This window comes from Streptococcus sp. C150 (assembly GCF_000187445.1).
Classification (GTDB): Bacteria; Bacillota; Bacilli; order Lactobacillales; family Streptococcaceae; genus Streptococcus; species Streptococcus raffinosi.
Genome location: NZ_GL698449.1, coordinates 283131 through 339789, shown reverse-complemented (window position 1 = coordinate 339789; position 56659 = coordinate 283131). Strand labels below are relative to the sequence as shown.

Below are 56659 nucleotides of genomic sequence, written 5' to 3'. Positions count from 1 at the left end.
TTTTTGTCCCTAAAGCATAGATATCTTTTATTTTCCCCAAAGTATAAGTGTACTCTTTTTTCTCTTTATCTAATTTCGCTTTTCTTGTTGCGTAAATTGTTGCATCAGAAATCTTTCGATTAAACTTAGAATCCACTTGATATGAGAATAAGATACTGTCTTCAAATTCTTTACTCTTCAATGTATCAACAAAATGTTGATAAGGGGCTTTGAATACCGATTCCTTGTACTCATCGTCACTAATAAGTTCACCTGTTTCAATATCAAGTAGTTGATCTTCTGAATAACTTACAAGGGTATTCTTTTGTTTCTTCCACAAATTCAACTGACTTGAAGCAGCAATAATCAATGCATCGACAGCATGGTGATGATAGGTATCACGAGTCTTCTCAATTCCCCAATGGCGTCTCAATTGAGATGTGAATTGCCCACGAACCACGGAAACTTTTGTATCAATCTTGTGAGTTCTAAAGTGTTCTTGAAGGGCATTGAGAACAACTCTTGAAGCGTATCTTGTATCCACAAGGTTGCGTTCAATAAATTTCTTTCGAACATCAAATTTTGAAATATCCTCTTCTGTAAGAAGGTATTCTTTTTTCTTGTTTGAAAGTGCTTTTGATTCACGTACAAAAGCTTTTAATTCACGGAAAGACCATGCGTCATCCATACTATCTAAAGCCTGATAAGGTGTTCGTTGTCCTTTTTCTTGGTTAGCTGTTGCATAAACCAAAACCTTATTAGCAAGGCTATCATCAAAGGTGATAGAAAGAGGTAAAATATGATCTATTTCAAACTGATTAGGATTATTTATCAAATCATGGATTGAAATCGTCTTACCAGTATAAAGGCAACGTTCTCCTTGCTGATGCCAAAGGCGGATTTTAGTCGCTAATTGCTTATGACCATGGAAAACGCTATGTGGTAATTCAGCCTTTCCATTATATTGGTTGGCAGCCTTACGCATTGCTGCATCCTTTTCAGCCTTATTAGCTTTTTGAATCTTTTGAATAGCTTTCTTTTCGTCATCTTCATTCGTTTCTCGAGCCATTTCGATGACAATATTATCAAAGTCTCCATATTTTTTAATTGCTGCATTTACAATTTTAATAGCTTGACGAACAGACTTAGCAACAACAGGATTGTAGATTTCTTCCGTTAGTTGTTTTTCATCAATGTATTTTGTTTTATTTGAAGACGAAGTTGTTTTTTGTTTTCCTAGTCGTGTCAAGATAGTCATTTGTTCTTCTGACGTCGCATATAATTCTGGGATTAACTCCATCATCAGCTTAACAGAAAAACTATGCCAGCCTTTTCCAAAAATGGAACTATTTGCTTTGCGGAATTGCACCAATTCGTCAACTTGTTCCTGACTAAAAGTACCATCAGCAAACTCATGATCTAAGGCTTCTTGGATACCTTCCCTCTCAGTGTTTAATGTTAAGACATAAGCTAACTTATCAAGTTCCTCTCTTGCCATTTTCTTAACATCAAGGGTTTCAAGTGTCTTCATTTTTCGATAGGCTTCAAAAGTATGGATCTCAGCCTTATCTGATTTGTCGATACGGTATCCCTTGATATCTGCAACATCACAAGAAAGTAGCTTAGCGATATATTTAAAGAGTTTCGCTGGACCCATTGCCTTTTCATTTTTGACATAGGTAATGATTTGATATTTCTGTTCTTCACTCAACTTCTTGGTTTCTGTTGGGACTGTCAAATTGTTCAAATCATTTAGCAAATTGAATTCTTGAGCCGTGTAAGATGCTTTTGCTGCTCTATACTCTTCCGGATAAAATGTACATTTCCCAATTAAGATTCCAAAAATATTATTTAAGGTTATGTACTGACCTTGAGCATCTTTCTTAGTAGTATACTTTCCATAATCAGTCCGTGACTTTTCATTTCCAGGTCCGTGATAATATTTACGTTTTCCAGTTAATATTTCGAGATAGCTATTAATAAATTCATCTGTAATCTGTGGATTAAATTCTTGCTGTGTTTGCAGTATTCGCAGTGCTTCTGCATGATAAGCTGATGTTGGAAAGACATTAATTAAGCGATGTTTTCTTCCATCCTCCTCCACTGTAAAATCACCACGTAATTGACCATATTTTTGGTAGCGTTCTAATTGAATCTGACCCGGCGTTTTTGTCTCTAATTGTTTACTGTTTTCCTTAACAATTTGTGCATAGTCTCCTACTGATGAATTTCCGTCATCACTGGCATCATCCAGATAACTAATCCCACGGTGCTTCACCATATTTTTAAGAGCGATGAACAATTCTTCATTTGATAATTCAGCAGTCAACCCCTTAACTCGTAATTGATACGGGTTAAGGTTAATTGAGACCTTGGTGAAATCTGTGATTAAGCCACTCTCCTCAAATAAATGATTTAAACGAACTCTACGATGTTTTTTACGTCGTGTTAATCGTCTTCCTTGACGATTCGTTCTACGTTCTAGATTATTCTCAGCTTGAGCAGCTGGAAAAATGCGGGAATTTTTATGGATAATTTCTCCTGTAACTTTATTAAGGATACCTACACCAACAGAACCTATACCGATATCAAGTCCTAAAACTAAATCACTCATTTAGTATTCTCCTTATGCTTTTTTCTAAAATTTTACAATAATATCTGAAAAATTACAACTGTATTTGTAAACGCTATAATCTATGTTTTAAAAAGCCAAATCAATTTCATTTTTAGCTAAAAAACTGTATTCATTTCATTCCGAAACCTAGGGAGAATACAAGTACTATTCCCTTTGACATCTTTGCGCATGCAAAAAACCAAGTCAGCTTGGACTTGGTCTTGGGTTTCATTTTTGAACAAATGGTTGTAAATTACCAACTGGTTGGCAAGGAAATTGGAATGTTGAGTTTGACTTTCATCTTACCGTTAGCAACTGAGGCTTGGTCAATCTCGTAGCCGATGTCAGGGAGTTTAAGCTGAATCTGATCGTTAACCATGCGAATACCACTATTAGATTGAGCGATGCTCTTCTTGAGGTAAGGTAGAACCAGTGATTTAGGGACTGGAAGGCGACCTATGTGAGCACCTGCTAAGTCTAGTAGGATGACTTCCTTGTTAGTACTAACTGTAAAATCAAGGCTAAATGTTGATCCGACTGGGCCAATGGAAACCGGTACCTTGACTGTCAGATAGGAATCTCCCATATCTACGGTGCTATTTTGTAGTGTCTCGTCCTTAGAATCCGAAAGGCTTGCTTTAAGCACCTGACGCAGTTGGTTACTATCGAGATTAATTTCGGTAGAAAGACCGCCTGATGATAGGGACGCCCCTCCAATACCTGCTTTAGCTAGGTCAGCTAAAGTCGTTTGTGTTGATACATTTTTTAATTGGTCTTGACTGTCAATCTTGTCCGGAATGAGAAGGGCCGCCACTGCAATAAAGAGCACAATGACGAGGACAATGAGTCGTTTAAACCATTTCCACATAGGAAATACCTCGTTTCAAATTTTCACTTTTGAGGTCTATTGTACTGTAATAAGGGGAAAAAAGCGAGTAAGAACTGGAAATTCTCTCATATTTTCTTAATGCTCAAGCTAGTCTTCACAGTCTAAGAGAAATAAAAGTGATGAGCAGTATCAGATAATCATCTGCTCTCATAGGCTCATCCCTACTCCTCTAAAGGAGTGATATCGCTAATCAGAGACCTGCAGCAGTATTTGCAAAAGCGTGGATAAAGACACTTGGAAGAATAGAGCCACCTGCTTTTTTCTCATTGATAGCACCAAAGACGTAAGCTATGAGACTGATAAAGGCAAAAATCATTACAGATTTTAAGAAGCCTATTAGTTGGATAAACATAAGCGCATGAATCAGACCAAATAATAATGACTGGATGAGATTTGCTCCTAGAAATCCTAGTTTTCCTTGCAATCTTTTCAAAAGAAAACCTCTAAAAAAGATTTCTTCTGGTAAGGCAGTGCCTAAGATAGCGTAAGCTAGGATGGCAGGGAGAGCTCCGATTCCCTTTCCAGAAAAATCTGCTGTAGCTGTTTTGCTAGGGTCAAACCAACTAAAAAGCACTACCGAAAAAAGAAGGAAAACTAGGGCCATACCTAAGATAATTTGGAGTAGCTGACTGATATTTTTTGTCTGAACCTTCTTTAAACCAATCCAGTCAAAGAAGCCGACCTTTTTCCTCCTCCAAATCAACCAAGTCATAAAAGGAATGAAAGAGACGATGATCAGTTCCAAAATACCGTTCACCAGTTTAGACATAAACAAGTTCATGACTTTGTTCTCCTTTTCGAGGCAAAAGACAACTTTGACCTTTAAAAATAGATACCTTGCACCTTGATTATACTACTTTTAGGGTAAGAAAGAGCTCTTTCTTACCAGTCTTGCCAGGTTTCTTTGGCACGAATCACACGGTCCTGCTTATACTCGATATGGTAAACACGCCAGCCACCAATCCAATCGTCGGCAAGCTTGTACTCAACACTTCCTTGAACATCATCCCCCTGGCCCAAAAGCTTCTCCACTTCTTTTCGCGCCATTCCTTCAAGTTGATACTGGCGTTGAAAACTCCACATCAACTTGCGACGCATGGAATCTGGGGTATGGGCCCATTTTTCGGGAGTAAATACCCGGTCGCGAGGGACAATGATTGCAACATGAACGAGGCAAATGATTTCAATGATTAGCCACAAGGCTTTTCGTCGTCTGCGTCTGCTTTCTAGAGTAAGGTATGCCATCAGACTACCTTACCTTCTCTTGCTCCCAATGCTCATCAATCTCGACGGTATGCTCCTTAGCAAAATGGTAGATTATATCTCTAGCCAGGTCTTGAGACACACGAGCCACATTAGTCATATCAGTGTCTAAGTCTTCTGTGTCGTGCTCTAAGCGATACTGGCCATTCTCGTACTCTACAAAGATGAAACGAGGGGACTCTTTACCGCCATAGGTGAAATAAAGGCTTTCGTAGGATACAGGAAGTTGCACAAGAGCATCCCAGATGTCACTTTCACTTGGGCCTGCAATCGTATCGTAGTTCACCTCATCTGCTGTCGAAATACGCATGACTAGACCTTCTGATTTCTTCCTAAGAACCGTTAACCAATAAAATAAATCCATCTCTCTTCTCCTTTAAATGATGATGCCTTTTTGCTTCAGATTATCCAGACATTCCTGTAAATAGACAGCATTATGCTTTGGATAAATAATAGGCGGTAATTTTTCCTCTTCAAGCCTGTCGTAGGCTGGCAGTTGTTTTCCTCGATACTCTTTTTCAAACCACTCGGAGCTGACACGATAGCCCCGTTCTGTCATTTCTTGCATAATGAGCTCATGGTATTTAAACAAGCGATACGGTGAATAGTCAAAAACATAATTGACCGTAGCATGTTTACGTTGCCATCCCTTGCCACGAAGGGCACAACATTCTCGGTGTTGCCCTAATAATTGCTGACGGGGTAGTTTTGAAATCAGATCTTGATGCCATAGTCTCATTTGCTACCTCCATTAATCAGAGTTGACTCCTCAAGATAGCGATTAGGGTACTTTGTGAGGAGCTCTCTGACGGATGTCACCAAATGGAGCTGGGAAATACGACCTGCCGCATAGCTATCCAATTGGGCCATAAACATCTCCTTCTCACTGGCAGTTGCTTTTTTCTTAAAATAGCCCCAGATATGTTGGAAGGCATTAACGACCTGACCTGGATTTTCAGGAAGGTCCAGGGCTTGATCAATGTAGGCCTGAACCTGATCCAAACGAACCTCATCTTGCTTTAGATAGGTACGGATTTCTAGGTAAATCTTGTTGGAATGGCTGAGCACCAGATATTTATTTGCTGCCCAAAGTCGCTCGCACTGGCGGCGGGGATTGCTTGTTGTCATTAGAGACCTTCCTTTATTGCTTTCTTAACAGTATAGCATAGTTTAAATGGGGAGCATAGACCATCCTCCTAATCCGTATCGGTTTAACTTTCAAAAATAGTCCAAACATTTTCAGAAAGGAGATTTTGCTTGGTTCGTTTGAAAACGTTTCCTATACTTGAGTTATCAAAGAAAGGAGACAAGCCTATGACATTGTCTAAAAAACTCACACTTTCTCTTGCCTCTATGGCAGTTCTTGGTCTTTTAGCAGCCTGCTCAAACCAGAAGGCTCAAACACCTGAAAGCTCTGCAAGCACCCAACAAAGTTCAAGTAAGGTTTCATCTTCACAAAGTTCTGAAGCTACCAAACAGACTGAAGGGCTAGATGGCACCTATAAGGGAACTGATGAAAATGATCGTATTACTCTTACCATCTCTGAAAATACTGGGACTTGGGAGGAGGACGAAGCAGAGGGCGAGAAGGAAAGCAAGTCTGTAACAGTCAACCCTGACAATCAAAGTCTAACGATTGGGGATGATATCAAATACTATAAACTTGATGGGAATCAGCTAACTATTGAAGATGATGGCCACGATCCTAACGATACCCTTATATTGAAAAAATAATATGAAAACCCTTAGCTACAATCTTTCTGGATTTAGCTAAGAGTTCTTCATTTTTATGCTATACTATAAGCGTAAAGAAAGCGAATACAAGTAGGAGGTTGACGATGGATCAAAGAAAACTATGGGTGATGCTCTTTGCGGTATCCATTATGGTGACTCTTATTGGGTTGGGATTTTCTGTATATAACTATTTTGTCTTTGATAAGCCTTTTATGACTCCCACTACAAAAGGGTTACTAGCTGCATTTTTCCTGTGTGCGGCAATGGTTGCCATTAGTCTATCCAAATTAAGTAAGAAGTAAAGATATGAAAGAGGTATAAGTTTGAAGACTTATACCTCTTTTGATACCACATTATTTAATCTTGTGTTTGTTCATCTTTTCTTCAAAGATGCCTGTCATGAGTTTACGCAACTCTTCTCCTTCTTTTTCAGCCTTTTGATGATGAAATGTATCCTTGACCAAACGAGTCACCTCCTAAAAATGAAACTGTGTCATTATATCAACAGATAGGAAAGAAAAACTCCCACCGAAATTCAGTGGGAGGTTCAACTCTATTTCTATGATTTTCGTACCGCCACCAGCCAAGAGGCTAGTAGGATTTCGAAAATAACCAGAAGGATAATCTGAGTAAGAGAGCTCTGAACCAGCATAAGGACAGCCAAACTATCGATCAGCATATGGGCAAGGATACAAGGAACAGCTCCTTTCGAGTACTCTTTGAGAGCTCCAAATAGAAAAGTATTTCCTAAAATCATCAGGTAAAAAATAAGATAGTTGGAGGAACCTGCTGTAATCCAAGGGAGTTGATAGATAGGGATATGCCAGAGGAACCAGACAATGGAAAGAACCATCATTTTAGTTATAAAGTGCTTACTAAAGTAAAGATGTTCTTGTAAAAACCAACGCCAACCTACTTCTTCCAGCCCCCCATATAAAAAGGTCCAGGGAAAATATAGTAAGAAGGCCAAGAGGGTGTTACCAGTAAAGCTAACATTCCTGAGAAAGAATGAGATTCCATAGTAGATGACTGGAATGAAGAGAGCTAGAATCCAGGACAGAGGACTTTCTTTTTGAAGAAAGACCTTTTTGAAGAATTCACCCAAGGATTTGACTTCACTCAACACAAGAGAAAATACAGCCGCCATAATCAGGGGAATTACGTTCATTAGGATAAACAGTAGTGAGGCACCCAGACTACTCCTGTCTGGGAAACACCATAGGATAACTTGCCCTACTATATATGTAGCAAAGAGGGCGGTCAGTGCATACCAGATAGCGACTGATTGTTTTGAAATAAATTTGCTCATTTTTTCTCCGTAACGGGATGGTAAAATTGACAGTATCTCTTTTTTATGGAAGGTTAATTCGTAATTGTAGAAATAAACACATTGTCTTTAAAAATCTTATTTAATCTTGTGTTTGTTCATCTTTTCTTCAAAGATGTCTGTCATAATCTTACGTAACTCTTCTTTCTCTTTTTCAGGAAGGCCACCTTGGCGCTTAGCCACTGCATAAAGTTCAGGATATTGCTTGGCTACACGCTCGACTGTCTTAGTCGTCGCATGCCCTCTGACAAAGAAAGGAATACGTTTAATCCATTCTTGCGGTACCAAGTCAAGCAACTTCTTAGCCGCTTCCTTATCAGAAATCTCAGCTGTACTCAAGCCTTTCTCGATTTGCTTTTGTTCTTGTTCTGTAAAATCTTTTAATTCCATAACTTGCTCCTCTTTATCTTTATATAGTAAATTTTACACCCATGCATGAGAATATACAACTGATTGGGACTGATGGGACAAGTTATAAAAAACTAAATCAAAATTAATATACACTGTCTCCTCAAAAATCAACTATTCAAACTAGAGCTATAAAAAAAGATAACCTCATAAAATGAAGTTATCTCTTTCCTACTCAATCACCAATAGCAGCATTTCAGAGTTTCCACTCTTCAATCAACCAGTCTGAAAAAGCATCATATCTTTCTTGGAGATGGTCATGATGACCGTAGGGGTCAAATGCTGAATAAGTAGACAAGCACTGTTTTTTGATAAGTTCATGCACTTCTTTGGCATAACTCGGAGCTTTGGCCAGTCTATTCTTATGATTAGTCCCCTCGGTCAAACCGTTACATAAATAGACCGAGCAAGTCTTATTAAGAAGCTGATGGGCTTTGCAGTAATCTACAAAATTTGGATACCAGAAGGATCCACAAATGGAGAAGATCAAAGGCATCTTATCACTGCTATAAAGACTGTGGATAGCAGCCAAGCCACCTAGTGAGTAGCCTCCGTAAGCCATACGACTGTCATCCAGTCGACACTCCTCTTGGATGCTATTTAAAATATGGCCAAATAGATGGTCATGATAGCTGGCTAGATTCCCACCAAAATCAGGACTTTCAGGTCTCAAAGCCTGAGCATACCAAGGTGTAAAATCATCCAAGCGATGCTTGGGCTCAAGGCCTATCAGGATAACAGAATTCGCTAGTTTTCCCAGATAATCCAGTTGACCATCGTTCAGAAAAACAGCTGGATAAGTCTTAGTAGCATCATAAGACCCAGGAAGGGCAATCGTCACTCGAATGCCATGGCAGACAAAGTCTTTATTTATTAACAAAGTCATTAACCTTCTCAAGAGAATCAATCACAGATGGACCGTAATCCATAAGCTCATCATAAGAAATAGTCATTATTTTCTTGTTTTTAACAGCTGGAACATTTTCAAGAACAGCGTTCTTTTCCATCTTGTCCTTAGCATCCTTGTCCATAGCCTTATTACGGTCACTGGTTACATAGATAATCAATTCTGGTTCCATTGACACAAGATTTTCCAGAGTCAAATCTGATGTTCCTGTCGCAACATTGGTATAACCAAGCTGATTGAGCATACTTTCTTGAAGGGCAGATTTGTAAGTTCCAAAGGTCTCATCGTTGTAGGCACACATAATAAGAGCTTTTTTCAAGTCTTTGTCAGAAGACTTGTTTTTCTTTTTAACGGCGTCGATACGCTTTTGGAGTTGTCCTGCATACTTGTCTGCCTTGTCTTGAACGTTGAAAATGTCACCAATATTTTTAACATCTTCGATAATATTATTCAAATCTTGTTTGGTTGTTGAAACAGAAGCTTTTTGCGTATAGACGGGAATGTCGTTGCTGTTCCACGTGCTGATGGTTCCCATTGATTTGTCTGAGAACATCATGTTACGACCAATAAGGGCATCAGGTCCGTAAGCCAAGATGGCTTCTTGAGAGATGGTCTTTTTATCACCGATATGTGGGATTGAGGCAATGTCTTCCTTATATTTATCGGTTACTTCATTGTCAGGGTTAAGCATACCGACAATCTTGTCTTTTAAACCAAGCTCAATCAAGATTTCCGTTGATGAAAGGTTGTTTGTGATAACCTTTTCTGGTGCCTTTTTGAAGACTTGATCTAACTCTGTTCCCTTATCGTCATAAGTCTTGACGGTCAAGGGATACTGGGTTTCTGAGTTGGTCTTTTTCACCGTTTCTTTTGCTGATGATGACGATGATGTGCTGTTTTTATATGTAGAACTGCATGCTGTCAATGTGAGGACTGCTGCAGCGATTAATGCGATACCAAAAGTTTTCTTGTTCATAAGGCCTTCCTTTCCTAGGCTTATAAATACTGAATCATTGCCTGTTGGTCATCCGTCCAGGTAATACGACTCTGAACATCATAAACCGCCTGCAAGGATTGTGGGGTTACGGCATCCCTTGGGACACCTTGGGCAACAATCTCACCTCCTTTCATTAAGTAAATATAATCTGAAAAACGACAGGCCAATTGAATATCGTGGAGAACTGCGAGAACATTAATGTCGAGTTCCTTGACCAAGGCCAACATCTCCAACTGATACTTAATATCCAAATGGTTGGTAGGCTCATCCAATAAAAGGAGTTTGGGTTCCTGAGCCAAAGCACGCGCTAGGATAACTCTTTGTTTTTCACCACCTGATAAAGACGAATAATAGCGTGCCTTCTTTTCAGACATGCCAACCTTGTCTAGGGCATCCTGGACGAGCAAGTGGTCCCGCTCCGATTCTTTTTGTAGAAAGGAAAGGTGGGGCGTTCGGCCAAGCATGACAATTTCTTCCACCGTGCAATCAAATTGAAGGGTGTTAAACTGTGTCACAACGGCCATTTCTTTTGCAGTTTCCTTTAGGCTTACCTGATCTAGGCTTTTTCCATCCAGTAAAATCTGACCACTATCTGGTTTCAACTGGCGATAAATGGTTTTTAGCAAGGTTGATTTCCCACTCCCATTTGGTCCTAGTATGGTCTGGAATTGTCCGCCCTCGACTTTTAGGGAGACTCCATTTAGGATTTTTTTCTCTCCAATCGAATAATGAATATCCTTACACTTTACATCCATAAGTCAAACCACCTTCCTACGATTTTTAGTCACAATATAAATAAAGAAAGGTGCGCCAACCAAGGCTGTAAAGATACCGATAGGTAACTCTGCATTTTTAACGAGGATTCTAGCCAATACATCTGCCCAAACCACAAACAAGGAACCTAGGAGAGTTGCCACTGGAAAAAGCTTACGATAGTTAGTTCCGACTAAACTTCTAGCAATATGAGGGGTAATCAAGCCGACAAAGCCGATAATTCCACAGCTAGCAACCAAGACGGCCGTTATAACCGCAACGATGGCGATGTAAAGATACCAATAGAGTTTAAGGGGAATCCCTAAAGTCAAAGCTGCTTCATCTCCCATCATCATGGCATTAAAAACACGATACTGTGTTGAGAAAAAGAGAAAGGCCAAACCAACCACTACCGCTGGGAGCAGCAAGTCTGACCAAGATGTTCCTGTCAATGAACCCATGGTCCAAAACTTAATTGTCATGACACTGTCTGCTGTCGCTCCAATAGAGATGATAAAATTGGCAAAGGCAATAAAGAGAGCATTAACAACCGTTCCAGATAAAATCAGGCCAGAGGTGGTCACTCTCCCCTGCATAGAGGCAATAATTAGGACAAGAACCGTCGCTAAGATAGCACCCACAAAGGCACCCAAGCCTACCACAGCTTTAAGGCCTAAAATGATGGCCAAGGTTGCTCCAAAAGTTGCTCCTGCCGAGATGCCTAAAATGTAGGGCTCAGCAATAGGATTATTAACGGTTGACTGCATGACACTCCCAGACATGGAAAGGCCTGCACCAACTATTAACCCTAGGAGAACCCTCGGCACTCGCATATTCCAAACAATGGCTTCAAGTGGCTTAGCTATGCTATGACTGGCAATGGGAAGCCCCAATTTACTGAGGATGACACCATAGGTATCACCTATATCTATAGTGACCGCTCCTAAAGACACTGCTACAAAAACTGACGCTACTAGCAAAAGCAGAAGCAAACAGAGCAGGCTTAGGTAACGGGAAAAAACAAGGTGTTTTGTTATTTTAAAAGGCATTAGCACCTCCTTTCCACCTGTAATGTCAGAAAATTTCGACAATACATTTTTAGTATAACATGTCTCAAAAAGAAGGGCAAGGTCATTTTAGTATTACATAGAAAAAAGAGCAGTCTTGAACTACTCTTAAGATTTATAAGTCTCTGATAAGATTGATACCAAACCAGCTTAGGATTTAGCTTTCTCCATACTGCTACTAGCTATTCTCATGGCAAGAAGGATTATCAACACCTTAATCACAAGGGATAGCCATACGCTCTCAGCTGATGACAGTTGCGATAAAGCATTGATCAACGCATGTGTCATCACACACAGCCAAAGACTTCTGGTCTTTGTATAAATGGCTGATAAGATGAAACAATTGCTGAATAAGCCAAGCAAAAATGGTAGCAAATTAACCATTGCGAGAGAACCGTCAATGTAAAAATAGAACAAATGCCACAGTGACCAGGCTACAAATGTACAAAGCGTAGACACTAGATAGGGCAACTTTTCTTGCAAAGTAGGCTGGAAAAAATAACGCCAACCGATTTCTTCGATACCACCAAAGACGAGGGCTTTTACAAATAAAATTATGGGGAGATACCAAGTTGGAATAATCATTTTCCCACTCAAAACCAATGGTAAAAAATCCAATCCTATAAAAATGAGGACTAAGAGATAGTTAAGAGGAGCTTGTTTGACTTGAAAAAAATCTCTGACAAGCTGTTTAAAACTAGAATGATGATAGCGGATGCTAACATAGCCTCCCCAAATGGCTGAGGACACCCCACCTAACATCAGGGTAAAGAGGCCAATTGGAGTCCCATAATCAACCCTAACTTCTCCTGCTCTTAGTAACCAAACAAGAAGACTGACTAATAAGATTTGTCCAAGGGTGCCCGCCAGATAAAACGACAAAGCTTGTTTTCTATTCATATCTTGATACCTTCTCCTTTTTCTTGGCAGTTCAGGTTGTTAATAGGATGTAGGAAATAAATAATGCTAACTCATTTTTTAGAATTTTTTTCAACGAGTTCTTTCAGTCTTTCTTTTTCCTGGATAAGCATAGACTTCTCAATAGGTGACCACTCACCAAATAATTTTTCGCGAAGAACTGACGATGCTGTTCCCTCATCCTCCAAGGAATTATAAATACATCTTCTATCTCGTTGGTAAATCTGGATGTATTCAAAAATACTACTAGTTTCTAGCTCTTGAAGATTTTCCACTAAACGGTCTACAATCGCATCATGATACGCCTTAGGTGTCGCTCTCGCTTGACTTGGTTCCAAAGCATAAAGTTCTTCATAACGAATCTTAGTACTAAGATAAGAGAGTTCGGGTTTTGTTGCTATCAAGGCAAGTGCTACTTGGTATCCCCTAGAACTCAACAATTGGGCTGTTTTTTTAGGAATATCTACAGTTCTCAATGTACCCTCAATCAGAAGGTGGTACCCCAATTTGCTCAGTTCTTCTATCAAAGCTTCAACTAACTTTCCAGCAAAAGTCTTCGTGTAGTTAACACTTTCCTTGCCGTACTTTTCCTGCAATTCAAGATAGTTAGGATGCAAAGAGCGAAAGCTGTCTCCATCAATAATGATGATGTTGCCTTTAAATTCTCTTTGTTTAATACGATGAATGGTTGTCTTTCCGGCACCACTTTGACCACCTAACAAAAAGGCTTTTGGATGCTTCGAGTTGGTTTTTCCACGTGTCAATGAACGCATTGTCCTTTTTAAAGCTCCTTGAAAGTCTACGTCTCTGTAGTTGGCTAATGTCATTAGGCCACCACCTGTTGACTCGCTAGCCTTAACATACGTTCGATACCGTCCATATAACCACTATAACGTTCAACTTCGTCAAAACTTTCAATTAAGTAAATCTTAGTATTAATCAAGTCAGATAAATCGTCACTCATAAGAATCCATGGATTCGTTTCATCATCAAAGGCAATTCCTTGATTATCTTGATAGCGATAAAGCTGTGATAAAATACCGGCTCCACGTTCTTTCAACACTTCAATCTTCGTGGTCAACTGGTAGTCTTCAACCGGTGTGAGCATCTTCTCTTCTCCTACAAGATCAACATAAGAAACATTCAATGTCTGACAAATACGGTCCAACAATTCTGTTGAAATAGCACTTGTTCCATTTTCATACCGACTAAGACTATTGCGTGAAATACCAAGTAAGTTAGCTAATTCAGGCTGTGTCAACTGTTTGTACTTTCGTACAGCTTTAATATTTTCTCCAATCATCATGTCCTCCTTTACTTTAATATTATTATAACATAAAAACGCACCAAATTTGGTGCGTAATGTTAACCTAGTCCATATCTACCCATTTGTCATTGTCCATGATAAAGGGTTTGGCTAAACCTGGTCCGGTATAGTCCTTGTACTTGGTTGTCAGATACTTGTAGCAATCTTTTTTGCTGGCAAATTTAATGGCTTGGTAGGGCTCTTCAAAGGTCAACTTTTCAACAAATAAGTACCCATCCGTCGTAGGCACCAAGACGCCGACGTGACCGACAAAAAGGGAATCTCCATCCAAATTATCGTGGACTACAACTGACAGCATGCGTGCCTTGTCATCAAAGGTGAACTGTTTGTAATAATCCTCCATATGCTTGGCGTGAACCTTGACATCTTGCGTAGCTTCAGTCTTGACCCTTGAAAAAAGAATGTCAAAGTTTGCTTGGTCCTTGGCATTAAAGAGCTTGCCCTTGTCAATGGCGTCCTTGTCTTGGAAAAGGAGCTCAGTATCACTCTTGACTTGTGGAATCTTGATTTTGCCTTTCAGTAGCGTGTAGGTGTTGATACGGCAGTTGGTACCGATAAAGTCACCATGCTTGGCTGTCCACAGGCTACTGATTTTTTCCACATCATAGTCCGTTTTGGTAAATGGTGCAAAATCCCCAGAAAGACCTACAGAACCTACGGTGTAATTGTAATCAGTAACGAGATTGATAAAGTTATCTACACTCCCCTTGTCCAAATGTTTCGAGAGAATGGAACGTACCTCATTAAGACTGGCCTTACTATTAAGGTTGGAGTAACTTGGTTTTTCCTCCTTTTTGTGGAGATGTGCAAAAGCTGCTAAACCGACAAGGAATAGGCTAGCTATAGATAAAAGAATTAGCGTCTGTTTTTTTAGATGTTTCATAGGCGCCTCCTTGGCTTCATTATACCAGATTTTGTGGACTACTCCTTCTCAAGATACTTATCCACAAGAAAAAAGCCTTGTTGCCAAGACTTTAGACTGAAGACAAAGACTTTTGCTTAAGACTTTCCGACAAACCTTTACTTGCCATTCACAATATTGGCGAAGGCTTCTTGGATGTCCTTATTATTGGTTGGATACATGTAATACATGTTTTCAGGATTACCTTGATTTTGCAGAGAAACTAGGACCACCGGTTGCCCATTATGGATAGTGAAATGGTAGAGAATCATGGCTGAGCCTGAATAACCGTAACTGTCTACGATGAGGTAGTCAGCTGTTCCTGTACCATCGTCTGAAAAAGCAACGTCTACCTTTTGTTGGTTGGTCATAGGGGCATTTTGTTCGGCCTTTTCACCTACAGTGATACGGTTATTTTTGGCAAAAGACATGGCACCATAGAAATCGTCACTTCCGTTAGGGGTTAGTCTTTTATAACTTTCTTGATTCATCTTATGACCAAACTCAACCATGTAACTCGCAAGCTTGGCGGCCTTGTCACTATTCCAAAGAGCAGTCGTTTGGGTTTGGCTGGTTTGACTCTTACTCCCAACTCTGTAATAAGACGTGTAAACGACTCCTGGTCCTGAAAATTCTGGAATTTGAACCAAACGATCCCTATCTTGGACAGAATTGTCCGGAGAGGGTGCTGCTTGGTTAGCTGGCACTGGAACAAAGGGACTAACCCCGTGACCTGGACCATTGTCCGCAAAATAGAACATAGGTTGACCGTTGAAATCCTTAATCACAGTCTTACCATCAGTGCTTCCCGTCTCCTCAGACTTTGTGAGGCCAGACTTTGTAATCGTCACAACATGACCACTGTCAGAAACCCAATCTCCTTCGATGCTCGAAAAATCTCCCTTTCGAATAGCCTCCACATCCATAGCTGGTGTTTTAGCCTCCGATGAGGAACTCTTACTTTGAGAACTAGAGCTTGAAGATGACTCAGAAGCCTTAGAACTTGATTGTTTAGATTTGTCTGAAGAAGACGTCTGACTGTTAGATGAAGCTACTGCGAGGGATGGTGTCTTTTGAGTTTGTGAGTTGTGAGAATGCCAGGCAAAGATGGCTCCACCACCTAGAAGCGTCATACAAGAAATTGCAAGGACTGATGCTGCTACCTTATGAGTCACCACAAATTGACTTAAGCTTTCCCAAAAGCCCTTTTTAGATGCTGGCAACAAGGCTTCAACTTCTGCTCGATTGCCCAAGAGACTGCCATTTTGTATCGCCTCGTCAACCTCTGTCATCTTTGGGCGACGTCCATAAATTTTCATAAAATAGGTTAACCATTCTTCTGCTTTCATCTCATCTCCTTTTTGAAGCGTAATAATTCCATTTTAGCATAAATTAGGAATTCATGTTGACTTGGTGGAAAAGAAAAAAACTGCAAGCAAGTCGCTGCAGTTAGTGTTACAGACTTAGTCACTATTTCTGAGTATGGCCAAGCCTCTTAAGATAAGTATAGCCCAAATAGAAAAAGAAAAGGGCAAAGAGAATAAAGGCACCCATGACAAGTTTAGTTCCGCCTAATTGATAAATAACATAAACAAAAGTATTAATCTTGAGCTGACCACCCGTTTTTTCCAATAGTGAAAGTCTCTGTGAGTAATAGTGACCAAGCCAAATAGCCCCTAACCCGATTAACGGATAAATAATGACACCCATGATCGGATTCTTTTTTAACAAATTATCTAACATACATCCCCCAATTTTTTATTGCTATAGCAATAGCTTACCAAAGACTTCCTAGAAAAGCAAAGTGACTTTTTCAGTCCACAAGAAAGCTAAAAGGGACCGGACCAAAAGGGAATTGCCTATCTCAGATAAGCACTGATTAGAACAACTTTGTCGCTTTCTTTTTATACATCCATAATACTATAGTAAATGTTAACAACTGCCACAGAAGAATTCTCAGATAAGAAGGTTTCATCCGTCCTAATATAGAAGTATTCAATTAGCCTTGCTACTGAGCAGATAACAAATATAATTGAACAACTTAAAATAGGTTTCTTTATTAGTTGATTTAGCATATCTTCCTTTCAAATAAGTCTTTTATAAAAGTTAATTTCAATATTTCACTCAGTCCAATTCCTTCTCTAGTTCTTTTAGAAAGGTGATTAAAAATTGATGGCGACTTTCTGCCATTTGTTTGCCAGTCTCCGTGTTCATTTCATCTTTTAAGAGGAGCAACTTGTCATGGAAATGTTGGACGGTATCAGTAAGGGACCTCCCTTTGTGGCCACCATAGGAAAAAGTTCGCGCAATTCCAACAGCTCCTATCGCATCCAGGCGGTCTGCATCCTGGACAATCTTGCCTTCTAACGATTCTGGATGTTTACCGCGATTTTTGCTGAAAGAAACAGCATTGATAACCCGACAAATCTGGTCGATTTGCATTTTAGAAGCACCAATCTCTTCTAGAAACATGCGAGCATTCGCATTATTCTCTGTTTGAAACAATTTATAATCATCAGCATCGTGAAGAAGAGCTGACAAGCCCACTATCTCCAGATCACATAGACCTTCTGCTTGTGCGATTCTCATAGCATTGGTATAGACGCGAAGGGTATGCGCCACATCATGGCCATCCGCTCGATCAGCAAATAAGGTTTTAACATACTGCTTAGCAGCAAGAATTCGTTCTTCGATCATCTTTCATGTCCTCTGTATCATCTGTGCACAGTTCTATCTATTCATTTGAACTAGTTATGGAGGTGCAGTTTACTTAGAAACCATCTCTTAGCAATTACTACTTCTTCTTATGTGGAAAAAGGGGAAGGCCGAGCTTAGCAATCTTTTCTGCTGGGGTCTTCATGCCATCCTTGACCCATTTGGAAATTACTGAAACAATAGCCGAGCTCCAGAAGGAATTAAGGTAGCTACCAGCACCATTTGATGAGCTACCATTTCGTTTTTCCAAAAAATCATAAACAGCCTTGGTCAATACCTGCTCAAAATTGTAATCAATGGCAAGACTGATGATTTTGGCTTCTTTTTTGACTTCTTTAAGGAGATAAACCCAGACTTGGTAAAGATCTGTCTTGAGATTATAGCCGTCCAAAGACTTGGTAATCTTTGCAATGCTAGACTCAAAAATAGACTTCAAAATCTCTTCCTTGGACCCATAATTGCGGTAAAAGGCAGCACGGGATACACCTGCACGCTCAACCAGTTCTGATATGGTAATCTTTTTCAAGTCTTTTTTCTCCATCAATTGCAGGAGAGAAATTTCGATGGATTCTCGTGTAATTGCCTTGTTTTCTTGGTTAAATCGTTTCAGATTTTCCAAGGATTTCTCTGAGATTTTTCTTTCTGCCATAACATTCACTTTCTATCTGTCACACCTGATGAGATCTGCTTTGATAGCAATGCACTTCATGATAAAATTGTAAAAGAAGACAAATAACTTGTCAATGTACATTATGCAGATATGAGGTGTAACCTATGAAATGGAAAATTATTGCGGATTCAGGCTGTGACTACCGTTCTTTAGACAATCTGGCACCAGATACGGAGTTTGTCAGTGTTCCTTTGACTATCCAAGTGGGCGAAACCATTTACAGGGATGATGCCCAACTCAATATTGATCAAATGATGGAGGAGATGTATGCGACTACAACTGCTTCCAAATCTGCTTGTCCAAGTCCTGATGACTATATGAAGTCCTTTGAAGGAGCGGACAATATAGTTGTCGTGACAATCACTGGAACCCTTTCTGGTAGCTACAATAGTGCTGAAATTGCTAAGAAAATTTATCTGGAAGAGCATCCTGATACCAAGATTCACGTGATTGATAGTCTATCAGCTGGTGGCGAGGTCGACCTTCTCGTTCGTAAACTCAATCACATAGTTGCTGAAGGCCTTGAGTTCGACCAAGTCCTTGATGCCATCACAGCTTACCAAGCCAAAACTAAGTTGCTCTTTGTTTTAGCCAAAGTTGATAATTTGGTGAAGAATGGTCGTCTAAGTAAACTGGTTGGCACCGTTGTTGGACTCCTCAATATCCGTATGGTCGGTGAAGCTAGTAAGACGGGTACCCTTGAGTTGCTTCAAAAAGCTCGTGGACAAAAGAAAGCTATCAAAGCTGCCTTTCATGAACTGATCAAGGCAGGTTATACAGGTGGACATATTACAATTGCCCACCGCAACAATGACAAATTTATCGAACAATTCTCTGAATTGGTTCGTGAAAAATTTGCCCAAGCAAGCATCGAAGTCCTTCCTACTTCTGGACTTTGTAGTTTTTATGCCGAAGAAGGCGGACTCCTTATGGGGTATGAAATTTAAGAAATATCGAAAAGAGGCTGGACTAGATGTTCGGTCTTTTTAAAATCCTACTCTTTTATTAGATAATCAGTAGAATAAAATTTTATAACTAAAGATTCTCTCTTTTTCTTTACGACAATCTAGCGTAATCGCTTTCATTACTCTCATCATTTATGGTAAGATGGAAGTGACGCATTAGTGTCATATTCTTAAAAATTAAAATACCCTTATTAAACATGGAGACGCTTTATGAAACAGAAACATTCACATTTTCTAATCCCTGGGATCCTTCTTCTAGGGATCGTTTTGCGGGCCCCGTTCACAACCTTGTCTACGGTCTTATCAGACATTGCTTCTGGTCTAGGCGTTGAGGTCAGTTCTCTCGGTCTCTTGACAAGTCTCCCTCTCTTGACCTTTGCCATATTCTCACCTTTTGCGGCTAGCTGGGCCAAACGCTTTGGTATAGAAAGACTCTTCCTCGGTGTTTTAATTGTGATGACACTTGGTTCTGCTTTGCGTACCTTCAATCTTCCCCTCCTTTATGTGGGAACGCTGTTAGTCGGAGCTGGAATTGCCTTTATCAACGTCCTTCTCCCAAGCCTAATTCAGGCTAACGAGCCAAATCAGTTAGGATTCTTAACCACACTCTACATTACAGCCATGGGATTATCCACAGCCGTAGCTTCATCAGTTGCCGTTCCAATCACTAAGGCAACCTCATGGCAAGGCTTAGTCTGGGTATTGACAGCAGTCTGTGCCCTGGCTCTTGTAGTTTGGCTTCCTAATGTCCATCACAATCATTACTTAGAACAAGAAACTTCTACCAGCGAAAATTCAGGCAGTTGGTATAAGAGTGGCAAGGTCTGGGCCATCATGATTTTCGGTGGATTACAGTCACTCTTCTTCTATACCACTATCACTTGGCTTCCAACCATGGCCACTCAAGCCGGTGTCGGCGAGGCCAATGCTGGAATTCTAGCTTCCGTTTTCACACTGACGAGCATTCCCTTCTCTATGATTGTTCCTAGCCTAATCACGAAACTTTCTAATCGTAATCGCCATGTAATGCTAGTGGCTACCGTCCTAGCAGGACTCATCGGAGTTGCCATGCTTTTGGTTAATACCAACAGCTTTGTTTATTGGCTAGTCCTTAACCTCTTAATCGGAAGTTCTGCTAGTGTCCTATTCCCTTACATGATGGTAGTCTTTTCAATGAAGGCCAGCTCCCCTGAAAAACAGCCCAACTATCTGGGTTAGCCCAAACCGGAGGATATATCTTTGCGGCCCTTGGTCCAGTCTTGTTTGGTTCAAGCCAACAACTCTTTAACTCTTGGACCCCTGCTGTTTTAATTCTTCTTGTATTGACCATAATCATGGGAATTGCCCTTTACAAAGTTGAAAAAACAGACCTTATTTTGTAAGAGAAAAACTAATAAAAGAAAATGCCCCACAAGTTGTGACTTGTGGGGTGTTATTTTGCGTGTGGCGAATGAATGAAACTTTTAAAGACAGAGGTCGAAGTATTCGTATTTGTCTTTCGAGAAGTTTTCTTAACCACATAACCCTATTCCTCTAGCCAGAAGAACGCTTGCTTTAACATCTCTTTTGCTTGACCAATAATACACGGTCCATGAGAAATAATAATATTCTTAGGTTCCCATTTCTTTATTTTATGATAACTCTTCAATGCTTGTTTTTTACCAAATAAAAAAGTCATTCTTAAATCTCTTGGTGTTTTACCATTTGGATAGTGATTATCACCTATTTTTAACAGTAGCTTTTCAAAAATCGATAAATTTTCTGTTTCTATGTTTTCAATAAGATCCGTTAAAATTAGAGTTGAACTTTCAGTATGGAAAAAAACAACCTCTTTCACGTAAAAACTTCCCTCAAATGTTGTAAAACAAATTTCCTCGTTCCAATTGGCTTTCTCTAGTTCATGACCATAATATAAATTCATTCCCGATTTTCTGGCACGCTTTTGAACACCACTAGCTAGCCATACTTCTGCTTCCGGAAATAGTTCGTGCCACTCATTTATATAACTATAATGTAAGACATTGGGTGCAATAAGGTGTTTTACCTCACCTAATTGCTTGATTTCAAAAAGTAAATTATCACTAGGCTTAATCGGCGAATGCACCCAAAGACCACCATTCTGCAGACGGATAACTGTCATTCTAGTTGAAAAAGGCACTTTGAAGAGTTTGAAATTCATCAGTACTTCTTCCCCATCTACAATCCAGAGGTTATCTGCTATCTTTTTTAAGGAATTGAGCGGACTATATTTTTTGACTTCCATGGAACTCTGCTTTCTAAATTAATAAAGTATAATCAATTGTTATTCTCCAAAAATGGAACAACCAACTTAATCCACTCTTGAGGTATATAAGCTGATAAATAGCCGTGGTTATAGCCTTTAGCTTCATACAGGATCGTATTGGGATGGAGCTGCTGAAATAATTTCGCCGATGCTTTCACACAGTTCAATTCTTTTTCACCGTAGATATACAGAACCTGCGCCTTACTAGCAGAAATCGTGTCCTTCAGCTTGTAACGCCCCATATAGGTTTTGTAAATAGTCACCAATGTTTTGATAGGCGTTCTTGGCAGATCCTCCAAATAATAAGCTTTTAGTTCGTCTGAATAAGCCAATTTAGAATAGAGTTTGTCCATCATGCTTAACTGGAGTTTGCAAGAGAATTTACTGAACATCAGTTTACCAAATAGTGATACTAGAAAGATGCTGATTTTAGCTAACCTTGGTTGAGGAATACAGAGGCTTCCGTCTATGATGGCCTTCTCAGCAATTTCGCTGTCTAAGGACAAAAGCTCCATAGCAATTTGACCTCCAAGCGAAACACCACCAATCGCAAACAACTTCCCGCCACAGTGTTCTTTGATATAGTCTAGGATCTCCAAAGCAGAATCTTCCGTAAAAACATAATCAAGTTGATATTCTTCGCCGTGGCCATTCAAAGTAGGTAAAATAACACGGTATTCTTCTGATAAGATCCGTGCTTGGCGAAGATAATTCCACCAAGAACTGCCACCGCCATGTATCAGCAAGATAGGAGGCAAATTCTTATCACCAAATTCATGGAATTTCATATTTAAACTCCTTACTATACCAGTTTAACTTGTATTGATTAAAATCACCCATATTAAAGATAGTCAGATGTGTTTAAATTTGGGCAAATAATCGTGTCATATTTTCCAAAAATGATATTCCAACGTTTACATTATTCAGTCTTCTTCTTGTTCAAGTACCAACTAGGAATGATTTGATTCATATCATCATACCATTCTAAAATTTCCTTAGCTTGATGTTGCATTACTGATATTTCTTCAGCTCCGTAAGGTACAGCCCATGACAGAGCACCAACTATGTTATTTAGAATATAGATAGCGAGAAGCTTCCAAAATAAATCCGGAACCTTATGATCAAAATATCCATCTATCATACCAGACGCAAAAGAGGGAGAGACTTGAGCAGACCATACAATACGATTGAATTCCTCCCAAGGATCCCCGACGTCAAAGCGATCAAAATCAATGACATAAATTTTACGATCTTCACCAATCATGAAATTTCCTATATGATAATCTCCATGTTGGAAAACCTGAGGTCTATCTTTTAACAATTCTCGATTTGCATTTAAAAACTCAATAAAGATCTGACCATTTTCATATTGAACTGGACATTCTTTGTATTTGGAGATTTTGTCATCAATTTTTCGATTATAAAAGACCTCCCAATCATCACGAACTTCTGTAACTAGGAGTGAATGAATTTTTCGAAGGATTCTTCCTGCTTCTAGTCCGTAAATGTATTGTTGTTCTTTTGAAACAGTTAAAATTGTTTCTCGAGCATCTTTCCCATCTATCCATTCATGTAAAGAATGTACTTCGTCATCGCAGAGTTCAAAGCTAATTGGTTTACACATCGGAACTCCAAGAGAAGCTACTTTCTCCATCATATCAAATTCAAATTTTTTAGAATCTAACTTCTCCTTATCAGAAACACGCAAGAAATATTTTTGCTGTTTTTGATCTGTCACACAATATTTTTTATCATCTGACCAGCCTTTATTTATGGCTATCTTACTACTAAAATCCACCAATAACTCCTCGATTAACTTTACAACATTACTATATTCTTAACTAATGAAAAGTAATTCGTAGTCCGTCCAATCTTTCACACTTTCTAAAGATACATAAAGTTTAAACAAGTTTATTCTCGTTTCGAAATTATAATTTTTTCTTAAAATGAATAATTCTATTTGCCTCCTGAAATCCAATATTGAGATGAAATCTTATAGAATCCGTATTCGTTAAAGTACAGTCACTTGCAAATTCCTTACATCCTTTATTTTTCGCCCATTCCTCACATTTTGTACAGAGATTTTTAGCAATATCCTTTAAACGATATTCCTCGTCGACAATAATCCCTTCTAAGAATCCAACAGGACTATATTTACAACCTTCAACATAATCAAATCTGAGTGAACATAGTGCTAGACCTACAATTGTGTCACCTTCAACTTCAGTAAAGATTGCAGTATTTTTGCCATTCGTATATCTTTTTACTTCATCAATAGCTTCTTTATCGGTTAATTGGGGCCATAATTGTTTCATTAGTTTAGCCGTTTTTATAGAATCTTTTGTTATTCCATCCATATTGATGTTCCTCCGCAAATTACAGGCAAATGTTTCAAATCATGCTGTTACTTTGTTACTCATTGATTGACACCAATACCATCCCCTTCTATTTATCGCTGTCTCAGATTGGAAGAGCAGTGATACTGCCTCAACTTGTGCTGAGAGCTTTCTTCTATACTAATAGACGAAAGGGTGTGAAAATGATTTTTAAATGATACTGTGGAACGGAACAGTAGCCCTAGTATTGACTACTGTCGTTTCTATTCATATTGGCTATTCTAGGACTGAGATGAAAAAATCTATAAATGCTCAGAATAAAATTGAACCCGCAAATCTCCCCAAAACAATGGTGAGTCATGTACTTGTATTATTCCGAAAAAATACACCTCTGGTGCAGTGAGACAAATTGGTGTATCTTATAGTGGCTTCGTAGATGAAAGCTATACTCTACTATCACTCTTTGATGATGTAGAACAAATTGAAAAAGATAATAGACTTCAGACAGCTATTGATGTTGTCAGAGAACAGTTTGGTTTTTTAGCCATACAAAAAGGAACCGTCCTAACTGAAGGTTCCAGAAATATTGAACGCAGTAAACTTATCGGTGGTCATTCCGCGGGTGGATTGGAGGGATTAAAATGAAACAAGAAAAAAATACAGTACAATTTTCAGAAATCCGTAGCAAAGGATGTAATGATATTGAAATGCTTGAAAGATTTTTACATGGAATCGTTGAAACAGCAACTTCAAAACTTCGTCAGAGAAAACTCAAAACAACTGAAATATCGATACGACTAGTACATGCTAAATCTGAAAACCGATTACCATTGGAATTTACATTTAGCATTAAGCCAACAAGCTCATCTGTGATAATCTATACTGAGGTAATCAATCGCTTTAAAGAATGTTACACAGGTGGGGGAATTCAAGGTTTTACGATTCAATTTGATAAAAATACCCTTGCCTCTGCATAGAAAGGATTTGATATGATTGACCGTTCATATTTACCATTTCAATCAGCAAGAGAGTACCAGGATACAAAGATGCAAAAATGGATGGGCTTTTTCCTATCTGAACATGCATCAGCACTCTCTGATGATACAAACAAAGTAACGTACATGTCTGACTTATCACTAGAGAAGAAATTATTACTCCTCAGTCAAGTATACGCCGGGCAGCTACGCACACGCATTCAAGTGATTGAAAAAAACAAGCGTGTTTCCTACACTGGAACAATACCAAGTCTGACCAAAGATTTCATTTTGATAAAAACTACAACAGGTCACATCAATTTGAAATTAAAAGACATTATTAGTATTGAACTTGTCGAGGAGGTGCTCTATGAATCAGCTTGAGTTTCAGCGTAATCACCTACAAATGGACTATTATAGCGAGAGCTACCAAGATTTTGAACGTGACTTCTACCGCTACTCTAACATGAATATTCCATTGACCTTCCTAACTGATGATATCCTAAAAACAATGGCGACTTCACGTAAGAATTACTTTGTCCTCAATAAGGAAAAGTCCAGAGATAACCGCGATCACTTCTTCATATTTGAAGTAAGTACCGTAGATGAGAATCCGCTAATCTATCATTATACATATAAGAAAACTACAATATATTTAGCAGAAAAATAGGAGCAGTTCAATTGACTGTTCCTATTTTTAATATTCATAAAATCTAAAGTCTTTATACTCTTTAACAATGGAGTCGCCAACCAGAACAGACTATACTGACCAGCGACTACCTTAAATTTAATGTTTCAGATTTATTTTCTTATCTCTAATTTCATAAACTACATCTGCTACATTTTCGAGTAATCGTTTATCGTGGGTGATAAACACGATAGTTCCGGTGTACTCCTTCATTAGTATTTCCAAAGCCTCTAAACTTGGTATGTCAAGGAAGTTACTGGGTTCATCCATTATTAGGATGTTATATCTACCCATGAGCATTTTAGCAAGCAACAATTTTATAATTTCTCCACCGCTTAAAACAGATAAACTTTTTCCAATATCGTTCTGTTTGAACCCCATAGATGCTAGCACTGAACGAATTTCTGATATATTGTAGTCACAATCCTTCTGCATAAACTCCATAACATTCTGATTACTGTTGTACTTGTAACCATTCTGTGCAAAGTAACCTATTTTTGCCTTAGGCGAAATAGAAATTCCTTCTTCATGGTTTAAGATCATTTGGATTAAAGTTGTTTTTCCGATTCCATTACCACCAGTTAACGCCACTTTTGCTCCTAACGGAATTTGAAAAGATGCATTTTCAAACAGAGCCTTATCCCCAAATACTTTATTAATTTCTGCACCGACTATAGGGTATGGATTATGGAGCTCCAATGCTTTACTTTGCCTGAAACGAATTCTGCGAATGCCTTCCGGAGCTTCTACTTTTCCTAAGGCCGCAATCCTGTGCTCTAGGGTTTTAGCAGCATTATACATCTTTTTTTCCTTACTTCCTATTGATTTTTGATGAGCTAAACGCCCTCCGTCTTCAGTACTTTTTTTCTTTGAAGAACCTTTTGCCTTCTGTTCTATTTTACGAGCCTGTTTTCGCTTTTTCTCCGCAGCCCTTTCCAATCGGGCACGTTCCGCAATAAATTGTTCGTATTCTGCAGCTTGGCTCTTACGTTCTTCCTCTTTCTGACGAAGATAATCAGAATAGTTTCCCCAATACTCAGTGATTTTGCCATCTTTCAGTTCCCATATTTTATCTACTATTTCATCAAGAAAATAGCGGTCATGGCTAATAACTAACAGTGCACCTGTAAAATATTTTAGCTGTCCTATTAGAAAATCAATTCCTTCACGGTCTAAATGGCTCGTAGGTTCATCCGCTAAAATACCATGAACCTGTGCCGATAAGGCCTGTGCTATTTTAAGCCTTGTTTCTTCACCACCGCTCATAGTCTGTATATTTAATTGCTCAACACCTAGCTTGCCTACAAGTGCAAAATCTTTTTCCTCCTGCAGAGTTACTTCGTCCAACTGGGGAATATAGGCAAGTTCACCCAGACGATTCATTTTACATCCTGGGGGAGTTAATTCTCCTAAAAGTACCCTGAGTAAAGTGCTTTTTCCAGCACCATTTGCTCCTACTAAACCAATACGGTCATAATCATATACTTCTAATTCATTTATATCTAAAACATCGCGTCCTTTGAATTCCACACGAATGTCTTTTGCTTTTAATATTAATTCCATAACATTTCCTCCTGTCTATAATCGCATGCTTTCATTTGCTTGTATGCAGGGAAAACCCTGCGATTTTAGCAGGAAGAGTTACATGAAAATAAGATACATAAATATTCCTCCAATATTGTTTATTTTAAATCTAATTTTCTAACCTCAGTTATCATTTGGCAAACTATAGCAATGCCAATAATTAAAATACCTGATAGTAAAAACCAATGATTTACACCGATTTTATCAGCAAAGAATCCAGAAAGAATTAACCCAATTGGCATAGCAAGTGACATGATACTTCCGATCAAAGAAAATACACGTCCTAAATATTCAGGCTTAATTTTCTCCTGAAAAAGAGCTGTTTGCACACCGCTATAAAATGGCACCGAAAGCCCCATTATTGCACAGCAAACTACGAATATTACAAATCCATTTGGAGGAAGTATTCCCGAAACGGCTAAACTGGTCCCCATTATAAAAAATGAACTTGTTATTAGTAATACATGCTTTTCGAAGCCCCCTAATCTTCCTAATAATAAGCCTCCTGCTAGCATCCCAAATGCAAAGGAAATTTCCGTAATAGAAATATGCACAGGCGTTCCATTAAAGTGTTCCATGCTTATTAAAGGAAATAGTGCATTGATTGGCATATAAACAAAAGTATATAGTGTTCCTAAGAGTAATAAGGCAAACAATCCTTTGTTTTGTCTCAGAACCACAACTCCTTCTTTCATCTCCCTTATGAAATTTGGTTCTAAACTTTGCACTTGATTACCCAGCTTAGGTATACGTACAATTGCTACCGTAATAGATGCAATCACAGCACCCAATACGTCGATGGCAATAATAGCATTTAAATCCCAAACGGAGTATAAGAGTGCTGCAACTGCCGGACTAACAATATAGCTTATAGACTGCAAAGACTGACTATAGCCTGCGCATTTCGTTAGCTGTTCTTCTGGTACTAAAAGTGGTGTAACCGCATTGAGTGCTGGGGTATGAAAAGCTGTTCCAATGCTACGGATAAACAATACTATCATAATCATCCAGACAGGTAGCTCCATACAGAATGCAACAATAGCAAGCACTGCACCAGCTGCTGCGATAATTAAATCGGCACCAATCATTATCTTCTTCCTATCATGACGATCCACTAGCACACCAATGGCAGGTCCCAAAATCGCATAGGGTAAAAAACCTACTAATGAAGCCATAGACAAGACCATCGCAGATCCTGTTTTTTCTGTAAGGTAAAAAATAATCGCCATTTGCAGGATGGCACTAGTGATTAATGATACTGCTTGCCCTGCCCATATTGCATAAAATTTTCGTTTCCAATTGTTGTATTTTTCCATTTATATTATCTCCTGCATATTATTTTGCTTGAATTTCTATTTTGAATAGCATTCTAGGCAATAAAAAATGCAGGCCAAACCCCACAATGTGGCTTTTGGTCTGCATACATACAATTTGGAAACATTCATATTAAAGACATAGTTAAATAAAGGTATAGTTAAATAACCAATATCCTCACCGTAACTAATGAATGCTCAATATCGTATAAATAAGCACAACAAAAAAGCCTATCATCGGGTATAGATTCTGCTTTTTTTATTGCCAGCTTATCTTAAACGCATTGAGGCTGTCATAGTTTCGGTTCCTCCTACATCTTTGTTTATATCAATTTATAGTATAACACAACAAGATGATATGTTCAATATAAAAGTTATGGAATGAGACTCATACTTCCAATTCGATGCCAGATTTAAAGGATATGACGAAGTTTTCTTCATAGACTGTAACGCTCTGGATTATCTTCCTTAGTAGCAAGCGATTAGCTTTCACAAAATCTTCTGTTTGTAGTTTTAAAAATTCATCAGGATTTTCTAACTCAACCTCAAAATATTTCATTTTACATTCCCTCATTTCATTTATTGATAAATTGAGTTTGCAAAAAAGAGTGGACAATTTTTGTCTACTCTTAACCTTTAAAATAGTTTTTTTTAATCGATTTGAAGTTGCCTAAATTATTACTTATTCGGTAAAATGAAGTATTGCTTTCAACAGATTTCCTTCAACTACACTTCACTTGATTCAAACAAGGTGGGTACATTTCTATTCCCACAAACTCCTTGTCAATGGAAACAAACACGTACCCACAGGGTAAATGGAAATAGAAACTGATAATTTCTAGCTATCACTTCTACTCATTCCAAAAATTTTCTCACTCTGATACTTACCCACCATAAAGCAAAAAGCCTTGCAATCAAGGCTTTCATTATCCCTTTCGTTCAAAGGTTTCTAAGCTTTTACGAGCAGAGCGACACACTCAGCGGTTCGCTATCTCCGTTCTGTCTGCGTGCTAGCACTTGTCAATCACGGACAGCTATCGCATGGGCGGAAGTAAATGCTAATCTTCGTCGTTTTACTCCTTGACTAGCAAACTTACCGCCTCAACATGTGGAGTTAGTCAACATCTATATTATATAACGAAAGTGATAGAGTTGTTGTTTAAAATTAAACTTTAGAATGAAAATATTTAAAAAAAGTAGATCACTTTTAGAAGTGTCCTACTTGTATTATTTTTATTTAAAAAGGGATAAATCCTTAACAAAAGGGGTGTACTCCCGCGCCTTCGGGAAGGAAAAAAAGAAATGGCGCAAAATCAAGGTTTTATTTTTGAAATTTACCAGAAAATACCCTTAATGAAAGTAACGTAGTTCTTGTTGATGGTCATAGTGTGTTCTATTGATGCACGTTCAACGGTTACTAGATTTAGGTTAAAATCGTTAAAGCCCATATCATAGTTTAAAAAAGCGATTATACAAAAACTTGTATATCGCTCTGTTTGTTCACTTACTTTGACAAAGTGGAGGTATCTATCCTCAAGACCCTCAATGCATTCCATACTGCTAGTAGCGTTACACCAACATCTGCAAAGATGGCCTCCCACATATTAGAAATTCCCAATCCACTTAGAACCAAGAAAATTAGTTTAACTACAATAGCCAAGGTCATGTTTTGTTGGGCTATTCTGACTGTCTTTTTTGCCAGTCGAATGACTTGAGGAAGTTTTCCAAGGTCATCATCCATCAGTACAACATCTGCTGATTCAATGGCTGCGTCCGAACCTAGCCCTCCCATAGCAATACCAACATCTGCCCTAGCAAGAACCGGTGCATCATTCACCCCATCTCCAACAAAGGCAACAGCCTGCTGAGACTGAGTCAGAATTTCCTCAAATGTACTCACCTTATCCTGAGGCAAGCAATCTCCAAATGCATCATTAAAGGCAAATTGCTGTGCAAATTCATCAACCACTGCCTGACGATCGCCTGAAAGGAGAACCGTCTTTTTAATTCCGACTGCCTGTAAATCCTTCAAGGCCTCGATGCTCGTCTCCTTCACTTGGTCTGTGATAAGGAAATAGCCTAGAAAATGACTGTCCTCTGCCAAATAGAGAACTGTTCCTGTGCTGTCAATAGCTGGATAAGCAATCCCTTGAACTTCCATTAATCTAGCATTCCCAAGATAGAGCTGTCTGCCATCTACCCTACCGGACATGCCCTGCCCTGGTAGCTCGGTAATCTGACTCACCCTATTCTCGTCCACTTCCTGTCCATAGGCTGTTCGAATAGAGTTTGCGATTGGATGATTGGAATAGCTTTCCAGATGGGCAGCGAGGTACAGAATATCATCCTCGACACCTTCTGCGTTGACAACGGTATCCACCGCAAAGATACCTTTTGTAATTGTCCCCGTCTTATCAAATACGACCGTATCCAACTTGGCAAGAGCCTCTAAATAATTCCCACCTTTCACTAAGACACCTAATTTAGATGCTCCCCCTAGCCCGCCAAAGAAACTCATTGGTACCGAAACCGCAAGAGCACAAGGGCAAGAAATGACTAAAAAGGTAAGTGCCCGATAAAGCCAAGTCGACCACTCCCCTAAACCAAGCAAGGGAGGCAGGCTTGCAAGCAGAAAAGCGATTCCGACAACCACTGGTGTATACACACGCGAAAAACGTGTGATCATCCGTTCCGTCTCCGCTTTTTTATTGCTTGCATTTTCAACTAATTCCAAAATTTTGTTGACCGTTGATTGCGAAAAAGTCTTACTCACTTCAATTACCAATGGACTAGTCAAATTGATCACACCACTTGTAATGTCCTCACCAACGCCAATTTCCCTAGGCAGTGATTCTCCTGTCAAGGCTGACGTATCCAGAATAGAACGACCTTCTCTGACCAGACCATCTAGGGGCACCTTCTCCCCAGGCTTAACTAAAATATGGTCCGCAACCCTTACTGTTTCAGGGTCTACTTGAACGGTTTCTCCCCCCTCTAGTCTCCAAGCCTTATCCGACCGAATATCCATCAATCGTGCAATGGACTGACGAGATTGAGAGGTGGCCTTATCTTGGAAATACTCCCCAATCTGATAAAAAAGCATGACGGCTACTGCCTCTGGAAATTCTCCCAAGAGAAAGGCTCCTAAGGTCGCGATACTCATCAAAAAGTTTTCATCAAAAAGATTACCACGTTGAATATTTTGAACCATCTTGATAAGAACCTTATGGCCGATAATGATATATAGGGTCAGATAATAGACCAGACGAATCCAGAAATACTCCTCTGGCAGGAAAAAGCCGAAGGCAAATAGAATCATAACAGCAAGTAGCAGCTCTTTCGCCCAATCTCGTTTTTCTGGAAGTGCCTCTTCCTTTTTCTCACTGATAACTTCGATTCCAGGTTCAATAGCATCCACCAAGTCAATAATTTCCTTATCTATCCCATCTTCGCTTTTTGTTTCCAAAATCAGCTTTTGAGCTATCAGATTGACAGTGGCAGATTCTACCTGCTCCAATTGATTGACAGCACGTTCAATCTTAGCAGCACAATTGCCACAGTCAATTCCTCGAAGTTCATACTCTTTCTTCATGTTTTTCCTCTTTCAAATGTTTCAGTGTCAAAGACAAGACTGCTGCGACATGATCGTCCGCAAGTTCATAATAGGTCATCCTTCCTTTTTTCTCCCCCTTGACCAATTGGCAGTCCCGCAGATAGCGTAGTTGGTGAGAAATAGCAGACTTGGTCATCTGTAACGCAATCGCTAAGTCTCCGACACAAATTGGATTTTGCCGTACTGCTTGTAAAATCCGCAAACGAGTTGGGTCAGAAATCGCCTTAAAAAAATTGGACATATTTAGCAATGTAACGGTATCAAACTCCGTCTCATGGACCCCTTGAATTAAATCTGGATTACAAGCTGTTAAACACTGTGACATATTTTCTATTCCTCCTATACTAAAGTTGTATCAAGTAACATCATGATTAGAAATCCGGCCATAACCCCACTTGTCGCAATATCGGTATTCTTGTGCTCTTGAGCACCTGGCACAAGTTCTTCCACTGCAACATAAATCATGGCTCCCGCCGCAAATAAGAGAGCATAAGGTAGTAGCTGGGTCATAGACATAACAGCATAGGCCCCTAAAACAGCTGCAATCGACTCAACAATCGCTGACATGGCGCCATAGTAGAAAGCTGATTTCCTACTTCGCCCTTCTACCCGTAGTGGCAAGGACAAGGCAGAGCCTTCTCGAATATTTTGGATGCCAATTCCCAAGGCCAATCCAAGGGCACTCATTCACGTAAAGGAAAGTCTAGTTGCGAGATTTGCCACACTAGCAAATGCCACACCAACTGCTAAGCCCTCTGGTATATTATGAAACACTACCGCCAGATAAAGCAGCATGGTCTTTGATAAGGGTCTTTTGGGATTCAAAATCCCTTCCTTATCACTCATCTGATGATTCAAATGTAGGTCGGGAACCAAATAATTAATAAAGCGGATAAATAAGCCCCCGACAATAGAACCAACAGCCGTCGTCAACCAGTAAAATCTGTTCGTAGCTATTGACTGGCTATAGTCCAAAGAAGGGACAAGCAAAGGCCAGACTGCCGCTGCCGTCATAATGCCCGCTGCCAAGCCCATCATCATATCCATGAATTTTTGATGAATGGTTTTGACAAAAAAGACCAAACTAGCACCGATAAGGGTACAAAACCAGTTGAATAAGCCAGCTAATAAAGCTTGCATTACTGGTGATAGAGAAGAAAAATTACATCTCATACCTCAATAATCGATGATTCAGTTGAACAACCACTTAACTATTATCATTATAGTTGAACACTCGCTCAATTGTCAAGGAAGAAAGTAAAAAAGCTATGAGAAATCCCCATAACTTTGTAAATTATTGAAGCAATCTCGTGTTCTTAGAGAATATCACAATGCCATAAAAAGCCCAAAGGACTATTTGGAATTATCATATCATATAACGCTTCGACACAATTTAACGATTACTATATTGAGAAACAAACTTTACTCCTCAAGAAAGTTAGATGTTCCCAATGCTATCCGTAAGAGTACTTAAAACCTTGAAACATACTGATTTCAAGGTTTTTATAACGTGTTATTGTATCACCTAATTTCTACTGATTTCCATAGATCAAACCTTTCGTGATTTTTTCATATAGGTGGGTACGTTTCTATTCCCTCAAACTCCTTGTCAATGGAAATAAAAACGTACCCACAGTGTAAATGGAAATAGAATTTGAGAATTCCTAACTATCACTTCCACTCACTCCAAAAATTACTTACTCTAATACTTCCCCACCATAAAGCAAAAAGCCTTGCAATCAAGGCTTTTCATTATCCCTTTCGTTCAAAGGTTCTAGGCTTTTACGAGCAAAGCTACACACTCCACGTGGTGCGTTTGCGGAAATAAATCAACCGGTTGTACTTTCTTCAATTCATATCCCAATTCTTGGTAGAGTTTGATATCACGCGCCATTGTTGCTGGGTTACATGAGACGTAGGTAATCTTTTCAGGTTGCATGGCAACACTGGCTTTAATAAAGCTTTCTGTCAAGCCCTTGCGTGGTGGGTCCACAATGATAACGTCTGGTTTGATGCCATCCTTGCTCCACTTGGCCATGGCATTTTCGGCTGAGTCCGCCACATAGTGGGCGTTAGTAATGCCGTTGCGTTCTGCATTTTTCTTAGCATCTTCGACGGCTGTTTCGATGACTTCAACGCCATAGACTTCCTTGACCTGTTTGGCGAACGACAAACCGATTGTCCCGATTCCTGAATAGGCATCAATAACAATGCTGTCGCTGTTTAGGTCTGAGAAGTCAATGGCTGTTTGATAGAGTTTCTCAGCCATTTCGGTGTTAACCTGATAGAAAGACTGGGCAGAAATCTCATAGTCATTACCCAACATACTGTCTGTGATGGTGTCTTGACCATAAAGGGTGCGGAACTCCTTGCCAAAGATGGCGTTAGTGTTCTTATCGTTGATGTTTTGGATGATAGAAACAACATTTGGGAAGGCTTCCGTAATCTTAGCAATGACTTGGTCAATACGGAAAATTTTTGGTCTAGTCGTTACAAAGACCAGCATCATCTGACCTGAATAGTGGCCACGACGAACCACCAAATGACGAATTAACCCTGTCTGCTCCTTCTCATCATAAGGTTTGAGGTCATAGCGGCGAAGAAGATCACGGACAAAGACAATGAGTTTATCAATTTCCTTGTCTTGGATGAGGAAATCTTCAATTGGAATCAAGTCGTGAGAATTCTTGCGGTAGAAACCTGTTTCAAGCTGACCTTTAACACGGCGAACGGGCACTTGCGCCTTATTACGGTAGGCGTAAGGCGTCTCCATCCCCAATGTTTCAGCGACCTCTACGTCTGAGATACCTGCTGTCTTATAGAGGTTGTCCACAACTTGTTTACGCTTGAACTTAAGCTGCTCCTCGTAATTCATATGCCCAAAATCAGCAATCCCTGAACGGAGATAGGTTGCATCAATGTCCTGATTGCGGTTTGGTGAAAGGGTCACATACTCCTCAACCTTACCAAAGCCGATATTTTTCTTGAGCTTAAGCACGCGCATCTTGATGACTTCACCTGGGAGGGCATTATCTACGAAAAAGACAAAGCCGTCCACCTTGGCAACGCCTGCTCCTTCATGTGTCAAATCGACAATTTCAACTTCTACAATAGCGTTTTTATTTAACATAATTCAACTTTCTTTACTCTTATAGGGCTTTAGAGTTGCCTAAAAAGCCACTTGCTACCCTCCATTATAGCACATATAAATTAAATTTATGGCTGGCTATAAATAATATAGATTTTTCAGAAAAGTCAAACAGTGCTATCATAGATACATGACAAAAAAATACACGACTCAGCCACTTGTCTAGATGTCGTTTCTATATAAAGGAGAATAATCATGCCAGATATTACCATTCATACAATCGAAACTGCACCAGAAGAAGTCAAAGACGTCCTTCAAACAGTCAAAGATGCTAATGGGGGATACATTCCAAACTTGATTGGTCTCCTTGCTAATGCGCCAACTGCGCTTGAAACTTACCGTACTGTCGGTGAAATCAACCGTCGCAATTCATTGACACCAACTGAACGTGAGGTTGTTCAAATTACAGCTGCTGTTACTAACGGATGTGCTTTCTGTGTGGCAGGTCACACAGCCTTTTCAATCAAACAAATCCAAATGACACCTCAACTTTTGGAAGCCCTTCGTAACCGTACACCAATCGAAGACGATCCAAAACTTGATACCCTTGCTAAATTCACTATTGCCGTGATTAATACCAAAGGTGCTGTTGGTGACGAAGCCTACAATGACTTCTTGGAAGCTGGCTACACTGCACAAAATGCCCTTGACGTTATCTTGGGTGTCAGCCTTGCTAGCTTGTGTAACTACGCTAACAATCTCGCACAAACACCAATTAACCCTGAACTTCAAGAATTCGCTTAATGCAAAGATAAACTGATAAAGATAAACTAGAGGAGGACCTAAGCCTATGTCACATTTTTCAAAAGAATTCATTACTTGGTTGGACACCAACGCTGACCATATCGACCAAGAGTCTGGACCAATTGCAGACCAGCTTCTTGAAAAAATCGCTGAAAACGATGTCTTTAAAATCGGCGTACCTGCTGAGTTTGATGGCCTAGGTGGTGGTCCTACTCAAGTTGTTGATGTGCTTAATGAATTGGCACAACATTCTTTGACAGCTTCTTTCATTTCTTGGGGGCACCGTACCTTCATTGACTATATCCTAGCCAGTGACAATGCTTACCCTCGTGAAACCTGGTTGAAAGAATTGTATACCGGTGAGCGTGCTGGTGGAACTGGCTTGTCAAATGCTGTCAAATTCTTGTCTGATATTGAAGAATTGAATGTGACCCTCAGTCAAGAAGGTGATGACTATTACCTCGATGGTCGTTTACCTTGGGTGACTAATCTTCGTTCAGATAAATTCGCTGCTCTCTTTGCAGCTGACTTTAAGGACGGTAGCCAACCTTGGATTATTACTATTCCATCTGAAGCTGAAGGTCTTAGCCGTTCTGAAGATTTGGAATTTGTTTCCCTTCAAGGGGCTAACACTGCTTCTCTTACTTTCGATCATGTTAAACTCGATCCTAATTGGGTCCTTTCAAAAAATGGTACTGACTACATTGCCAAAACACGTCCAAACTTCCTTGGCTTCCAATTCGGTCTCGCCTTTGGTTTGGCCCAACGTTCTCTTGACGAGGTTGAAGCTAGTCTAAACAGTAACCGCAGTGTTCTCCGTGGCGAATTTGAAGCTACACGTGACAACCTTCTAGCTATTCAAGACCAACTCTTTAAAGGGCTTAATGATGCTAACTACTTTATCGAAAGACCACGTGAACTTTTCCAATTGCGTATCGATATCGTCGATGTCGTAGCCAGCAGCCTGCTCCTCGAACTTCAGGCTAGTGGTGGTCGTGGCTATTTGAAAGAATCTGACTCAAGCTTTATCCGTCGTTGGAATGAAGGCGTCTTCCTTCCAATTGTATCTCCGAGTGCGGTTCAGCTTCGCCATATTCTTGCAGCTAGCTAGAAAGACAGTGGATCAATGAAGGTATTTCTCAAGAAAATTCCCTTGGCCCTATCTAGTCTGGTACTTGCCCTCTTTAGTTTATCCAATCAAATAAGTCAACTTACCCTGATTGCTCAGGGTATTTGGCTTATAGCCGTTTTTGGCTTTTTCCTAGTGCTAGGACGCCTAATCATCGGCTATAGACAAACTCAAGAAGATTTGCACAATCCAGTCATAGCTTCGGCCTTCCCCAGCTTCTTTATGGCTGCCTTTCTCTTTGCCAGTCGTCTTCCGCTTGATCAACTTGGCTTAAGTGTGACTTGGATTGGGCTCCTTGGACTATATATTGCCTATATCATCTTTTTCAGTCTGCGTTTTCTCCGCCCTCTAGCCTTAGATCAAGTCTATCCGAGTTGGTTTGTGGTTTATGTAGGCCCTGCGATTAGTCTTGTAACTGTACCAGATAGTATTCCAAATAGTATCAAGGGGCTTATCCTAGGGCTAACGGGACTGGCGACTCTGGTCCTCTTTCCACTTATTTTATGGAGAATTAAACGTTTAACCATTCCCCAGCCAGTTCTTCCTATACTTGCCATTTTAGCAGCTCCATTGGCCCTTCTCATTACAAGCTCAATCAAGAGTGGTCAAAGGCCTGAAACTATCCTCTTAGTCGGCCTGCTTATCTTCTCCCAAATTTTCTTTTTCTTCGCCTTGGGACTCTTTGCCAAGCTTGTCAAAAAAGGTTTTATCCCACTCTTTGCAGCTTTTAGCTTCCCCTTGGTTAACAGCGCCAATGCTTTCAAGGCAGCTACCACTAGCCTTAAGCTCATGAATCCGATGACCCATCTGATTTATCTAGCCGAGCTCTTACCAGTTCTTGCCATTATGGTATATTTGCTCTATCATTTTCTAAAGCTTTTGTATCATGCTCTTGTAGCGGACGCACACTAAAAACAAGCCTGTTCACACTGAACAAGCTTGTTTTTTTCTTATCTAAATCCTAATTTCTTTAACTTAGCCTGATAACTGTCAAAATCAATTTCAATACCTTGACCGCCGTAGAGGTCATAGTTATCTACCCAATCACCATCTGATGGAATAGTTTGAGAACTGATACCATTTTTGAAACTACCGGCATTTGAAAGACCCAAATCCAACATTTCTGTCATGCTCATATTGGTTGAAGTCAGAGAGTAAACCTTCCCTAAAGCCTCAGGTCCCTTGAAAAGACTAAGCGGATTTTTAACTTGCTTCATCATAGCTTGAATGACTTGTTGTTGACGCTTGGTACGGCCATAATCCCCTTCATCATCCTTACGAAAACGAGCATAGTTCAGAAGGGTGCGCCCATCCATATTTTGTTCACCAATTTTGATGGTTTGATTTGGCACATGACCATTCTTGTCCATTCTCAAATCATCTGGAACTTTGACTGAGGACACTTTTTTACCATCAACAGTGGAGAATTTGGCATTGATTTCCACACCATTCGGAAATAAGGTATCAATCCCCGTCGCAAAGGTCTCAAAGTCAAACATAGCGTAATACTTAATATCTATGTCAAAATTCCGCTTGAGCGTCTCACGCATGAGTTCTGCCCCTTGATGGTTATTTTGCTCACCAATATTGAAGGCTGAATTGAGTTTCAAGTCTTGAGAATACTCTGATTCTGAAGCGCCTTTGATATTAACCAAGGTATCACGCATAAAGCTGACCATCTTGATTTTACCTTCCTTATTGCCCACATTGATGACCATGATGGAGTCCGTTCTAGCATCTGTAGATTCCTGACTCACACGTTGGTCCGAACCAAGGATAAGGATATTAACCCCATCTCTAGTATCCTTGCCGTTAAAGGTCTCAACTAAGGCAGGCTGGTAGGATTTACCGTTATTTCCGGCTGCAGATAGGTCTGTCCCCTTGTAAAATTGATAGGCCATAGCCAGCACCAAAAAGACAACACCAAGACTTAAGCAACTAAGCACTAGCTTAACGACTTTCTTGAGTCTTCGCTTTTTCTTTGGTCGCTTCTTCTTAGCTGGTTGAGGGCTTGGTTTAGAAGCAGTTTTTGAGATAGGACGTCCTTTTTTAGGAACTTTTTTTCGCTCAGGTCTGCTTTGAGGGGTCTCCTCTTGATAAATGGGGAGTCCTTCGTCTGTCAGCTGATGAACATTCTCATAATCAGGCTCCTGATAGCTTTCCCGACGATTGTCATAAGGCTGTCGCCAAGCGGCTTGATAGTCATCCTCTCTTTGCTCCTGATACCTTCCATAGGAGCGCTCCGCTTCATAAGCATCCAACTTACTTTGCAGATAATTGAATTCCGAAGCCTGCTGCCCATTGAGGTAAGCAAGATTTTTTAAAAGATAGCTGTAACGTAACCGTTCATGATGCGTAAACGGCCCATTGTTAGATTTGGTCATAAGATTTCCCTTTAAATTTCATATACCTGGTAAGCACCCAAGATTTTATATCCAATTCCAACTGCAGTTAACTCTTCAAGAGCAAACTGAGCCAACTTCTCCTGTGTATAATCACAATCAATGATAAAGAAATATTCGCCAAGCACAGTCTTCAAAGGACGACTTTCAATCTTAGTCAAGTCAATGCCTCGCCAAGCAAAGGTAGACAGAGCTTTATAAAGCGCACCCGGCATATTGTCAGGCAAGGTCAAGGCCAGCGTTAATTTACAATCAATCTGATGAAGAGGAATCTCAGGAACAGAGTTTCCAAGCACCCAAAAACGGGTATAATTCTTCTCAATTTCTTGGATATCCTTGGCTAAAATTTCAAGACCATATTCCTCAGCAGCAGCACTAGGTGCGATAGCCGCATATGGCTGATCTGGATTATCAGCGACAAAACGCGCTGCAAAGGCTGTACTGGCTGTTGTCTCAATCTTGGCATGTGGAAAATGCTGTTTAATATACTTTTTCCCTTGGGCAATAGCCTGTGGGTGTGAGAAGATTTTCTCAATCTGTGCATGGTCCTTAACCGCCATCAACTGTTGCTTGATAGGCTGAACAATCTCTGCCACAGCACGAATATCTGCCTGGTGAAAAAGATAGTCTAAACTCTCATGAACAGATCCCTCGATAGAATTTTCTACCGGAATAACCGCATAATCCACACGTCCTTCTTCATAAGACTTGATAACTTCAGTAATGGTTCCCAGTGAAACCAAGTCAGCCTTAGGAAAAGCTTTTAGGGCTGCATTATGTGTAAATGACCCAATCGGGCCCAAATAACCTACATACATTTGATAAACCTTGCTACTTCTTCTGGTGTACGGTTATCGACTGTGACAACCAAGTCTGCTAAACCTTGATAGAGGGCCATGCGACCATCGTAAATGGCTTTGAACTCCTCTTTAGAATGGTTGAGAAAGAGGGGGCGTTGATTTTTAGTATCCTTTTTAATGCGATCATAGGCCACATCGAAAGAAGCATGGAGCCAAACGTTATGCTTACGATTCTTCGCCAAGAGTTGACGATTTTGCTCGGTCACAACGACACCACCTCCAGTAGAAATGATGACATCATCTCCCTCTTGCAAGAGGTCTTCCAAAGTCTCAGACTCAATCTGACGAAAAGCTGCTTCACCTTCCTTGGCAAAAAAATCTGAAATGGACATACCGATTTTTTCTTCGATGACCTGATCCATATCTACAAAACGGCCATCCAAGTAAGGAGCGACAGAACTCTTTCCAACCCCCATAAAGCCCAATAGAACCTTAGCCATGAATCAATCCTTCCAAATCACTAAAGAAGCTCGGGTAGCTAGTATTGATGGCTTCTGCACGTTGCAAGTCAACTTCGCCATCTTGTACCAAGAGAGCCGCAATGGCTGTCATCATACCGATACGGTGGTCACCAAATGTATTGATCTCTGCCCCATGAAGAGCTGTCTTACCAGAAATAATCATCCCATCTTCGGTTGGAACAATATCAGCACCCATAGCATTCAAGGCATCAGCGACCACCTGAATACGGTCTGTTTCTTTGACCTTGAGTTCTTCAGCATCACGAATCACTGTCTTGCCTTGGGCTTGTGTCGCCAAGAGTGTGATAATCGGGAGTTCGTCAATCAAACGTGGAATAATATCCCCGCCAATCTCAGTTCCTTTAAGTTCGGAAGTTTCAACAGTAATGGTCGCAGATTTAGCAACCTGGTCAATATCTGAAAGGGTTATCTTACCACCCATATCTTTGATAACATCAATAATACCAGTACGAGTTTCATTGATGCCGACATTTTCCAAGACAATCTTAGAGTTAGGCACCACGAGTCCAGCTACCAACCAAAAGGCCGCTGAAGAAATGTCCCCTGGAACCACAACTTTTTGAGCAGTAAAGCTTTGGCCACCAGAGATACGGATTTCCTTACCATCTACCTGAAGCTGACCACCAAACTGCTGAATCATATCTTCTGTATGATTACGTGTTTTTTCCTTTTCAATAATGACAGATTCACCATCAGCTTGAAGGGCTGCAAAAATAAGGGCAGACTTAACCTGAGCAGAGGCCACTGGCAATTGGTAATGAATGGGTTTAAGGGACTTGCTGCCGTGCATTTTCAATGGTGGCAAATCACGATCCGTTTGACCTGATACTTCTACTCCCATCTGACGTAAAGGAATAGTGACACGGTCCATAGGACGTTTCGAAAGAGAATCATCTCCAAACATCTCTACCTCAAAATCTTGACCGGCAAGCACACCTGAAATCAAACGAATCGATGTCCCAGAGTTCCCCATATCCAATTTATTTTGTGGAGCCTTGAGACCGTCAAAACCAACACCGTGAATGCGTACCACATCACCGTCATCTTCAATAGTCACACCCAAATCACGAAAGACCTGCATGGTTGAGAGAACGTCTTCACCTCGTAAAATATCACGAACAGTAGTCACACCTTTGGCAAGACTTCCGAACATAATCGAACGGTGACTGATTGACTTGTCACCAGGTATGCGCAAGCTACCATGAAGACCTTGGACCTTGGTTTCTAGTTTCATAGGTTACTCCTAAAAATTTTTATAGTTACTCCATTATACCATATTTGAAGGCCTAGCCATAGACTGAATTGTCAAAATATTCACTCGTTTGTATTAGAATACTTATTATTTAGGTAGGCAAAAGACTCTTCAACACGATTCCTTATCAAAGTAGCTGATTCTTCCAAAAGGTGATTTTCCTCTGCTGTCAAAGACAAGTGAACAGGAGCTGCTACCCCTTGACGGCCTAGGATAACAGGATAGCCAAGATAGGTCTGGTAAGCTTCCTGATAGCTAGAGACTGCTACTTCTTCTAAACCATCTGAGAGGATAATTGCCGCCAATCGAAGAGCTGCACTGGCAATCCCATAAGAGGTATAGCCCTTACCATAAAAGACCTTGTGACCACCCTTCATGGAAGTCATAAAGAGTGCTTGACGTTCTTCTTGGCTTGTTAAAGCTGTAATATCTTGGCCTTTCACCTTAACCTGACTCCAAGCTGTGAACTGAGAATTACCGTGTTCTCCAAGATTATACCCTGAAACTGATTTAGGATTAACATTAAGATCATCTGCCACTGCTGCCTTCATACGGGACGTATCAAGCAACGTTCCTGTTCCAATGACACGTTCCTTTGGCCAACCAGTGAATTTTTGGTAAAGAGCTGATACAGCATCAACAGGATTTGAAATAACCACAAGGACACCTTTAAAATCCAACTTTTTGAGTTCTTGAGAAACTTGATAGACTGCTTCTCGGGTAAATGGAAATTCAGCAAAACGATCTTCACCAGCATTATGCTGCAACTGAATATTACCAAGCGATGAAATAATCACATCAGCATCTTCAAGGGCTGCATAATCATTGACAACAATCTTAGCATAGCTAGGCAGATTGGCCATGGCATCCTTAAAATCCTGAGCATCTGCTTCAGCCTTTTTATCATTGATATCAATAAAGACATAACTATCGGCTAATCCTTGAGCGATTGCCCCATGAGCTACCGCAGCACCAACATTTCCCATTCCAATAATTCCAATTTTACGAGCCATAATTTACCTCCTTTAATGCAGAAAGAGCCCTGTCAATCGACAAAGCTTCACTTATTAACTATTCAATTCTTGCAAAGGTTTGAAGATGATACCTTCAATATCATTCAAATAAACTGACAAACCTTGTTGTGCAGCCAAGTATTCTTTCAAAAGGGCATTAGCTTCCACTTTTTGTCCGAGTTCTTGAACAGCTGCTTGTTCTTCAGCCGTTGGCATTTTGCCAGCTTGCATTTTGGCATAGAAATCCTCTTGGAAGTCAGTGAACTCTTTGAAAAGCGCACTAGCTTCAGCATCAGCTGCAATGGCTTCTTTTTTCTCTACCAAAGTTTTGTACTCAGGAAGGGCACGAATGCCACGTTCCAACTCATTTGCTAAATCATAAATATTTGTCATTGTATTCTCCTAGGCGATCACCACATGATAGTCTGTATTGGCTTCAATAACAGTCTTAGCATGCGTGCGATCTTTTTCATTTTTAAAAGTAATTTGAAGGATACCGTGAATATCTTCACGATTTTCTTCATTGATACGAAGGTTAACCAAAGACGTTCCCCGCAACAATTCCATAATGCTGAGGATAACGTCCTCACGGTCAGGCACATCCACAAAAATATCGAAGGCACTTTCCACGCCACCCTTTTTGTGGATTTCCATCTCTTTGCGTTTCTTGCGACCGTTGTCAAAGAACTCCCAAATAGCATTCTCATCCTCAGCCTTAATCAAATCAGCCACATGGTCCAAACGCTTTTTGAAATCTTCAATACGATCCAAAACGGCAGGCCCATTAGTCATGAGAATGGAAGCCCACATACCAGGTTCACTCTCTGCAATACGAGTCATATCTCGGAAGCCCCCTGCCGCAAAGTGATTGGTCATCTCATGACCCTGAGCATAATCAGCCGCCTGTTCCATGAGACCTGAGGCTAAGAGATGTGGAAAATGACTGATTTGACTGGTTACACGATCGTGTTCAGCTGCATCAATCTCAACATAACGTGACTTCAGCCCAGACAAAATGTCCTTCAGTTCAGGAATGGTTGTCTCTTTAGTTAAACGTGTCGGTGTGAAAATGTAATAAGCATTCTCAAAAAGGGTCACATCGGCCGCAATGGCACCTGATTTGTGAGAACCAGCCATAGGATGGGAACCGACAAATTGAACATTTTTTCCTGCTAGGAAATGCTCAGCTGCCTCAACAATATCAAGCTTGGTTGAGCCGGCGTCTGTGATGATGACATTATCTTTCAAGTTCAAGTTAGCCAACTCTTTCAAGTAGGACACCGTTTGCTTGATAGGCACAGCCAAGATAATCACATCCGCCAACGGAGCAAACTCCTTGAAATCATTTGTTGCTCGGTCAACAATCCCACGCTCCAGCGCAATATTTCGAGAATAGTCAGAGCGATTATATCCAAGAATCTCATAATCAGGATGATCTCTTTTAATTCCGAGACCCAAAGAACCTCCAATCAGACCCAAGCCTGCGATATAAATCGTTTTCTTACTCATTACTACTCCCATCTTTTCATTGATGCTGCTTAAAAGTTTTTCACATAATCACGGTGACGTGCCACCGCTTCTTTCAATTCTTCCAAATTATCAGAAGAAAATTTTTCCAAGATTTCATTGGCTACAACTGTAGCAACCACCGATTCCATAACGACACCCGCTGCCGGTAAGGCCGTAGGATCTGAACGTTCAACAGTTGCCTTATATGGCTCGTGAGTTTCGATATCCACAGACATCAATGGCTTGTAGAGGGTTGGAATTGGCTTCATAACCCCACGGACTACAATTGGTTGGCCATTGGTCATACCACCTTCAAACCCACCAAGATTGTTGGTTCGACGCGTATAGCCGTCTTCTTCATTCCAGAGAATCTCATCCATGACTTGAGAACCCTTGAGGTAGCCATCCTTGAAACCAAGACCAAACTCGACACCCTTGAAGGCATTGATGGAAACAACTGCTTGGGCAATCTTGGCATCAAGTTTTGTATCCCATTGCACATAAGAACCAAGTCCTACAGGAACACCACCAACGACCGTTTCAACGACACCACCAATGGTATCACCTTCTTTTTTGATTTGGTCAATGTAATCTTTAATTTCTTGTTCACGCTCTTGGTTAACAACTGAAATTTCTGACTGTTGAGCCAATTTCCTGATTTGAGCGACCGTCAAATTCTCAGGCACATCAATTTCCTTACCACCAAAGACTACCACATGGTTGGCAATTTCAATATCAAGCTCAGCCAAGATACGTTTAGCGACAGCACCAACCGCCACACGCATAGTTGTTTCACGCGCACTAGAACGCTCCAAAGAATTACGTAAATCATCGAAACGGTATTTCATACCACCAACCAAGTCAGCATGACCAGGACGTGGGTGAGTGATTTTACGTTTGGTTTTCAAACGGTCCTCAATGTCTTCCACAGCCATGATATCCAACCATTTTTGATGGTCCTTATTGATGACATGGAGGGTAATTGGAGCCCCTGTAGTTTTCCCATGACGAACACCAGAAGTGATTTCAACCTTATCAGACTCAATTTTCATACGGCCACCACGACCATAACCACCTTGGCGGCGTTTCAAATCACCATTGATATCTTCAGCCGTCAAGGGAAGACCAGCTGGAACACCCTCGATGATTGCTGTTAGACGTGGTCCGTGAGACTCACCTGCTGTTAAATATCTCATTTATTTCTCCAAGTATTCTTTCATTTCAACCAAAGGAATCTGATTGATAGCTGCCTTACCGATTTCTGGAACGATAACAGTCTTAATACTATTACCACGAGCCTTTTTATCATGTGTGAGAGCAGTATAGAGCTCCTCAACACGCCATGGCTCATAATCCACTGGCAAACCAAATTTGGCACACATCTCGGCAATTTGACGAGTGATACCCTGAGGCATTAGTCCTTTTTCCTCAGCCACACGTGAAATCTGAACCATTCCGATAGCCACCGCTTCACCATGCATGACCTTACCGTAACCAGCGGTTTGTTCAACAGCGTGCCCAATCGTATGACCAAAGTTAAGGTACATACGAACCCCACCTTCAAACTCGTCTTCAACGACAATTTTACGCTTCGCATTACATGAACGGTAAATGATAGTTTCTGAGTTTTCTAAAATACTGTGAACCGAACCATCAATGCTCTCAAGGAGGTGCCAAAGTTCAGGATCGTCAATCAAACCGTATTTGACAACCTCACCCATACCTTCAATCAATTCACGTTTACCAAGTGTCTCAAGGACATTAGGATCAATCAAGACCCCATCAGGCTGAGCAAAGGTTCCCACAATATTCTTAGCGAAAGGCGTGTTCACACCTGTCTTACCACCAATAGATGAATCCACCTGGGCAGTTAGACTAGTTGGGACCTGAACAAAATGAATCCCACGCATATAAGTTGAAGCGACAAATCCTGCTAGGTCGCCAACAACGCCACCACCAAGAGCGACAATCCCATCACTACGTGTCATGCCATTCTTAATCAAAAATTCATAAGCCTTGTTAGCAGTCCTAAGATTTTTACTTGCTTCACCTTCTAGGAAATCAAAAACGACAACCTCAAAGCCCTCATGCTCCAAGCTAAGCTTAACTCTTTCAGCGTATAAACCACCCACATGGTTGTCTGTAATAAGCGCAATCTTTTGTGGTTCCCAAAGTGACTTGACCCATTGACCTACCATCTTAAGAGCTCCCTTTTCAATGATAATGTCATAAGGGTTATGTGTTAAATTTACCTCTAGTTTCATCGCTGTCCCCTCCTAGCTATTGTATATCTTTTCTAATTCCTGCCAAATAGCATCTGTTGGCATGTCCTTACCCGTCCATAGTTTAAAGGCACCTGCTGCTTGATGCAGTAACATGCCCAAACCATTTACGGCTTCCAGCCCCTGTTGTCTAGCCAAGGCCAAGAAAGGCGTTTCAAAAGGCTGATAAATAATATCCGCAATCAAAAGCCCCTTAGGAAATATAGTATCTTTGGCGATTGGCAAGGATTTTCCATCCATACCTACACTTGTCGCATTCACCAATAAATCGGCCTTGCCTAGTTCTTCTTGAAAATAGTCAACATCACTTAAAGCATGAAATTCCAAGTGACCATCCGTTTGGTCCATCAAGGTCTTAAAACTGTTTTTTGCCTTATCCAATGACTGGGGACGAACATAGATACTGACCTTTTTGGCACCGTCAAGAACAGCTTGCGTCACAATAGCCTTAGCTGCTCCACCAGCACCCAAAATCATTAGATGAGCACCTTTAGGACTGAAATTCTTGAGGCTGGCAAAAAAACCAAAACCATCTGTATTATGACCAATCAAATGGCCATCACGATTAACAACCGTATTAACCGCACCAATCAATTGTGCTGCAGGACTAAGCTCATCCAAAAAAGAAATAACCTTCTGCTTATAGGGCATAGACAGATTGATACCGAACATATCATAACGTCTAATATTTTCAACAGTCTCAGCCAGATCTGACTCTGGAATTTCCCAAGCAAGATAGACACCATTCACTTGTGTCTTTTCAAAAGCTAAATTATGAATAAAAGGAGAAATGGAATGTTTGATTGGATTGGCAACGACAGCAGCTAAGCGTGTATATCCATCAATCTGCATTCAAAACCTCCATAACCTTTCGCATATCTGCCAAACTAACTTGGCCCGGTGCACTGGCATTATCAAGACTAGCAAAGGTCCATGATGACCCTACCAAATCACCCGCCAAGCGAGACAAACGACCAAGTTTACCCATTGACATGGTAGCAAACTCCTGATTAGGATTGTAGGCCTTAAAACCACGTGTGAAATTCAGAAGGTCAAGAACATCTTGCTCATGTTGTGGCATAACAGCCACTTTAACGACTCGTGGCGTCAAATTCGTCATTTCAGACAGGAGCTCCATAAGATTTTCTGGGGTCTCGTTGAAATTATGATAAGACAACACCAAATTTGAATACCCAAGCATCTGATCAAAGACCTCCTTGTGTGTAAAGTACTCAAAATCAATATAGTCTGGCGAATAGATAGCAGACACATCATTGATAAGCGCCACATACTCTGCATCGGTCAATTCAATGTTTCCACCTTCACGTGTTGTACGAATGGTAAAGATAATTTCAAAACCGGCAAATTTCTCGAAAATGGCCGGTGCAACCGTTAAAATACTATCCTTATCCAAAAAATCTGCACGCCATTCAATAATATCTGCCCCAGCAAAACGAGACAATTCAAGCGCTTGTGCCTCCTCTAAGCTAGTAGGCATAATTGGAACTACAATTTTCATTTATTTACCCTTATTGTATATACTTTCAAATAGTTTGATGCCGGATCATTAGGATTGACGGTGAAATCCGCTGGCAATTGTTGCAGGTTAACAAAATCCGCCGAAACATCACCCAGACCCTTACGCAGTTGCTTTTTAAACTGTTGCACAGTCATATTAGCTGCATTAGTACTTGCGATGATTGTTCCACGCTCTGTCAGGATATCAAGACTCTGCGCAATCAACTTATGATAATCCTTACTTGCTGAGAAGGTGCGTTTCTTGTTACGAGCAAAACTTGGTGGATCAATAACGATAAGATCATAGGTCAAACCTTTTTTCTTGGCATATTTGAAATAATCAAAAACATCCATTACGACGAGGCGATGATTGTCCATACTAAAACCATTAGCCTTAAAATGTGCTGTGGACAATTCACGTGACCGCTTTGCTAAATCGACTGAAGTGGTCTCAATTGCACCTCCCATAGCAGCAGCAACTGAAAAAGCTGCCGTATAAGAAAACATATTTAAGACAGATTTGCCAAGAGCCAAACCATTAACTAAACCATCGCGAACTTCATGCTGATCAAGGAAAATCCCTGTCATCAACCCATCGTTGAGGAAAACTTCATAAGTTACTCCATTTTCCAAAATGGTAAAAGTATCAGTCGCCTCTTTTCCAAAAAGATGGTCCGATTCAAAATCAAGACCCTTAAAACGGATTTTTTCATAGCCTCCCAAAACCTCAGGAAAGACCGTTTGAAAAGCCTCTACAATAACATCCTTCAAGGAATAAACAAAGGCATTGTACCATGAAAAGAGGGCATAATCTCCATATAAATCAATGGTGAGGCCACCAAAGTCATCTCCATCTTGATTAAAGAGACGAAAAGCCGTCGTCAACTCATTGTCATAGTAAGTCTGGCGTTTAAGCTTAGCCTGTTCAAAAAGCCTCTGAAAATAAGCCAGAGTCAATTTTTGCTTTTTATTAGAGAGAAACCAACCTATACCTTTATTTTGGCTAGACAAATAGCCCGTTCCTAAAAAAGTCTTAGACTGGTTATAAAGATAAATCAACTGATTGTTTTCACTTACATTTGGAAAATCTTCAGCTAAAAGCAATTGCTTTCCTTGTTTGATTTTTTTCTCCGCAATGGGACTTACCGTCAATATACTCATATTACTATTATACCAAAAAAATCCTCGTATTTCTGTTTCATAACTAGATTTTACCAATTATATGTCAAGGAATATCACACCAGATGGCAGTAAATTTTTGAGAGTCATTTTGTTATTTGGTATAATAGTTAGGATAATATAGAATCAAAGGAAGTATTGCTTTGAAAAAATTAATTGACGCCTTTTGGAAAGGAGTGTCATCAAGACTTGGATTCATCCTCTTGTTGCTCTTTTTCTACTGGCTAAAAACCATATTCGCTTATTACGTCAATATTAATCTTGAGTTGGAAAGCAAGTATCAGGTTATGCTTTCGCTGATTAATCCCATTCCGCTAGGGTTAATGCTTCTAGGATTGGGGCTTTACTTTAAGAAACGACGATTCTTTTATAGCATCACGATTGCTATTTATGTCATCCTTAACCTTCTGCTCATTGCCAATGTGGTCTACTTTGGAGAGTTTACGGACTTCATCACGGTAAATACCATACTAGCGAGCTCCAGCTCAGCAGCAGGACTTGGGGACTCAGCCAAGAACCTTTTTGAACCAAGTTATATCTTTTACTTAATTGATATTCCTTTCTTCATTTACGCTGGTTTCAGAAAGAAACTCCAAACAGACAGTAAACCCTTTAATAAACGAGCTAGTTTTGCCGTTACAGCACTGGCGACACTCCTTCTATCGGTTAACCTTTTCTTAGCAGAAGTTAACCGGGGTGAGTTGCTAACACGTGGTTTCTCAAACAACTATATTGTTCGTGCAATGGGTATTCCCTTCTTTACCGCTTATTCTGGTAACCTGACTTATCAGGCTTCGCAAGCTCGTTCTTCTGCAACAGCGGAGGATATGAAAAAGGTTCAAGCCTATGTCAAAGAACACTACGCTGCACCAGATCCTAAGTATTTCGGAATTGCCAAGGGAAAAAATGTCATTGTCATTCACTTGGAAAGCTTCCAACAGTTCCTGATTGATTACAAGCTCCAAGTCGATGGTAAGTCTTATGAAGTTACCCCATTCCTCAATTCCATTTATCATTCAAACGAGACCCTTGCCTTTTCAAACTTCTTCCACCAAGTCAAGTCAGGGAAAACCTCTGATGCCGAAACCTTGATGGAAACGTCTCTCTTTGGACTAAGTACAGGGTCGTATATGGTAAACTATGGTGGTACAAACACTGCCTATGCTGCTCCATCTATTCTTGCTCAAACAGGTGGTTATACATCCGCTGTATTCCATGGAAACACCGGTTCCTTCTGGAATCGAAATAACACCTACAAACAGTGGGGTTATAACTATTTCTTCGATTCCTCAGCCTTCACTGAGAAAACCGAGGAAAACTCCTTCCAATATGGCCTAAACGATAAGTATATGTTCCCAGGTTCTATCAAATACTTGGAACAAATGCAACAACCTTTCTACGTTAAATACCTAACCGTATCTAACCATTACCCATACACTTCCTTGTCAGGCGATGAAAAGGAACAAGGTTTCCCACTTGCTGAAACAAAAGATGAAACCGTTAACGGATATTTTGCAACAGCTAACTACCTTGACTCAGCTGTCAAGGACTTCTTCGATTACCTCAAGGCTACTGGTCTTTATGATAACTCCATTATTGTGATGTACGGTGACCACTACGGTATCTCTGATACACGAAGCAGTAATCTAGCTGATCTTCTTGGAAAAAATTCTGAAACATGGTCTAACTATGACAAAGCCATGCTTCAACGTGTCCCTTATATGATCCATATTCCTGGATATACCGGTGGTGGCATCTCTAACAACTTTGGTGGCGAAGTGGATGCCCTACCAACACTTCTTCATATTCTCGGTGTCGACACTAGCTCATACATTCAGATGGGGCAAGACCTCTTATCACCTGATAATAAGCAAACCGTCGCATTTAGAACATCTGGACAGTATGTGACTCCTCAATACACTAGCTATTCTGGTAGACTTTATAACACTCAAACAGGTGAGGAAATCACCAATCCTGATGAGACGACAAGGAAAAACAACGAAGCCATTCGAAAGGCAGTGGCAACTCAGCTTTCTATGAGTGACGCTGTCCAGACCGGTGACCTCCTTCGTTTCTACACACCTAATGGCTTAAAACATACTGACCCAAGCACCATCTCTTATACCAAACAAATGGAACAACTAAGAGAAATCAATAAAAAACTGAAAGACAAATCGACTAGCCTTTATAAAGAAAAAGGCAATCACTCAACAGCTGACCTATTCAAGACACCATCTTACAAAGAGCTTCACCCAACAGAACCCGAAAATTCTGGTTCAAGTTCTAGTTCTTCCGAACAAAGCTCATCCACTGTACAAGAATAGGCCATTAAGGCAGTCCAATTGGGACTGCCTTTTTTAGTTTACCAACACTTAGATGAAATGCTGATTCTTTAGATAATCCCCTCAAACATATTTCTTGCTAGTTTTCTACAAGCATGATTAAATAGGATTTATAAGAAAACTTTTAGAGGAGAACAGACATGAATCCATTGGAATTATTTAACCAAGTGAAAGAAATGATCGAGAAAAAAGATTTCGAAGCTGCCAAAACATTTGTCGAGGACAATAAAGATAATTTAGGCGAGTACTTCGACCAAGCAAAAGCTCTTGTTTCTGGGAATGAAATGATTAGTGGTGCTTTAGACAAGATTAAAGGCTTATTCTAAGCCTAAATCCCCTCAATCACATTAGGGTTGAGGGGATTTTTTTATTCAGAAGACTTATTGAAAAGTGTTGGATATCTGACGTTTTATGAGTTGTCAACCTTGCCCCTTTCTTGACCCTCAGATAGCAAAAAAGAACCCTAGGTTTAACCTAGAGTTCTTAGAAACGCTGTTAAATCAACGTTTTATTTTTTCAAGTTGTAGAATGATTTCAAACCACGGTATTCTGCAACTTCACCAAGTTGATCTTCGATACGAAGCAATTGATTGTATTTAGCAATACGGTCAGTACGTGACAATGAACCTGTCTTGATTTGACCAGCGTTAGTTGCAACTGCGATGTCAGCGATTGTTGAATCTTCAGTTTCACCTGAACGGTGTGATACTACTGCAGTGTATCCAGCTTCTTTCGCCATTTCAATAGCGTCGAAAGTTTCAGTCAAAGTACCGATTTGGTTAACTTTGATAAGGATTGAGTTAGCAGCGTGTTCTGCAATACCTTTTTCAAGGTAAGCTGTGTTAGTTACGAAGAAGTCGTCACCAACCAATTGAACTTTACCACCAAGACGTTCAGTAAGAGCTTTCCAACCGTCCCAGTCGTTTTCATCCATAGCATCTTCGATTGTGATAATTGGGTATTTGTTAACCAATTCTTCGATGTAATCGATTTGTTCTGCGGCAGTACGTTTAGCTCCACCTTCACCTTCGAATTTAGTGTAGTCATATACACCGTTTTCGTAGAACTCAGATGATGCACAGTCGAAACCAAGGAATACATCTTCACCTGGTTTGTAACCAGCAGTTTCGATAGCTTTGATGATAGTTTCAACAGCATCTTCAGTACCGTCAAATGCTGGTGCGAAACCACCTTCGTCACCTACGGCTGTTTCAAGACCACGTTCTTTAAGGATTTTCTTAAGAGTGTGGAAGATTTCAGCACCCCAACGAAGGGCTTCTTTGAATGTTGGTGCACCAGCAGGTACAATCATGAATTCTTGGAAAGCGATTGGAGCATCTGAGTGAGAACCACCGTTGATGATGTTCATCATTGGAGTTGGAAGAACTTTAGTGTTGAATCCGCCAAGGTAGCTGTAAAGTGGAACTTCAAGGTAGTCAGCAGCTGCGCGTGCTACAGCGATAGACACACCAAGAATAGCGTTGGCACCAAGTTTACCTTTGTTTGGAGTACCGTCAAGAGCGATCATGGCGCGGTCAATACCTTGTTGATCACGTACGTCGAATCCGATGATGTGTTCAGCAATAACGTTGTTTACGTTATCAACTGCTTTTTGAGTACCAAGACCACCGTAACGAGCTTTGTCACCATCACGAAGTTCTACTGCTTCGTGTTCACCAGTTGAAGCTCCTGAAGGAACCATACCGCGTCCGAATGCACCAGATTCAGTGTAAACTTCTACTTCAAGTGTTGGGTTACCGCGTGAGTCAAGGACTTCGCGAGCGTAAACATCAGTAATAATTGACATTACAATACTCTCCTTATGAGTTAAATTTTTTTACACCTTTATAGTACCACAATATCAAGGGTTAAGCAAATTAAAACCAGAATTTTCTAGCGATTTTCTATTTTTTAATATTTTCAATTAATTTTGAAAATATCAGAAAAAGATCTTGATGAAAAGGAATTCAAAATATTGTATAATACTAGCAAGAAAACAAACAGGAGAACTCTATGACTTCACTTGAAAAAAAGGTGCTCCAATGCGCTAGTGGTGAGAAGCGCTTAAAACCTGATGAATTACGTCACTATTTTGGAACCTATGCAGAACGTGTCGTCTTAGCTATTCTATTGGAAAATGCTGAAAAGAAAACTGTAATGGAGGAGTTTCCAAAGATTTTAAAAGATCTTTCATTAGCTTACCCTCATCTAAGTCTCAAGCTTTCACCCAATCTAGCCGACCAGACACAATTCACCTATATTAAAACTGCTCAAGCACTCAATATTTCCGCTACTATTGTGGATGAAGCCAAAGCACACTCACCATATGGAATCATCGTGCATAGTGATAAGGCAGAAAATCTTGATAAGGTCCTCTTCTCGGAGATTCATCCCGATATTCTTGCTCCTCAAAAAACAGAGCAAGCTATTACCAAAAAAGGATTTTTTGCTAAACTTTTTGGAAAATAAAAGCTGACACAAGGTCGGCTTTTTTCTTATGTCACAAGGTTTGACTCAACTTGATGAGGTTGCCAATATTGAGTCCTGTTCGATAGAGATTCTCCTTGGCTGAAGCTAGGACTTGGTCTAAAGCTGCTACTTGTCCAATAATAGGGAATGCAGCTGAAATCCCAGCTACTGGAAAATCCGGTAAGTCATCTTTCAGACTACCACAGATTGCGATGACAGGGATACCTGATGGTGTTCGTTTAGCTACACCAACTGGTGCCTTACCAGATAGAGACTGTCTGTCCATACGCCCTTCTCCTACGATGACCAAATCGGCTGACTTAACCCGTTGGTTAAAATTAACACAATCAAGTACAAAGTCAATACCTGATTTAATTTCAGCACCAGCAAAGGCCACTAAACCTGCAGCCATACCTCCTCCGGCACCTGAACCAGTAAGATGTAAGACTTCAGGAGCAAAGGCCTTGTAGAATTGTTTCATAGACTGATCAACCCTTTCAAATTGCAAAGGATCTAACCCCTTTTGCCCACCAAAAATATAGGTGGCCCCATTTAGTCCACACAAAGGGTTATCTACGTCAGTGATTAGACGAATGGTCGTGGCTGACAAATCAATCTTGCCTTGCGACGATACCCTTTTGATAAGGCTAAGATTAGCACCTAGAGGCTCAACACTCTGCCCTTCAGAGTCATAAAAGCGATAGCCCAATCCGTAGGCCATTCCAATACCACCATCATTGGTAGCGGAGCCTCCTACACCTATAATAATATCACGTATGCCAGACTGAACCAGATGAACGATCAGTTCACCTACCCCCTGTGTTGTCAGACTGAGAGGATTTCGTTTTTCCTTAGGAATTTGTTCCAAGCCACAAATTTCGGCCATCTCAAAGATAGCAGTCTGTCCATCACTAGCATAGGTGACCGAACCATCACTCGTATAGGCATGGGGAAGCCTAATCCTTCTCTTTTCAAGATTTAAATTTTCAACAAGAGCATCCAAGGTTCCTTCACCACCGTCACCAATAGGGACAAGGTCAAATTCGGCATCAGGCAAGGCTTTCGAAAAGCCAGATTTAAGAGCTAGGGCAACCTCTTTTGCCGATAAACTTTCCTTAAATGAATCAGGTGCAATCAAAATTCGCATGATTTTCTCCTTTCATTTTCCTTTCAAGTAAGGAGACATAGCTTGGACCAGTTCATCCGTCATATGGCGTGGTCCTCGAACTGTTTTAATTCCAAAGTTCTTTAAAATCTCACTGTTAAAGTCCTTATCCATAAAAATGTGCAACAGTTTGATTCGCATCAATGCCTTAATACTCTCCTCCTCACGGTAACCCTGATTGGGTATATTAGCCTCCAAGACTTGACAGAGATAACGGATAGCCTTGGTAGGTGCCGTAATATAGATGGCAACGAAATCTCCCTTTTGCATACTCGCTTTCTGGGTCCACAGAATCTCCTTATTTGCTGAAAATTCCGCTCCAATATCATAATATTTCAGATTAGCTGGTATAAGCCAATAGTGAGGCTCTGAAGTTTTGCGAAGATGTTTAGGAGCCACTAGGGAACGACTCCTAGCAACAAGCTTAAAAACCGTTTCATCTGGTAGCGTTTCATCTAAGACAAGACTAATCCAACTTTTCTTAGACATGTGATAACTAGGAAAAATTCCTTCCATTTTCATGAGTTGTTCCATATCTTTGGGGTCAACCTTGAGATTAACCACATCATAAATCTGGTCTGCCTTTTCACTATCAAGCCCTAGTTTCCCTCCTTTGAGAGGAAATAGCAAGGCGTACCACTTACCAGCAATTCGATATGAAAGATAGTCTGGATATTTCTCAAATGGATGATCTGCCTGGTCCGAAAATTCTTGAGTCAAGAAGTTTGCCAGACGATTAGCCTGTGGGGATGAGAACAATTGATCCTCATAGCAGGATTCAGCCACTTGCGAAAGGAGGGCTCCATAGGCTTGTCTGACTTGACCCACATAGGTTCCCCTTGCTTGGGGACTACGAAAGGTATCATAAGGCTCATTAAGGTCAATGTCTAGAACCTGTCCTCTTAGATTACCTTCTTCATCAATGAGTAGTCTAGCTTC

The 56659-nt window shown here is 40.3% G+C and carries 59 protein-coding genes and 2 pseudogenes (2 of these 61 only partly in view); 14 read left to right on the top strand and 47 right to left on the bottom strand.

The genetic code is table 11. The features are described 5' to 3' along the window. The 7 genes from cas9 to HMPREF0848_RS01635 form a co-directional block, all read right to left on the bottom strand. On the bottom strand, window positions 1–2593 hold the 5' portion of the coding sequence (gene cas9 / locus HMPREF0848_RS01665) for a type II CRISPR RNA-guided endonuclease Cas9 (RefSeq protein ID WP_008534204.1). 827 nt of this gene lie to the left of the window's left edge; only the first 2593 of its 3420 coding nucleotides appear in the window; it begins with the start codon at window positions 2591–2593; the stop codon falls past the left edge of the window. Window positions 2594–2846: 253 nt separating this feature from the next. Continuing rightward, complete coding sequence (locus HMPREF0848_RS01660; RefSeq protein WP_008534203.1) at window positions 2847–3461, bottom strand: hypothetical protein; 615 nt, start codon at window positions 3459–3461, stop codon at window positions 2847–2849. A gap of 211 nt (window positions 3462–3672) precedes the next feature. Then, complete coding sequence (locus HMPREF0848_RS01655; protein WP_008534202.1) at window positions 3673–4263, bottom strand: CPBP family intramembrane glutamic endopeptidase; 591 nt, start codon at window positions 4261–4263, stop codon at window positions 3673–3675. Window positions 4264–4364: 101 nt separating this feature from the next. After that, a complete protein-coding gene (locus HMPREF0848_RS01650) occupies window positions 4365–4727 on the bottom strand; it encodes a hypothetical protein (RefSeq protein WP_008534201.1) in 363 nt (120 codons plus the stop codon). Between the two features lie 4 nt (window positions 4728–4731). Further along, on the bottom strand, window positions 4732–5109 hold the full coding sequence (locus tag HMPREF0848_RS01645) for a hypothetical protein (protein ID WP_008534199.1): 378 nt from the start codon (window positions 5107–5109) through the stop codon (window positions 4732–4734). A 12-nt stretch (window positions 5110–5121) separates the two neighbouring features. Then, a complete protein-coding gene (locus tag HMPREF0848_RS01640; RefSeq protein ID WP_008534197.1) occupies window positions 5122–5484 on the bottom strand; it encodes a TIGR02328 family protein in 363 nt (120 codons plus the stop codon). Next, a complete protein-coding gene (locus HMPREF0848_RS01635; protein ID WP_008534196.1) occupies window positions 5481–5873 on the bottom strand; it encodes a YbgA family protein in 393 nt (130 codons plus the stop codon). The genes HMPREF0848_RS01640 and HMPREF0848_RS01635 overlap by 4 nt, the downstream gene beginning before the upstream one ends. A 186-nt stretch (window positions 5874–6059) precedes the next feature. Here HMPREF0848_RS01635 and HMPREF0848_RS01630 point away from each other — a divergent pair, with 186 nt between their 5' ends. Together HMPREF0848_RS01630 and HMPREF0848_RS01625 are read left to right on the top strand one after the other, a co-directional pair. Then, window positions 6060–6479 (top strand): SP_0198 family lipoprotein, encoded by a 420-nt coding sequence (locus HMPREF0848_RS01630; RefSeq protein ID WP_037608772.1) that lies wholly within the window; start codon window positions 6060–6062, stop codon window positions 6477–6479. A gap of 104 nt (window positions 6480–6583) precedes the next feature. Next, window positions 6584–6781 (top strand): hypothetical protein, encoded by a 198-nt coding sequence (locus HMPREF0848_RS01625; protein ID WP_008534194.1) that lies wholly within the window; start codon window positions 6584–6586, stop codon window positions 6779–6781. A gap of 257 nt (window positions 6782–7038) precedes the next feature. On the opposite strand, the gene HMPREF0848_RS01620 is transcribed toward HMPREF0848_RS01625, so the two are convergent. From HMPREF0848_RS01620 to HMPREF0848_RS01555, 14 genes are all read right to left on the bottom strand, one after another. After that, window positions 7039–7788, bottom strand: coding sequence for a CPBP family glutamic-type intramembrane protease (locus HMPREF0848_RS01620; protein ID WP_037608771.1), 750 nt, complete (start codon window positions 7786–7788; stop codon window positions 7039–7041). Between the two features lie 96 nt (window positions 7789–7884). Next, window positions 7885–8196 (bottom strand): hypothetical protein, encoded by a 312-nt coding sequence (locus tag HMPREF0848_RS01615; RefSeq protein ID WP_008534192.1) that lies wholly within the window; start codon window positions 8194–8196, stop codon window positions 7885–7887. A 214-nt stretch (window positions 8197–8410) separates the two neighbouring features. Continuing rightward, window positions 8411–9100 carry an alpha/beta hydrolase-fold protein gene (locus tag HMPREF0848_RS01610; RefSeq protein ID WP_037608769.1) on the bottom strand — a complete coding sequence of 230 codons (690 nt, stop codon included), beginning with the start codon at window positions 9098–9100 and terminating at the stop codon, window positions 8411–8413. Further along, a complete protein-coding gene (locus HMPREF0848_RS01605) occupies window positions 9081–10097 on the bottom strand; it encodes an ABC transporter substrate-binding protein (protein ID WP_008534189.1) in 1017 nt (338 codons plus the stop codon). Before HMPREF0848_RS01605 ends, HMPREF0848_RS01610 begins: the two co-directional genes overlap by 20 nt. 20 nt (window positions 10098–10117) lie before the next feature. Continuing rightward, complete coding sequence (locus HMPREF0848_RS01600; protein WP_008534188.1) at window positions 10118–10873, bottom strand: ABC transporter ATP-binding protein; 756 nt, start codon at window positions 10871–10873, stop codon at window positions 10118–10120. A 3-nt stretch (window positions 10874–10876) separates the two neighbouring features. After that, window positions 10877–11920: a FecCD family ABC transporter permease gene (locus tag HMPREF0848_RS01595; RefSeq protein ID WP_037608767.1), complete on the bottom strand. Its 1044-nt coding sequence runs from the start codon at window positions 11918–11920 to the stop codon at window positions 10877–10879. A 168-nt stretch (window positions 11921–12088) separates the two neighbouring features. Continuing rightward, on the bottom strand, window positions 12089–12838 hold the full coding sequence (locus HMPREF0848_RS01590; RefSeq protein WP_008534184.1) for a CPBP family intramembrane glutamic endopeptidase: 750 nt from the start codon (window positions 12836–12838) through the stop codon (window positions 12089–12091). A 71-nt stretch (window positions 12839–12909) separates the two neighbouring features. Beyond that, window positions 12910–13683, bottom strand: coding sequence for a zeta toxin family protein (locus HMPREF0848_RS01585; RefSeq protein WP_008534182.1), 774 nt, complete (start codon window positions 13681–13683; stop codon window positions 12910–12912). After that, window positions 13683–14159, bottom strand: coding sequence for a type II toxin-antitoxin system antitoxin PezA (gene pezA / locus HMPREF0848_RS01580; protein WP_021152102.1), 477 nt, complete (start codon window positions 14157–14159; stop codon window positions 13683–13685). Before pezA ends, HMPREF0848_RS01585 begins: the two co-directional genes overlap by 1 nt. 67 nt (window positions 14160–14226) lie before the next feature. Then, the gene (locus HMPREF0848_RS01575) at window positions 14227–15066 is read right to left on the bottom strand and encodes a DUF4300 family protein (protein WP_008534179.1); all 840 of its coding nucleotides are present in this window, start codon (window positions 15064–15066) and stop codon (window positions 14227–14229) included. A gap of 137 nt (window positions 15067–15203) precedes the next feature. Next, complete coding sequence (locus HMPREF0848_RS01570; protein ID WP_037608765.1) at window positions 15204–16433, bottom strand: DUF4767 domain-containing protein; 1230 nt, start codon at window positions 16431–16433, stop codon at window positions 15204–15206. A gap of 121 nt (window positions 16434–16554) precedes the next feature. Beyond that, on the bottom strand, window positions 16555–16827 hold the full coding sequence (locus HMPREF0848_RS01565) for a hypothetical protein (RefSeq protein WP_008534177.1): 273 nt from the start codon (window positions 16825–16827) through the stop codon (window positions 16555–16557). 381 nt (window positions 16828–17208) lie between these two features. Beyond that, window positions 17209–17781 carry an HD domain-containing protein gene (locus HMPREF0848_RS01560; RefSeq protein ID WP_008534176.1) on the bottom strand — a complete coding sequence of 191 codons (573 nt, stop codon included), beginning with the start codon at window positions 17779–17781 and terminating at the stop codon, window positions 17209–17211. A gap of 97 nt (window positions 17782–17878) precedes the next feature. Further along, window positions 17879–18448 (bottom strand): TetR/AcrR family transcriptional regulator, encoded by a 570-nt coding sequence (locus tag HMPREF0848_RS01555; protein ID WP_037608763.1) that lies wholly within the window; start codon window positions 18446–18448, stop codon window positions 17879–17881. A gap of 125 nt (window positions 18449–18573) precedes the next feature. Between HMPREF0848_RS01555 and HMPREF0848_RS01550 the strand changes: the two genes are divergently transcribed. Both HMPREF0848_RS01550 and HMPREF0848_RS01545 read left to right on the top strand, forming a co-directional pair. Next, window positions 18574–19416 (top strand): DegV family protein, encoded by an 843-nt coding sequence (locus HMPREF0848_RS01550; protein ID WP_008534174.1) that lies wholly within the window; start codon window positions 18574–18576, stop codon window positions 19414–19416. Window positions 19417–19644: 228 nt separating this feature from the next. Next, window positions 19645–20816, top strand: a pseudogene (locus HMPREF0848_RS01545) (CynX/NimT family MFS transporter). A gap of 143 nt (window positions 20817–20959) precedes the next feature. On the opposite strand, the gene HMPREF0848_RS01540 reads toward HMPREF0848_RS01545, so the two are convergent. From HMPREF0848_RS01540 to aac(6'), 4 genes are all read right to left on the bottom strand, one after another. Beyond that, window positions 20960–21697, bottom strand: a complete 738-nt coding sequence (locus HMPREF0848_RS01540) for a DUF4336 domain-containing protein (RefSeq protein ID WP_008534172.1) — start codon at window positions 21695–21697, stop codon at window positions 20960–20962. A gap of 32 nt (window positions 21698–21729) precedes the next feature. Then, on the bottom strand, window positions 21730–22506 hold the full coding sequence (locus tag HMPREF0848_RS01535) for an alpha/beta fold hydrolase (protein WP_008534171.1): 777 nt from the start codon (window positions 22504–22506) through the stop codon (window positions 21730–21732). Window positions 22507–22637: 131 nt separating this feature from the next. After that, complete coding sequence (locus HMPREF0848_RS01530; RefSeq protein ID WP_008534169.1) at window positions 22638–23516, bottom strand: aminoglycoside phosphotransferase family protein; 879 nt, start codon at window positions 23514–23516, stop codon at window positions 22638–22640. A 130-nt stretch (window positions 23517–23646) separates the two neighbouring features. Next, window positions 23647–24075 carry an aminoglycoside 6'-N-acetyltransferase gene (gene aac(6') / locus HMPREF0848_RS01525; protein WP_002912789.1) on the bottom strand — a complete coding sequence of 143 codons (429 nt, stop codon included), beginning with the start codon at window positions 24073–24075 and terminating at the stop codon, window positions 23647–23649. Between the two features lie 378 nt (window positions 24076–24453). Between aac(6') and HMPREF0848_RS01515 the strand changes: the two genes are divergently transcribed. Genes HMPREF0848_RS01515 through HMPREF0848_RS01500 form a run of 4 tightly spaced genes read left to right on the top strand, consistent with a single transcriptional unit; the run spans window position 24454 to window position 25698 of the window. Continuing rightward, window positions 24454–24699, top strand: coding sequence for a hypothetical protein (locus HMPREF0848_RS01515; RefSeq protein WP_001813542.1), 246 nt, complete (start codon window positions 24454–24456; stop codon window positions 24697–24699). Then, window positions 24696–25031 carry a DinB/UmuC family translesion DNA polymerase gene (locus HMPREF0848_RS01510; RefSeq protein ID WP_000806926.1) on the top strand — a complete coding sequence of 112 codons (336 nt, stop codon included), beginning with the start codon at window positions 24696–24698 and terminating at the stop codon, window positions 25029–25031. Before HMPREF0848_RS01515 ends, HMPREF0848_RS01510 begins: the two co-directional genes overlap by 4 nt. Before the next feature lie 12 nt (window positions 25032–25043). Next, on the top strand, window positions 25044–25412 hold the full coding sequence (locus tag HMPREF0848_RS01505; protein ID WP_000567222.1) for a hypothetical protein: 369 nt from the start codon (window positions 25044–25046) through the stop codon (window positions 25410–25412). Beyond that, window positions 25399–25698: a DUF5960 family protein gene (locus tag HMPREF0848_RS01500; RefSeq protein ID WP_001072467.1), complete on the top strand. Its 300-nt coding sequence runs from the start codon at window positions 25399–25401 to the stop codon at window positions 25696–25698. Before HMPREF0848_RS01505 ends, HMPREF0848_RS01500 begins: the two co-directional genes overlap by 14 nt. A 117-nt stretch (window positions 25699–25815) precedes the next feature. Here the strand turns inward: HMPREF0848_RS01500 and msr(D) are convergent, their stop codons facing one another. The 7 genes and pseudogenes from msr(D) to rlmD all read right to left on the bottom strand — a co-directional run bounded on the left by msr(D) (window position 25816) and on the right by rlmD (window position 35356). Next, window positions 25816–27279, bottom strand: coding sequence for an ABC-F type ribosomal protection protein Msr(D) (msr(D), locus tag HMPREF0848_RS01495; protein ID WP_000420315.1), 1464 nt, complete (start codon window positions 27277–27279; stop codon window positions 25816–25818). A gap of 119 nt (window positions 27280–27398) precedes the next feature. Then, window positions 27399–28616 carry a macrolide efflux MFS transporter Mef(A) gene (mef(A), locus tag HMPREF0848_RS01490; protein ID WP_000417519.1) on the bottom strand — a complete coding sequence of 406 codons (1218 nt, stop codon included), beginning with the start codon at window positions 28614–28616 and terminating at the stop codon, window positions 27399–27401. A gap of 385 nt (window positions 28617–29001) precedes the next feature. Next, entirely contained in the window at window positions 29002–29172 is a 171-nt protein-coding gene (locus HMPREF0848_RS01485) for a hypothetical protein (protein ID WP_000873143.1), read from the bottom strand. Window positions 29173–30117: 945 nt separating this feature from the next. Then, window positions 30118–32205, bottom strand: a complete 2088-nt coding sequence (locus HMPREF0848_RS01480) for a heavy metal translocating P-type ATPase (protein ID WP_002890512.1) — start codon at window positions 32203–32205, stop codon at window positions 30118–30120. Then, a complete protein-coding gene (locus tag HMPREF0848_RS01475; protein WP_002890511.1) occupies window positions 32189–32551 on the bottom strand; it encodes an ArsR/SmtB family transcription factor in 363 nt (120 codons plus the stop codon). Before HMPREF0848_RS01475 ends, HMPREF0848_RS01480 begins: the two co-directional genes overlap by 17 nt. 14 nt (window positions 32552–32565) lie before the next feature. Further along, window positions 32566–33399, bottom strand: a pseudogene (locus HMPREF0848_RS10800) (ZIP family metal transporter). Between the two features lie 601 nt (window positions 33400–34000). Beyond that, window positions 34001–35356 carry a 23S rRNA (uracil(1939)-C(5))-methyltransferase RlmD gene (gene rlmD / locus HMPREF0848_RS01465; RefSeq protein ID WP_008534142.1) on the bottom strand — a complete coding sequence of 452 codons (1356 nt, stop codon included), beginning with the start codon at window positions 35354–35356 and terminating at the stop codon, window positions 34001–34003. Window positions 35357–35569: 213 nt separating this feature from the next. On the opposite strand from rlmD, the gene HMPREF0848_RS01460 reads away from it, so the two are divergent. From HMPREF0848_RS01460 to HMPREF0848_RS01450, 3 genes are read left to right on the top strand one after another with little or no spacing between them, the layout of a single operon-like run. Continuing rightward, window positions 35570–36118, top strand: coding sequence for a carboxymuconolactone decarboxylase family protein (locus HMPREF0848_RS01460; RefSeq protein WP_002885920.1), 549 nt, complete (start codon window positions 35570–35572; stop codon window positions 36116–36118). 46 nt (window positions 36119–36164) lie between these two features. Then, window positions 36165–37229 (top strand): acyl-CoA dehydrogenase family protein, encoded by a 1065-nt coding sequence (locus HMPREF0848_RS01455; RefSeq protein WP_008534141.1) that lies wholly within the window; start codon window positions 36165–36167, stop codon window positions 37227–37229. A 15-nt stretch (window positions 37230–37244) separates the two neighbouring features. Continuing rightward, window positions 37245–38159, top strand: coding sequence for an ethanolamine utilization protein EutJ (locus HMPREF0848_RS01450; RefSeq protein ID WP_008534140.1), 915 nt, complete (start codon window positions 37245–37247; stop codon window positions 38157–38159). A gap of 38 nt (window positions 38160–38197) precedes the next feature. Here the strand turns inward: HMPREF0848_RS01450 and HMPREF0848_RS01445 are convergent, their stop codons facing one another. The 12 genes from HMPREF0848_RS01445 to HMPREF0848_RS01390 form a co-directional block, all read right to left on the bottom strand. After that, window positions 38198–39631: an LCP family protein gene (locus HMPREF0848_RS01445; RefSeq protein WP_008534139.1), complete on the bottom strand. Its 1434-nt coding sequence runs from the start codon at window positions 39629–39631 to the stop codon at window positions 38198–38200. A gap of 11 nt (window positions 39632–39642) precedes the next feature. Next, window positions 39643–40467, bottom strand: a complete 825-nt coding sequence (gene pheA, locus HMPREF0848_RS01440) for a prephenate dehydratase (RefSeq protein ID WP_008534138.1) — start codon at window positions 40465–40467, stop codon at window positions 39643–39645. Further along, window positions 40458–40949 carry a shikimate kinase gene (locus HMPREF0848_RS01435; RefSeq protein WP_008534137.1) on the bottom strand — a complete coding sequence of 164 codons (492 nt, stop codon included), beginning with the start codon at window positions 40947–40949 and terminating at the stop codon, window positions 40458–40460. Before HMPREF0848_RS01435 ends, pheA begins: the two co-directional genes overlap by 10 nt. Next, entirely contained in the window at window positions 40942–42225 is a 1284-nt protein-coding gene (aroA, locus tag HMPREF0848_RS01430) for a 3-phosphoshikimate 1-carboxyvinyltransferase (RefSeq protein WP_008534136.1), read from the bottom strand. The genes HMPREF0848_RS01435 and aroA overlap by 8 nt, the downstream gene beginning before the upstream one ends. An 80-nt stretch (window positions 42226–42305) precedes the next feature. Further along, window positions 42306–43256 (bottom strand): L-lactate dehydrogenase, encoded by a 951-nt coding sequence (locus HMPREF0848_RS01425; RefSeq protein WP_008534135.1) that lies wholly within the window; start codon window positions 43254–43256, stop codon window positions 42306–42308. Between the two features lie 54 nt (window positions 43257–43310). Further along, window positions 43311–43649 (bottom strand): YlbF/YmcA family competence regulator, encoded by a 339-nt coding sequence (locus tag HMPREF0848_RS01420; RefSeq protein WP_008534133.1) that lies wholly within the window; start codon window positions 43647–43649, stop codon window positions 43311–43313. 9 nt (window positions 43650–43658) lie between these two features. After that, window positions 43659–44765: a prephenate dehydrogenase gene (locus tag HMPREF0848_RS01415; protein WP_008534131.1), complete on the bottom strand. Its 1107-nt coding sequence runs from the start codon at window positions 44763–44765 to the stop codon at window positions 43659–43661. Between the two features lie 29 nt (window positions 44766–44794). Then, the gene (gene aroC / locus HMPREF0848_RS01410; RefSeq protein WP_008534130.1) at window positions 44795–45961 is read right to left on the bottom strand and encodes a chorismate synthase; all 1167 of its coding nucleotides are present in this window, start codon (window positions 45959–45961) and stop codon (window positions 44795–44797) included. Next, a complete protein-coding gene (gene aroB / locus HMPREF0848_RS01405) occupies window positions 45962–47029 on the bottom strand; it encodes a 3-dehydroquinate synthase (protein WP_008534128.1) in 1068 nt (355 codons plus the stop codon). A gap of 12 nt (window positions 47030–47041) precedes the next feature. Beyond that, window positions 47042–47899 carry a shikimate dehydrogenase gene (locus HMPREF0848_RS01400; protein ID WP_008534126.1) on the bottom strand — a complete coding sequence of 286 codons (858 nt, stop codon included), beginning with the start codon at window positions 47897–47899 and terminating at the stop codon, window positions 47042–47044. Continuing rightward, complete coding sequence (gene aroD / locus HMPREF0848_RS01395; protein ID WP_008534125.1) at window positions 47889–48566, bottom strand: type I 3-dehydroquinate dehydratase; 678 nt, start codon at window positions 48564–48566, stop codon at window positions 47889–47891. Before aroD ends, HMPREF0848_RS01400 begins: the two co-directional genes overlap by 11 nt. Then, window positions 48563–49726, bottom strand: coding sequence for a class I SAM-dependent rRNA methyltransferase (locus tag HMPREF0848_RS01390; RefSeq protein ID WP_037608756.1), 1164 nt, complete (start codon window positions 49724–49726; stop codon window positions 48563–48565). Before HMPREF0848_RS01390 ends, aroD begins: the two co-directional genes overlap by 4 nt. 161 nt (window positions 49727–49887) lie before the next feature. On the opposite strand from HMPREF0848_RS01390, the gene HMPREF0848_RS01385 reads away from it, so the two are divergent. Beyond that, window positions 49888–52068, top strand: coding sequence for an LTA synthase family protein (locus HMPREF0848_RS01385; protein WP_037608754.1), 2181 nt, complete (start codon window positions 49888–49890; stop codon window positions 52066–52068). Between the two features lie 158 nt (window positions 52069–52226). Beyond that, complete coding sequence (locus HMPREF0848_RS01380; protein WP_008534122.1) at window positions 52227–52412, top strand: hypothetical protein; 186 nt, start codon at window positions 52227–52229, stop codon at window positions 52410–52412. Window positions 52413–52594: 182 nt separating this feature from the next. On the opposite strand, the gene eno is transcribed toward HMPREF0848_RS01380, so the two are convergent. Next, window positions 52595–53893, bottom strand: coding sequence for a surface-displayed alpha-enolase (gene eno, locus HMPREF0848_RS01375; RefSeq protein ID WP_002889001.1), 1299 nt, complete (start codon window positions 53891–53893; stop codon window positions 52595–52597). A 206-nt stretch (window positions 53894–54099) separates the two neighbouring features. Here eno and HMPREF0848_RS01370 point away from each other — a divergent pair, with 206 nt between their 5' ends. Next, window positions 54100–54555, top strand: a complete 456-nt coding sequence (locus HMPREF0848_RS01370) for a YueI family protein (RefSeq protein WP_008534121.1) — start codon at window positions 54100–54102, stop codon at window positions 54553–54555. A gap of 31 nt (window positions 54556–54586) precedes the next feature. Here the strand turns inward: HMPREF0848_RS01370 and HMPREF0848_RS01365 are convergent, their stop codons facing one another. Together HMPREF0848_RS01365 and HMPREF0848_RS01360 are read right to left on the bottom strand one after the other, a co-directional pair. Continuing rightward, on the bottom strand, window positions 54587–55702 hold the full coding sequence (locus tag HMPREF0848_RS01365; protein ID WP_008534120.1) for a glycerate kinase: 1116 nt from the start codon (window positions 55700–55702) through the stop codon (window positions 54587–54589). A gap of 12 nt (window positions 55703–55714) precedes the next feature. Beyond that, window positions 55715–56659, bottom strand: the 3' portion of a protein-coding gene (locus tag HMPREF0848_RS01360; RefSeq protein WP_037608752.1) for an MmcQ/YjbR family DNA-binding protein. Its footprint extends 123 nt past the window's final position; 945 of the gene's 1068 nt are visible here — the last part of the coding sequence; its start codon lies off the right edge, out of view — the gene reads right to left on this strand; its stop codon occupies window positions 55715–55717.

What these genes read in the sequence shown, in the direction of transcription:
- HMPREF0848_RS01660 (WP_008534203.1), bottom strand. Translation starts at nt 3,461, where the DNA reads ATGTGGAAATGGTTTAAACGACTCATTGTCCTCGTCATTGTGCTCTTT.
- HMPREF0848_RS01655 (WP_008534202.1), bottom strand. Translation starts at nt 4,263, where the DNA reads ATGAACTTGTTTATGTCTAAACTGGTGAACGGTATTTTGGAACTGATC.
- HMPREF0848_RS01650 (WP_008534201.1), bottom strand. Translation starts at nt 4,727, where the DNA reads ATGGCATACCTTACTCTAGAAAGCAGACGCAGACGACGAAAAGCCTTG.
- HMPREF0848_RS01645 (WP_008534199.1), bottom strand. Translation starts at nt 5,109, where the DNA reads ATGGATTTATTTTATTGGTTAACGGTTCTTAGGAAGAAATCAGAAGGT.
- HMPREF0848_RS01640 (WP_008534197.1), bottom strand. Translation starts at nt 5,484, where the DNA reads ATGAGACTATGGCATCAAGATCTGATTTCAAAACTACCCCGTCAGCAA.
- HMPREF0848_RS01635 (WP_008534196.1), bottom strand. Translation starts at nt 5,873, where the DNA reads ATGACAACAAGCAATCCCCGCCGCCAGTGCGAGCGACTTTGGGCAGCA.
- HMPREF0848_RS01630 (WP_037608772.1), top strand. Translation starts at nt 6,060, where the DNA reads ATGACATTGTCTAAAAAACTCACACTTTCTCTTGCCTCTATGGCAGTT.
- HMPREF0848_RS01625 (WP_008534194.1), top strand. Translation starts at nt 6,584, where the DNA reads ATGGATCAAAGAAAACTATGGGTGATGCTCTTTGCGGTATCCATTATG.
- HMPREF0848_RS01620 (WP_037608771.1), bottom strand. Translation starts at nt 7,788, where the DNA reads ATGAGCAAATTTATTTCAAAACAATCAGTCGCTATCTGGTATGCACTG.
- HMPREF0848_RS01615 (WP_008534192.1), bottom strand. Translation starts at nt 8,196, where the DNA reads ATGGAATTAAAAGATTTTACAGAACAAGAACAAAAGCAAATCGAGAAA.
- HMPREF0848_RS01610 (WP_037608769.1), bottom strand. Translation starts at nt 9,100, where the DNA reads ATGACTTTGTTAATAAATAAAGACTTTGTCTGCCATGGCATTCGAGTG.
- HMPREF0848_RS01605 (WP_008534189.1), bottom strand. Translation starts at nt 10,097, where the DNA reads ATGAACAAGAAAACTTTTGGTATCGCATTAATCGCTGCAGCAGTCCTC.
- HMPREF0848_RS01600 (WP_008534188.1), bottom strand. Translation starts at nt 10,873, where the DNA reads ATGGATGTAAAGTGTAAGGATATTCATTATTCGATTGGAGAGAAAAAA.
- HMPREF0848_RS01595 (WP_037608767.1), bottom strand. Translation starts at nt 11,920, where the DNA reads ATGCCTTTTAAAATAACAAAACACCTTGTTTTTTCCCGTTACCTAAGC.
- HMPREF0848_RS01590 (WP_008534184.1), bottom strand. Translation starts at nt 12,838, where the DNA reads ATGAATAGAAAACAAGCTTTGTCGTTTTATCTGGCGGGCACCCTTGGA.
- HMPREF0848_RS01585 (WP_008534182.1), bottom strand. Translation starts at nt 13,683, where the DNA reads ATGACATTAGCCAACTACAGAGACGTAGACTTTCAAGGAGCTTTAAAA.
- pezA (WP_021152102.1), bottom strand. Translation starts at nt 14,159, where the DNA reads ATGATTGGAGAAAATATTAAAGCTGTACGAAAGTACAAACAGTTGACA.
- HMPREF0848_RS01575 (WP_008534179.1), bottom strand. Translation starts at nt 15,066, where the DNA reads ATGAAACATCTAAAAAAACAGACGCTAATTCTTTTATCTATAGCTAGC.
- HMPREF0848_RS01570 (WP_037608765.1), bottom strand. Translation starts at nt 16,433, where the DNA reads ATGAAAGCAGAAGAATGGTTAACCTATTTTATGAAAATTTATGGACGT.
- HMPREF0848_RS01565 (WP_008534177.1), bottom strand. Translation starts at nt 16,827, where the DNA reads ATGTTAGATAATTTGTTAAAAAAGAATCCGATCATGGGTGTCATTATT.
- HMPREF0848_RS01560 (WP_008534176.1), bottom strand. Translation starts at nt 17,781, where the DNA reads ATGATCGAAGAACGAATTCTTGCTGCTAAGCAGTATGTTAAAACCTTA.
- HMPREF0848_RS01555 (WP_037608763.1), bottom strand. Translation starts at nt 18,448, where the DNA reads ATGGCAGAAAGAAAAATCTCAGAGAAATCCTTGGAAAATCTGAAACGA.
- HMPREF0848_RS01550 (WP_008534174.1), top strand. Translation starts at nt 18,574, where the DNA reads ATGAAATGGAAAATTATTGCGGATTCAGGCTGTGACTACCGTTCTTTA.
- HMPREF0848_RS01540 (WP_008534172.1), bottom strand. Translation starts at nt 21,697, where the DNA reads ATGGAAGTCAAAAAATATAGTCCGCTCAATTCCTTAAAAAAGATAGCA.
- HMPREF0848_RS01535 (WP_008534171.1), bottom strand. Translation starts at nt 22,506, where the DNA reads ATGAAATTCCATGAATTTGGTGATAAGAATTTGCCTCCTATCTTGCTG.
- HMPREF0848_RS01510 (WP_000806926.1), top strand. Translation starts at nt 24,696, where the DNA reads ATGAAACAAGAAAAAAATACAGTACAATTTTCAGAAATCCGTAGCAAA.
- HMPREF0848_RS01505 (WP_000567222.1), top strand. Translation starts at nt 25,044, where the DNA reads ATGATTGACCGTTCATATTTACCATTTCAATCAGCAAGAGAGTACCAG.
- HMPREF0848_RS01500 (WP_001072467.1), top strand. Translation starts at nt 25,399, where the DNA reads ATGAATCAGCTTGAGTTTCAGCGTAATCACCTACAAATGGACTATTAT.
- HMPREF0848_RS01485 (WP_000873143.1), bottom strand. Translation starts at nt 29,172, where the DNA reads ATGAAATATTTTGAGGTTGAGTTAGAAAATCCTGATGAATTTTTAAAA.
- HMPREF0848_RS01480 (WP_002890512.1), bottom strand. Translation starts at nt 32,205, where the DNA reads ATGAAGAAAGAGTATGAACTTCGAGGAATTGACTGTGGCAATTGTGCT.
- HMPREF0848_RS01475 (WP_002890511.1), bottom strand. Translation starts at nt 32,551, where the DNA reads ATGTCACAGTGTTTAACAGCTTGTAATCCAGATTTAATTCAAGGGGTC.
- rlmD (WP_008534142.1), bottom strand. Translation starts at nt 35,356, where the DNA reads ATGTTAAATAAAAACGCTATTGTAGAAGTTGAAATTGTCGATTTGACA.
- HMPREF0848_RS01460 (WP_002885920.1), top strand. Translation starts at nt 35,570, where the DNA reads ATGCCAGATATTACCATTCATACAATCGAAACTGCACCAGAAGAAGTC.
- HMPREF0848_RS01455 (WP_008534141.1), top strand. Translation starts at nt 36,165, where the DNA reads ATGTCACATTTTTCAAAAGAATTCATTACTTGGTTGGACACCAACGCT.
- HMPREF0848_RS01450 (WP_008534140.1), top strand. Translation starts at nt 37,245, where the DNA reads ATGAAGGTATTTCTCAAGAAAATTCCCTTGGCCCTATCTAGTCTGGTA.
- HMPREF0848_RS01445 (WP_008534139.1), bottom strand. Translation starts at nt 39,631, where the DNA reads ATGACCAAATCTAACAATGGGCCGTTTACGCATCATGAACGGTTACGT.
- pheA (WP_008534138.1), bottom strand. Translation starts at nt 40,467, where the DNA reads ATGTATGTAGGTTATTTGGGCCCGATTGGGTCATTTACACATAATGCA.
- HMPREF0848_RS01435 (WP_008534137.1), bottom strand. Translation starts at nt 40,949, where the DNA reads ATGGCTAAGGTTCTATTGGGCTTTATGGGGGTTGGAAAGAGTTCTGTC.
- aroA (WP_008534136.1), bottom strand. Translation starts at nt 42,225, where the DNA reads ATGAAACTAGAAACCAAGGTCCAAGGTCTTCATGGTAGCTTGCGCATA.
- HMPREF0848_RS01425 (WP_008534135.1), bottom strand. Translation starts at nt 43,256, where the DNA reads ATGGCTCGTAAAATTGGAATTATTGGAATGGGAAATGTTGGTGCTGCG.
- HMPREF0848_RS01420 (WP_008534133.1), bottom strand. Translation starts at nt 43,649, where the DNA reads ATGACAAATATTTATGATTTAGCAAATGAGTTGGAACGTGGCATTCGT.
- HMPREF0848_RS01415 (WP_008534131.1), bottom strand. Translation starts at nt 44,765, where the DNA reads ATGAGTAAGAAAACGATTTATATCGCAGGCTTGGGTCTGATTGGAGGT.
- aroC (WP_008534130.1), bottom strand. Translation starts at nt 45,961, where the DNA reads ATGAGATATTTAACAGCAGGTGAGTCTCACGGACCACGTCTAACAGCA.
- aroB (WP_008534128.1), bottom strand. Translation starts at nt 47,029, where the DNA reads ATGAAACTAGAGGTAAATTTAACACATAACCCTTATGACATTATCATT.
- HMPREF0848_RS01400 (WP_008534126.1), bottom strand. Translation starts at nt 47,899, where the DNA reads ATGCAGATTGATGGATATACACGCTTAGCTGCTGTCGTTGCCAATCCA.
- aroD (WP_008534125.1), bottom strand. Translation starts at nt 48,566, where the DNA reads ATGAAAATTGTAGTTCCAATTATGCCTACTAGCTTAGAGGAGGCACAA.
- HMPREF0848_RS01390 (WP_037608756.1), bottom strand. Translation starts at nt 49,726, where the DNA reads ATGAGTATATTGACGGTAAGTCCCATTGCGGAGAAAAAAATCAAACAA.
- HMPREF0848_RS01380 (WP_008534122.1), top strand. Translation starts at nt 52,227, where the DNA reads ATGAATCCATTGGAATTATTTAACCAAGTGAAAGAAATGATCGAGAAA.
- eno (WP_002889001.1), bottom strand. Translation starts at nt 53,893, where the DNA reads ATGTCAATTATTACTGATGTTTACGCTCGCGAAGTCCTTGACTCACGC.
- HMPREF0848_RS01370 (WP_008534121.1), top strand. Translation starts at nt 54,100, where the DNA reads ATGACTTCACTTGAAAAAAAGGTGCTCCAATGCGCTAGTGGTGAGAAG.
- HMPREF0848_RS01365 (WP_008534120.1), bottom strand. Translation starts at nt 55,702, where the DNA reads ATGCGAATTTTGATTGCACCTGATTCATTTAAGGAAAGTTTATCGGCA.